Below are 57,441 nucleotides of genomic sequence, written 5' to 3'. Positions count from 1 at the left end.
TTTAGCGTTACGTTTTGTTAATGATGAAGATATTTTGCAGCAGAATCAGCCGGTGATTAAGAAATAAATATATGAATGTTAAGGGCATTATGGCAAGTACTATGATTTTTTGTTCTTGCCATTAATTTGTATAAATTCGTTCATCGATATAGGTTTGGCAAAAAGAAAACCTTGTTGAAAATTAACGCCATGTTTTTCTAAATATTGAGATTGTTCGATAGTTTCAACTCCCTCTGCGATAGTGAACAAATTGAGTTTATGACTGAGTTCAATCATGGTCTCGATGAGGTGCTCTGAGAATGAATTTGCACCGATATTAGTGATAAAACCTCGGTCTATTTTTAGTATGTCTACTCTAAAACGCTGCAGGTAATCAAAGGAAGCATGCCCTGTTCCAAAATCATCAATGGCTATTTTTACTTCCATTTCAGCTAACTTTTGCAGTAAGTAATCACTAAGTTCTGTTTGCTCGATGAGCTCGCGTTCCGTGATTCCTCTAAACAGATCTTCACTTTTTTTATTGATAGCTTATCGATGAAGTAACGGCAATCTTCCAATAATGAGAGATTTTTAAAGTGCGACTTACTGATATTGACACTAATGTAAAAATTATCGGGTAATAGTAACTGTTGTGGCTCTAAGGTATCAGCTAACTGACGAATGATAGATGAGGTTATGGGGACTATTAATCCAGTTTCTTCCATCGCGGGAATGAATGCTATAGGGCTAACAAGTTGTGTTGGAGTAGTTTGCCAACGCATTAATGCTTCTGCGCCACAGAGTTTGCCTTGCGAGTCTACAATAGATTGCAGGTAAGGGATAAATTCTTGGTTGAGGTGCGCTTTTTTTAATGTTCTTTGGACGGAATAAGGTTGCTTAAGAGCGCGGACAATCACTACGGATAGCAGCAGAAGCAGAAGGATAACAATTACTAATAATACGCCATTATTTTCCCACAATTGTTGCCATAAAATTTCATCATGAAAACCGGTGATGATTGTAATGGGAATTGTTGTGATTTTATTTTGCTGACAAATGTAAGTTTAGGCAGGGGCCCATCTGCTGTTTGATCTGTTTCGGTCATCCATGTTTCACCCACTTGTAAAGCGATAAATCCCTTCTCTTCTTGAACACTAAGAGCAAGACGTAAATAGCGCCCATCTATCAAACTGAGGATACCTGTCTGTTCAATATCACGTCGGTGTACTAAAAGGGGAATGTTGTTATTCAGTTTCTTGCTTGTAAGTAGCAGCATTTCGCCATTGCTATAATATTCTTTACCTGCAACAGGAAAACCAATGGCACGATATACAGAAGAGCAGTAAATGGTGTTATTTTTAAATAGGTGTATGGAGTGTAAGTAAATGCCTGTAATGAGCTGATTTTCGAGTTGTTCTTTGACCTCGGAACAACTACGATCCGAGTATTCGGACAAATGATCCAAGGTAGCGTGAGTATTCGTTGCCATTTCATCAATATGCCATAAAGCGTCATTAGCCATACTGTTGCTCACATCTTGGAGAGTATTCTTTGTCTGCTGTAATAAAAATAATAAGATGGCGGCTAGTACCGATAGCGCAAAAATAGCGGCTAATGAACAACGTAGCATCGGAGATGGAATAATCGATTTATGCAGTGGTGAGCTAGTTGTTATGAACATAGGGTTATTGATTCTTATTTAAGAACAGAATTGCTATATATGATTACATTGGCTTTATATTCTGTGGTGCGGTGTTGTGTAAAATTATTCTATGATGTTTGCTGGTATATTGCAATCTCGCGTTACCTAAGGGCATACAATCTGTGCACCAGTGACAGCAAAAGTGTTATGTCTATTTTCTATTAACTTTTTAAATTAATAGATCTAGGTTATTTTGAAATTTCTATGCTAAGTTATGTTTTTGAGGCAAATTTTGTTGGTCAAAGCTCTTTTGGTCAGAGTAATTTAGGGATAAATGAGTGGGCAAGTTAAAAAGTTCAAGTTATAAATTTTTGCTGGTGGCAGAATATATTGGCTTAACCGTTATTGCTATCGCAACGATAGTCGCTATGTGTTTTGAAATCACTTCTATGTTTTTGGCAATGCAGGTAACGCTGGCGGATCTTCTACTGCTTTTTATCTACCTTGAAGTCTTCGCTATGGTCGGCATATACCTAAAATCAGGGAAATTACCTGTACGTATGCCTTTATATATTGCGATCGTAGCAATTGCACGTTACATCATTCTTGATATGAAAAATTTAGACACTGCGAGGTTGTTGGCACTGGTTGGTGCGGTGCTTGTTTTTGCGCTATCTATTTTAATTATTCGCTATGGCCACGTGAAATATCCATACCATAACGAAGAAAATAGTTAACTTCAACTCAGGATAAGCAAATCGATATAGCATCACTATTTCCGTGTATTCCTGCGCCGCAATAGCTACGCCGCTTTGCTTATCCTGAGTTGGGGGCACTAATCGCTAATAATCAGCAGTATCGTTGCAGCAGTTAATATCCCCATTAAATAATTAAACTTTTTCTTTCGCGATTGCGTTGTTAAATATTGTCCTATCGCCTGACCGAGTGCAGCCCAAATGCTAATGGCAATAAACCCCATTATGGCAAAGCAAGCGAGGATCCATAATCCTGACCTAAAATAGTGCTCTCCTGCGAGTGTAAAGGTAGTCACGCTTGCGATACCCATTGCCCAAGCTTTTGGATTAACAAATTGAAATGTGATAGCAGATAGCATATTCATTGGCTGCGAAATATTATTGTTGGTGTTAACTAGCTCTGTGTTGGTCGGTGCAGTGGCGATTTTCCACGATAACCATAACAGATAGAGAGACCCTACTATTTGTAATATTTGATAGAGTGGTGGATAAAATTGAAAAACAGCCCCGAACCCAAGTAATAAGGTTGTGAGCAGTAGTGCGACACCAATAATGATACCTGCAATATGTGGCAAGGTCCGTTTATAGCCAAACTGTGCGCCAGAGCTCAACAGCATTATGTTGTTGGGTCCTGGTGTTACTGACATAACAAAGCTAAATATAAGCAATGCCATTAACAAATTATTTTCCATGTTGATCTCCTATTGCATCCTTTGCCACTTATACTCGCTACTGTGAAACCATTTTAATCTCCCCTTAAAAACAATACAGACTCAGAAAAAGTTAAATAAACAATACAAAATGCACATAAATTAGCTGTATTGTCATTTTATATTTAATCTGTATGGGTAATTTTTGTCTGTATTGTTTATTATTCGTTACAGATAAAGGTGAGGGAGTGCTTTATGAAACTGTATGAGCAGTTAGCTGATCATTTACGTATGCATATTGAGCAAGGATTATTTCAAGTTGGTGAGCGTTTACCTTCTGTTCGTCAATTGTCAAGTGACCATGGGGTAAGCATTTCAACGGTACAGGAAGCGTATCGGCAAGTTGAGATGGAAGGGCTGGTGGAGGCTCGACCGAAGTCTGGGTATTTTGTGACTTCCCAAGCGCCGACTTATAATTTACCTGAAACGTCACGACCACCACAACGACCCCTCGATATATCACAGTGGGAAGAGGTGTTAGGGCTACTGTTGAGTCAAAATATTGCTGGTACGGTCGAGTTGCAGCATGCGATGCCTAATATGACCGCTGCTTCGTTGCAACCATTATTGAAAAAGTTGTCTGATTTAACCCGCCATAGTGGGCAGATCAGCTTACCCTATGGAGATCTTCGCGGTTCATTGGAGTTACGAGAGCAATTAACCTCGCTTGCGGCTGGGTCTGGATGTTTATTGCATCCCGATGATATTGTGGTGACCTCTGGTTGCCAAGAAGCATTATCGGTCTGTTTACGTGCGGCGACTCAACCCGGCGACATTGTTGCCATTGAATCACCAAGTTTTTATGGCTCGATGCAAGCCATTAAAGCATCGAATTTAAAGGCGTTGGAAATTCCCACCCATCCTGAAACGGGACTTAGTTTAGAAGCCTTAGAACTCGCCTTAGATCAATGGCCTATTAAAGCTATTTTGCTGACACCTACGTGCAATAATCCGATGGGCTATATTATGTCTGAGGCGCATAAAAAACGTCTTTATCAGCTCGCACAAAGCTATGACATTGCCATTATTGAAGATGATATTTATGGTGATTTATCTTTTCAATATCCTCGTCCTCGCACCATTAAATCCTTTGATGAAGATGGACGGGTTATGCTTTGCTCCTCTTTTTCTAAAACGATTGCGCCAGGGATGCGAGTCGGCTGGATTGCGCCAGGGCGTTATCGCGATAAAGTCACCCATATTAAATACGTAAGTAGTTCGATGTGCCCGACGTTGCCACAAATAGCGATTGCCGACTTTATACGAAAGGGGGCCTATGCTCGGCATCTGCGCCGGATGCGTTTGTTGTACAAGCAAGGTCGAGATCAGATAATGGCTGCGATGAATAAATATTTACCCACGCAGATTTGTTGCAGTTTCCCGAAAGGGGGATACATCATGTGGGTGGAGTTACCGAAAGTGGTCGACGTGGTGAAGTTAGCCTCGGAGTGTCGAGAGGGCGGTGTTAATATCGCACCCGGTACGCTATTTTCTGCAACGGGAAAGTTTCGCAATTGCATGCGTATTAATTTTAGTGAGCAAGATGCCAATGCGCGTGAAGATGGCATACGCAAACTAGCTTACTTTATCAATCGGCAAATGGACGTTTAATCGATTATAGGAATTCCTGTAGTTATATGCTCTATTTAGGCGTAGCAATAGTTAGCGATTGCTACGCCGTAAAAATAGGTAGGTTACATACTCAAGTTGGGAGCAATTTCCTCTTCGCCTGCAACGGGCTCATCGGCAATATGTTTACCTTTAGATTTTTTAATCACATAGGTGGTGATCATTAACATGGCGACAATGCCCATTACCGTTGCGATATTGATACCCAAACCAAATCCTAAGGTTGTATTACTAAGGATAAATGTAATACATACGGTAGTCATAAACATCGCTGGCACGGTCGTTATCCAGTGGAATTTATTATGTCGGAGCAAATAAGCAGAAGCTGTCCAGAGCATCATCACAGCGGTCGTTTGGTTGGCAAAACCAAAGTAGCGCCAGATAATACCAAAATCGACCTGTGTTAATATTGCGCCGATAGTGAACAGCGGTAATGCCATTAGTAAACGGTTGCGAATTGTTTTTTGTTCCATGTTGAAATATTCAGCGAGGATCAAACGACTTGAACGGAATGCAGTATCTCCGGATGTGATAGGTAAAATAACGACCCCTAAGAAGGCGATAATGCCACCAAAGGTACCGAGTAGGCCAATCGAAGTGCCATAAACAACACTACCAGGGCCACCCGCTTTTACCGCTTCGGCTAATGAATCAACCGAACCAAAGAACGAAAGCGCTAATGCACACCAAATTAAGGCGATAATGCCTTCACCAATCATTGCGCCAAAAAATACAAAGCGGCCATTGCCTTCATTTTCAATGCAACGCGCCATCAATGGAGATTGTGTGGCATGGAAGCCAGAAATTGCACCACAGGCAATGGTGATAAATAGGGCTGGCCAGAGTGGTAAATTGTTAGGGTTCATGTTGCTGAACATATCGCTTATTGCATAGTTAGCAAGCATACTATGTTCACTTGAAAAGGCTAATGCGACGACAAGTCCGACCGACATAAATACTAATAACGCACCAAAAAATGGGTAGAAACGACCGATAATTTTATCAATTGGGACAATGGTTGCGATCACATAATAGGTAAAAATCACAATAACCATGGTGATTAGCGGCATCGCTAAATCAGTTTGTTGATTAACTAGGTTGGTGATCATATTCGCTGGTGCGGAGACGAAAACCACACCGACTAACAATAACAGGACCAGGGCAAAAATATTCATAAAATGTTTTGCGCCTTGTCCGAGATATTTTCCGGTGATCGTGGGGACTGATGCGCCACCGTTACGAATAGATAACATGCCAGAAAAATAATCATGTACCGCGCCGGCAAAAATACAACCGAAAACGATCCATAGCATGGCTGCGGGGCCGTATAGTGCGCCCATTATTGGACCAAAAATAGGGCCGATGCCTGCAATATTTAGTAGTTGTACTAACCAAACTCTACCTTTATTCATGGGCACATAATCCACACCGTCATGCTTGCTATAGGCGGGGGTGGTGCGTTTATGCTTTATGCCAAAAATTTTTTCAACGATGGTGCCATAGATAAAATATCCAGCGAGTAACATCGCGACACAAGATAAAAACCACAACATATTATTCTCTCCTTTGAACGTTAATAAAAGTGACTTATTAGTTTTGTAGTTAGCACTTTACGCGCATAGAAATTAGAGTCACCTTGAAAAAAAGGCAGTGGCCATATAGCAATTTAAGTGGCTGATAGCGATATTAAGTGGTTTTTTGACTTGCTGAGATGAGGGCTAAGAGAGCCCTAATCTATCCTTTAATGTTTTTAAGTAGCGGCGACTCACGGGGGCAACAGCGCCATTATGAGTGATAATTTCAGCCAATGAGTTATCCAGTAATTTTATTTCTCGTATCATATTGGTATTAATTAAATATTGGCGATGGCAGCGTAGCAAGCAGGTTTTTTCTTCAAGTACTTTTAAGCTGAGTGAACAGGTTGTCGTTTGGTTGTTTTTGTTAGTTTCATGACTAACGATATGTACACCGGATTGATCGGAATAGGCGAGTTCAATGTCCTGTGCTTTTAACAATAGAATTCGGTTGTAGCCCATACAGGGGATTAGTTCTAGCTTATCTTGTACTAATTGGCTGTAGTCTTTTTTTACGGTGATGGCATGTAGGTTTTTTATTGTTTTCGCTAATCGGCTAGGTTCTACGGGTTTTAAAATATAATCAAAGGCGTTTTCTTCAAAGGCCTGTAATGCGTGTTGATCGTAGGCGGAGACAAACACCATCATTGGCATTGTTTCATGGTCAAGCATACTTAGCATTTCCAGACCTGTTATCTGTGGCATTTGAATATCTAAGAAAACGACATCCGGTTTTAAACTATGTATTTTTTGTAATCCGGTAATGGCATTTTCACAGGAAGCGACAACTTCTACTTGTCCCGTTTCATTCAGTAAAGCAATTAGCTCTTCGCGTGCATAGTGCTCATCATCAATGACGATTGCTTTTAACAACATGGCTGTTTATCTCCGTTATTGCTTATTAGAGGAAGGGGAAACAATATTTCAGCCGTCGTGCTGATACCCGTTTGGCAATGCATTGTTAAGCCATAGGCATTACCAAAACGATTTTTTAAACGTTTGTCGACAATTTGCGATCCCAGCCCGCTGTCATTCTCTTTTAGTTGATAGGTTCCTGCATTGTCTATCACCTGTAGTTTCACGAGTTTTTCTGCGTTGTGGCTGATGATTTCGCCTCTAATAATAATGCAAGCGTCCGATAATAGAGTCGATGTTCCATGTTTGATGGCATTTTCAACGAGTGGTTGTAGAGTGAATGTCGGCACTTCAATATCCAGTAATGCATCATCGATGGAAAATTGCACATGTAACTTATCAGAAAAACGAGCGAGCTCTACTTCGAGATAAGCATTGATATGAGCTAACTCCTCGCGAATAGTGACTGACTTAATATTTTGTTTCAAATTGCGTCTAAAGAATTGTGACAGATGTTGAATGAGTTCACGGGCTTTATTGGGATCATGGCGAATAATAGCACTGATAGTGTTGAGGGCGTTAAATAAGAAGTGAGGATTAACTTGCGCTTGTAATAAACGCAATTCAGCCTGTGCTAATAAGCTTTGCTGTTCTATATAGCGGCCTGTTAATATCTGGTTAGATAGCAATTTTGCCAACCCTTCACCGAGTGTTCGATTAATGGTCGAAAACAATTTTTGCTTAGGTTCATAGAGTTTTATGGTGCCTAATACACTATTTTCATCTTCCATGAGCGGGATAATGAGTGCCGATCCTAATTTACATTTAGGGTGTAGTGAACATTGGTATGGAATTTCATAACCATCGGCATAGATTAATTCACCATTTTCAATCGCTTGTTTGGTATAGGCGGATGAAATAGGAGTACCTGGCAGATGGTGATCGGCACCGATACCAATAAAAGCGAGGATTTTCTCTCTATCTGTAATCGAAACCGCACCCACCCCCGTCTCTTCGTAAATAATTTGTGCGATCTCTTTGGTGCTTTGTTGATTAAATCCACTACTTAGTTTACCCACGGATCGTTCTGCAATTTTAAGGGCTTTATTGGAAAAAGCAGCAGAGTATTTTTCGTAGATCGCTTTTCTATCTTGAATAATACTCATAAACAGAGCCGCACCGATTGAGTTAGCAATAATCATCGGCAGTGCAATAGATTGTACTAAATGGAGTGCATCCTCAAAGGGGGAGGCAATCACTAATATAATCACCATCTGCATCACTTCTGCAACTAACAGTACGATGAAAACAATGTAAGGGGTGAAGATTTTATCGACCAAGCCACGGCGAACATAATAGCTATGCACGAAACCACCCAGTAATCCTTCCGCCGTAGTGGAAATCGCACAGGCGGTATCGGTAAAACCTCCCATCGTATAACGATGCACACCACCCGTTAAGCCGACAAAAAAACCAACGATTGGCCCGCCTAATAATCCCCCCATGACGGCACCAATGGCACGAGTATTGGCGATAGCATTTTCAATGGTCAAACCAAAATAGGTGCCTAAAATACAGAATAAACTAAAAATGATATAACAGGTGATGCGCTGCGATAAATGTCCTGAAACCGTTGTTAATGGCATAAAAAGTGGCGTTTTACTTAATAGATAGGCAATCACTAAGTACACGCTAAGCTGTTGTAATAAGGATATAATCAGTTGCATCAAAAAACCTTTAAGGCGCTATTGAGTGGTTGTGATAAGTCAGATTGAGTTTGGCAAAATAGCGCTTATATTACTGGGATCATATCCTCATTTTGCTAACTATTAACTAATACAGTGGTGCGGTTTTGCTTCTGCTTACCAATATAAATCAAATATTAAGCCACTTTAGTTAAAGAATTTATTCATATGCGATAATAAAAAATTGGTTATCGCACTATACTAAACACGTTTGCCTGTAAATGATCTGTATGCGTGACGCATTTGTTACAGTATGATCCGCATTAGTAACGGATTGATTTACTTCTCTTTATATGAAACTTCAGATTGTGCTCATATTCTTAATGGATGAATTATATGAAAATAGTTAAATATTTATGCTTTATTCTTATTGCTTTTTTAGTTCTCATCACGGCGATGATTGCATGGCTCAACCGTGTTGAGCTTAGCGAACATCGCACTCTCATTGAAAATCAATTTACCGAGATTTTAGGACGAAATGTAAAAATTAATGGGGATATGCAGCTGGTTGTTTCATTAACGCCTTATATGTTATTACGTGATGTACATATTCAGAATGCGTCATGGGGAAGTCAAGCCGATATGCTTAAGGCGGGTGAAGCAGTATTAGCGTTAAAATTCATCCCACTATTATCGAATAAAATCGAAGTGACGGAATTATCCGTGAGCGACCTCGATATGTTAATAGAAACCAATGCACAGGGAGTCAGTAACTGGGAACTCGGTGAAGCCAAAAAAGAGACGACTCAGCACCCCTCTTCAGGAGTACAAACGGAGATACTGTTACATCAAGCCCTATTGCAAAATAGCCATATTTCCATAAAAAATCATGCAGAAAAAGAACTCCAATTAGTGGTAGACAAACTGCATGTAAATCATATTGTCGATGGTTTGCAAGAGTGGGATATTGCAGCAAAATATAAAGGTGTTGATGTTGCTCTAAATGGATCGACTTCATTAATACATGCTCTGCTTGTTGGGAAACCTTTCAAGATGGATCTTCGTGGAAAACTGGGGGATTTTAATACCCAATTGCAGGGAGACGTAGCATTACCGCTAACGAGCAAAATGCCGCTGTTAAATATTGATTTTGCTATTGATACGCCCGATCTTAACGATATTACTCAACTCACTGGGTATGCAATGCCGAAGATCGATACCATCAAAGTCACCGGTAACACAATCACTGAAAATGGTTTTTATCGTTTTACCTTAAAGGGGGATATTGACCAAATTAACGTGCATAGCGATGGCCAAGTTGCACAATCACTCGATGGTCAAGGCGATGCGATTAACCTTCAAATAACAGGGCCCAATTTACAACAACTAGGTAAACTCGCTAACCTAGAACTAGCCGATATGGGCCCCGTTGATATTAACGCTAAAGTGGCAAGTGCTAATGGAGCGTATCTGTTTAAATTAAACACCACCGTTGACGATATAAAAGTCGATGCCGATGGTCAGGTTTCGCAAAAATTTGATGGTAAAGGTGATAACATCAACTTTCTTGTAAAAGGGCCGGATCTACAACCATTGGGCAAGTTGGCTAACACTGAACTGCCGAGTATGGGCCCTATTGAAGTGGCTGGTAAAGCCTCCAGTATTGGGGGCTTTTACCAGTTTAAAGTCAATGCTGATTTAAATAAAATCCGTCTTGATGCCGACGGGGAGATTTCGCAAAAATCACCCGGGCAAGGTGATGAGATCAATCTTGAGTTAGTTGCAACCGATCTTGCAGAGTTAGGTGCATTAGGTCAAACCGAACTGCCTCAGGTGGGCCCTGTTAACTTGAAAGCAAAGTTGAATACCTCGCCTAGCGATTATAAAATATCAGAGCTTGACCTTAAGCTTGATAATATTGATTTAAAAGGGGCTATCACCATTGAGAGAAAACAACCTATCGCTATTTCAGCAACAATAATGAGTAATCTCCTTGACTTAAAACCATTTCAAAATGACCCAGTGACAGAACAAGAGAAGCAACCCGTTGTCGCGGTTAAAAGTGATAAAGTGTTTCCTAGTACACCTTTACCTTTGCAGTCATTAAGTTCACTTAATGCGAATATTGATTATAGTATTGGTCGACTAGAGCTGCCGAGTGAGGTTATCAAAGATCTTAAATTTGTCGTCAACCTGAATAACAGCAAATTGTTAGTAAAACCACTACAAGCGCAGTTGCAAGGAGGTACTATTAAGGGGGAGTTGCTTTTAGATGCATCACCAAGCCAAGGCAAACCTCTATTGATGGTTAATCTTGACTCCGATAAATTAGAGTTGGGTAAATTTGATAAATTGAAGGAGCACATCAGTGGTGGTGATTCTAAAGTTCATATTGCGCTGCAGGGGAGTGGTGATTCAATTAGCGAGATAATGGCGGGATTGAATGGTGAAACGATTCTTGATATTGGCCAGGCTAAATTGGCTAATGGTACTATGGATTTAATTGCTGGCGATATGATTGCATCACTTATTTCAGCGCTTGCTCCAACGGAAAGTAAAACACAGGGCTCCTTATTAGAGTGTGGCGTTGTCCGTTTTGATATAAAAGATGGCCATGCTTTAGCGGATAAGAGCATTGCATTGAAAAGTAATAAAACGGTTATTGTAGGTAGTGGCGAGATCGATTTGAAAACAGAGGGATTAGGTTTTCAAATTAGCTCCCACAGTGTAGGTTTTGCTGCTATTGATGCGGGTGACCTTACTCGCAGTGTTGGTTTAGGCGGGACGTTAGCGAACCCTAAACCGATTCTCGATATTGCCGGGGCAACGAAAACAGGGGCGACTATTGGTGCAGCAATACTTACCTTAGGTACTTCTTACTTAGCACAAAAATTAGTAGAGTCAGTGATAGAAGATAAACACCCTTGTTTAACTGCACTTGGAAAATCAGGCAAAGCAAATGAGAAGAGCAAAGCAATTGCACCGCCTGCAGCGACCCAGTAATAGTTGTTTATTGTTAGCGTGAGCGGCGTTGTTGATATATCGGTCGCTCACGATAACTATTGGTTATATCTTCAAAATACGCCTTGGCGAGGTGTTTATAAAACAGCACTCGTGAAATTGATTGTTTACTCGCTTGGCATTTATTCATGCTATATTTGCTTTTTTAGGTGAATAAAGACGGATTGCTATTATGCAACATCAAAAAGCAGTTTACTTGCAAGAGATGGGGATCACTCGTTGGCAAGTACGTAAGCCCGAATTGTTTGCCTGTGAAGCAGGCAAAAAAAATGTCGATTTAAGCCGTTATGCACTGCTGATCTTAATAGAAGAGGCTGAGTTTGCGCATCCATTAATGGGGAATATATTAAAAGCATTTCAATTTTCCCCCGAGCAAGTTTATCATTGTTCAATGGCTGAATTTGAAGCCCAACAGGGTGTCTTACCCGAATATATTTGGTCAACCTTGGGTAAAATTAACCAGCCCTATGGGCATAAAGTGTTAAATTCTGTACCAGTGTCTCAGTTAGCCAATAATCCACACCATAAAAAATCCCTATGGAAGCAATTTTGTGCCTTTAAAAAATAATCAAAACAGTGAGCTGGATATTCTCCCGATGGGGTTGGCTGACATTGAAGCAGTGCATCTCATTGAATGCCGTTGTCATAGTCACCCTTGGTCAAAAAATCTATTTTTAAGTAATTTTGGTAAACGTTATTTTAATCATCTCTTATTAGAAAATGGTCAGGTGGTCGGTTTTTTTGTCGCCGTTCCGTTGCTGGCGAAGTCACCTTAATGAATATTGCCATTTCACCTACAAATCAAGGTCGTGGTCTAGGGAGGAAGTTATTACAATTCTTGCTCGATCATGCAAGGCAAAAAGATGAGCAAGAAATTTGGTTAGAGGTACGCGAATCGAACCTCAATGCACTATCGCTGTATAGTCAAGCTGGATTTGTCGAGGTTGATCGACGTAAAGACTATTATCCCTGCGAAAATGGCCGTGAAGATGCACTTATTATGTGTTGTTACCTATAGCGATAAGATGGAATATTAATATGTTATCTAAAAATCAGTTAAAACTTATACAAGCGCTTGAGTTAAAAAAACAACGCAAAAAACATGGTTTGTTCTTAGTACAAGGGGAGAAAAATGTTGCCGAATTAATGGCCTCTGATTTCACAATAGAGTCTATTTTTGCAACCGCTAGCTACATTAATAAAAATAGTGCATTACTCGCAGAAAAAGGTCTACTAAATATTATCTTTGCAGCGACTGAAAATGAGCTAAGTAAGGCTGGTACACTGATATCCAATAATAGTGTTGTTGCCGTTGCCGAATGTAAAACCCACGAAGTCCCAATTATTGGTAAGCATGAATTGATTTTAGTCCTTGACCAAGTTGGTGATCCTGGCAACCTTGGCACGATAATACGGGTTGCGGATTGGTATGGCATTAAACGCATTGTATGTAGTCCCGAGTGTGCTGATTTTTATAACCCAAAAGTGATTGCAGCGACGATGGGATCCTTTGCGCGAGTTCAGGTTAGTCATACCCCATTGTCAGCATACTTAAGTCAGCAAAATCGGCCTATTTATGGTGCCTTTTTAGAGGGGGAGAATATTCATCAAGCTCAACTGGCTGATAGTGCTTTTATTGTCATGGGCAGCGAGTCACATGGTATTTCCGATGAGGTCGGAGAGTTTATTAGTGATAAAATCACTATCCCGAACTTTGGCATGGCGGAATCATTAAATGTTGCTATGGCAACGGGGATTATTTTAGACAATTTTAAGCGTTCTTAGCTGTTAATAGGGTTTTACAACGGGTACATAGATATTGACCCCCTTTTAATACTTTATTATGGCGGCGTATGCTGAGTTGATGGCTGCTGCATTGACATTGATAAGTAAATTGTTGACCAACCACATCGCTTATATCTAATGAGTGAGTCGTGTGAGGTGGGCAGTGGAATACATCACGCATCACCTTTTGCCACTCTTTACCGTGCGGACGAACCTTACCGTAGCATTGATAAACAATTAGATGAGCGACTTCGTGGGCGACGACCTGTTGTAAAAAGGTTTCTTTATTTTGTTGATAAAGGATCGCGTTGAATTTAATTAAATTACGCTGTAGATGTGCCGTTGCTGCGCTCTTTCCTCGTTGATTAAAGAGGTAACTTGGGCGCTGAAAAGAGCGATTAAAAAAGCACTCAGCTAAAATGAAACATGTTTCACCTTTAACTTGCAGTGCTTTTTTATCTTCGTTACTGACCATAAAAGAGTTGGTTATCTCTCTTAAAATGCGGCAGCTTTCAGATCTTCAACTTTATTCAGTGCTTCCCAAGGAAACTCATTTCGACCAAAGTGACCATAGGCTGCCGTCGCTTGGTAAATTGGCTGGATAAGATCTAACATTTCGATTAACCCGTATGGGCGTAAATCAAAATGTTCACGGATAAGTTGAATGATCAGCTCTTTCTTCACTTTTTCTGTGCCGAAAGTCTCAACACTAATTGAGGTCGGCTCTGCAACACCAATAGCATAGGAAACTTGTATTTCACAACGATCCGCAAGACCAGCCGCAACGATATTCTTGGCAACATAACGTGCAGCATAAGCAGCACTACGGTCAACCTTAGAAGGATCTTTACCAGAGAATGCACCGCCGCCATGTCGCGCAGTACCACCGTAAGTATCAACGATAATTTTACGTCCAGTTAAACCACAGTCGCCAACAGGGCCACCAATAACAAAACGACCCGTTGGGTTTATGAAGTATTTAGTCTGCTCTGTTAATAGATCTGCTGGTAATACAGGTTTGATGATCTCTTCCATTACCGCTTCAATCAAATCAGATTGCTTAATACCTTCAGAGTGCTGTGTGGATAATACGACGGCATCGATACCAACAATTTTGCCATTATCATAGGCAAAGGTTACTTGGCTTTTTGCGTCAGGACGCAGCCATGGCAATGTTTGATTTTTGCGAACTTCTGCTTGGCGTTTCACTAAACGGTGAGCATAAGTGATAGGGGCTGGCATATAGACTTCTGTTTCATTGGTTGCATAACCAAACATAAGTCCCTGATCGCCGGCTCCTTGCTCATGTGGATCACTACGATCAACACCTTGATTAATATCAGGCGACTGTTTACCCACTACGTTAAGGACTGCACAAGAATCGGCATCAAATCCCATTTCAGAGCTGGTGTAACCAATATCACGTACCGTGTTACGAGTGATCTCTTCAATATCAACCCATGCATCGGTAGTGATTTCACCACCCACCATCACCATACCTGTTTTGACATAGGTTTCACAGGCAACACGTGCTTTTTTATCTTGTTTTAAAATGGCATCAAGTACCGCATCGGAAATTTGATCGGCGATTTTATCTGGATGACCTTCAGAAACGGATTCTGAAGTGAATAAGTCACGTGACATATGGACTCCTAAAATGAGATGAGTGTAATTATTTTAGATGTTTTTACATCTAGACGTCTATAATACATTTTTCTGTGATGAAAAACACCCTTTTATTTAACTTCACGAATAGGATGAAGCGCTTGGTTATTTTACGCCAACACTTTTTCTTGTTGACTTTGCATCTTGAAGTATCATGGGTATATACTAGCGCCTCATTTTTCTATTTCGGCTGTATTCATTTTAGCTCTTGAGTTCTATATATGACTTTTTTTATCCGCCTAAAAGCATTTTTACTTTCATTTGTTTCATTTATCAATAACTTACCAAAAAAACATTTTTTTGCTTTAATTATATTGTTTGTTTTTTTATTGGTCATTTCTTTTATGCCGATGCAAAGGGTTAAAGACAAAAGTATTAAAAGACAATTGAAATTGCCATCTATTAGTCAAAATGTTGCCGAGCCTAGCTCAACAAAATTACAAACCAAGGCAAGTTTAGAGCCCGCTGAAGGAGTGGCTGCGGAATATGTTGATACACTGCCAAATCCGCTCGGTTATAGAGAAGTACAAATTGAAATAGAAAAGGGCGATACACTTAGTGCGATATTTGAAAAAGAGGGGTTGTCAGCGGCATTACTACAAGAACTCCTTGAGGTCGATAGACAGTATTTACGTTTAGATAACTTATTACCTGGTCAGCAAATTTACTTACTAATTTCGCCTGATAATAAATTAATGGCTTTGAAGGTCATTATTGATCTGGCTAATACATTGACCTTTACACTTAAGGATAATGAGTATGTTGCCCTGTTAGAAACGAAACAAGGTGAGTGGCAAAATAGTTCATATGAAGGGTCAATAACAGGTAGTTTTTATAATAATGCAATAGATGCAGGGCTGACCTCAGGGCAGATTCAACAGATATCAGATGCACTACAGGACCGGATTGATTTTCGCCGTCAGCTGCAAGCAGGAGATACCTTTAATGTGTTGGTATCTAAGCAGTATATCGATGGTCAGTATAGCTTAGATAGTGAAGTGCTAGCGGTTATCATCAACACCCGTCGACAAACCTATACGGCATTCCTTAATGAAGATGGGCGTTATTACGATCAACAGGGACGCGGTTTGAATAAAGCTTATAAACGTGTACCACTTAAGCAAAAATATCGTATTAGCTCCAACTTTAATCCAAAACGTTTACACCCTGTAACGAAAAAAGTCAGACCCCATAATGGTACCGATTTTGCCGTGCCAACTGGTACAAAAGTCTACTCAATTGGCGATGGCGTTGTCGAGCGAGTGGGGTATCATGCTGCTGCTGGTAACTATGTGGTGATAAAACTTGGACGTAAATACACCACGCGCTTTTTACATTTAAGTAAAATATATGTGCATAAAGGGCAGCATGTTAAAATGGGAGAGTTAGTTGCTAAAAGTGGTAATACAGGCCGTTCAACCGGACCTCATTTGCATTACGAATTCCATGTCTACAACAGACCCGTTGATGCTATGCGTGTCGATTTACCGTTATCTCAAGAGGTACCTAAAAAACAGATGAAGGTATTTGAGCAACGAAGAGACCTATTTTTAAAAGAGTTGGGTTTAGCATCCATTTAATTGCACGAGTTGCTTAAGTCGTACTATTATTTTATATAGCAATCATTAATTTCAGGGTAGATCATTATGTTATTAGAAAGTGATGCTTACAAGGCATGTGTTGGTTATTTTGCTGACAACCTAGATATTTTTGAAGGTCAAATTAATTCAGAGGAAGGTGATATCATCGCAGATATCGTCTCAGATCAAGTCGTTGATATGTTGTTATGCTTTTGCCAACAGCAACCGCACTTGAGTAATGAAACGCGCCTCACTGTGGTTGCAGAAGGCGATAAGTTGGTTGATGACCTAGAACAAATATTAGGACAACGTTGGAATAAGCCAGCCAACAGAACGCAGATTGATTTTATCAAAGAGTATTTTTTATTGATAAAAAATAGTTTAGATTCGCAGGTAATGGATTTGCCTTAGGTAGCAGGTCGGTTATTATTGAACGGAAGAGCAAAAACCAATGTAGAAAAGATTGGTTTTTGCTTATATGAACAACAGCTAGGCAAGCGTGTGGTGTAAATGTACCACTTCAAGTAGTTGGTCTTCACGCTCAAAACGGCTCTCCATAACTTGGCCTAATTCCGACAAATCTTGGTCAAAGTCGAGTAAGTTTTTATCACCCTTTGCTTCTGCATATTTATCATTGAAATTTAATGCCGTATCCGTCGTCGTGGTGATGCGCGAATAGAGCTCTTGAGCAATTTTTAAATTTTCTTCACCATCTAATTTACATTGCAGAATAATTTGCTCGTAAATTTCAAAATGGCCCTTCGATGCATAGTCGAGTAACATTTGACAAAATTGCGTTATTTTCTCTTGTGTAGGTAAGCTACGAGTCTCTTGCTGATAAGGCGGTAATCCCGCTAGTTCGCAATATAAAACAACTAAGCTTTGGCGCTCTTCAAGCCACTTATCAATAACTGCAAGTGTGCCACCCCATTCTTCTTTTGCTTGTTCTAATTTGGTTAGCATATGACAGCCTTAAATAGATTATGTAATAAGTTTTAACAGCGAAAGTAAACAAAAATTAAGTTAGCGTCAACTTCAATTTGAATATCATGATAATCTTCCTGTATAACTGTGATGTAAGCTGCTACCTGTTAAAATTTAGCAGGCACTAATTGAGTTAAATTCGTCAAGGGGAGGGGAGATGAAACCAGTTAAATCAAAGATAGATTATCAGCAAAATGCATGGTGGTTTATTGTTGCTCATAATGAAATTATTTTACAGCCACAGGGCGATTTTATCCCCTATGGAAATCTTGATGATTTGCCATTTTCAGAACAACTCGTTGCTGATAGAGTCAATATCGGCAGCTATCAGTCTAGTCCATGCTATTTAGTTCATCTTCAGGAAAAATTAGATGTTGGCCTAGGTGAATATTCGAATTTACGCTTCCTGCTTGGGCGAGTTGATGATCTTTTGTTTGATATAGCAGGGAGGGCATTTCAGGTTGCGCATTTTTATAAAACCCACCAATATTGTGGCCATTGTGGTGAAAAGATGAGTGCGATTCATTGGGAAATTGCCATGAAGTGTTATCACTGCGAACACCGTTGTTATCCTCGCGTTTCTCCGTGTATTATTGTTGGCATTCGTAAACAAAAACAGATTTTATTAGCCCTGCATCAACGTCATAAGAATGATAACAACCCTGTTTATACGGTCTTGGCCGGGTTTGTTGAAGCAGGGGAAACACTCGAAACTTGCGTAGAACGTGAAGTTTATGAGGAGTCGGGAATAAAAATTAAAAACATTCAATATGTCACCAGTCAACCTTGGCCTTTTCCCCATTCATTAATGGTTGGATATATAGCAGATTATGCTTCAGGTGACATTAATATTGACCCTAAAGAGCTTTGTAGTGCTGACTGGTACGATATTGATAATTTGCCTGAACTACCTAATACAGGGACGTTAGCAAGAAAATTAATTACAAAGATAATTACGGATATTGATTAGCGTTATCGATTTCTTGATTTTTTGTAAAAAAAGATGTTAAAAGTGTTAACATCTCGAAAATATTAAATCCAATTTTATAATGGAATAAAAGTTGTATGACTGAATTAAAAAATGATCGCTATATTCGTGCGTTATTAAAGCAACCTGTCGATAAAACACCTGTTTGGATGATGCGCCAAGCGGGGAGATATTTGCCTGAATATAAAGCAACACGAGCAGAAGCTGGCGATTTCATGTCGCTATGTCGCAATGCTGATCTTGCCTGTGAAGTGACATTGCAACCATTACGCCGTTTTGAACTCGATGCCGCTATTTTATTTTCAGATATATTAACGATTCCTGATGCGATGGGGCTGGGGCTCTATTTTTCAGAGGGAGAGGGGCCTAAATTCGAACGCCCTATTCGTTGTAAAAAAGATGTCGACCATTTAATCATGCCAGATCCTGAAGGTGAATTGCAGTACGTTATGAACGCGGTGCGCACCATCCGTCGTGAGTTAAAAGGTGAAGTTCCACTGATTGGTTTTTCAGGTAGTCCGTGGACATTAGCGACTTACATGGTGGAAGGGGGAAGCTCTAAGGCATTTACTAAAATTAAAAAAATGGCATTTTCTGAGCCACAAATATTACATACCCTGCTAGATAAATTAGCCGATTCTGTTATCGCCTATTTAAATGGTCAAATAGCGGCTGGCGCACAGTCAGTGATGATTTTTGATACTTGGGGCGGCGTTTTGTCACCGCGAGATTATAAAGATTTTTCACTACAATATATGGCGAAAATCGTTGCGGGCTTGATAAGAAATTATGAAGGCAAAAAAATACCGGTTACCTTGTTTACTAAAAATGGTGGGCAGTGGTTAGAGTCTATCGCAGATACTGGGTGTGATGGTATTGGCCTTGACTGGACTATTGATATGGCTGAAGCTAAAGCAAGAGTTGGTTCTCGTGTTGCGCTACAAGGCAATATGGATCCATCCATGTTATATGCATCCCCACAACGCATCCGTCAAGAAGTTGCTGAAATTTTAAAAGGTTTTGGCAATGGCAGTGGCCACGTATTTAATTTAGGGCATGGTATTCATTTGGATGTTCCACCAGAAAATGCCAAAGTATTTGTCGATGCCGTGCATGAATTGAGTCAGCCTTACCACCTTTAATCTTTTGATAGCCGTTACCATTTGTTTTGGTAACGGCATTGTTACCGCTTAACGTTATCGATTACTCTTTTGTTACAATCTAACCATTGCCATCCCCCTATTTACAGCCTTGCACTCGTTATAAATGCCCATTATAAATTGCTAGGAAAATACCATTTTAAAGCGCAACTTAAGTAGTCAGTATCACGACACAATAAAAAGCGAATTTTTTTCATTATAAACGCTCAAATTGCCATCGTTTTCGGGTAGAATAGCGATCCTAGTCCAAAGAATTTTTTTATAAGTTGAAAAACCAATGCATGGTTTTGCTTATTAATTCATCAACCGAGGAATGAGTAATAAAATGGAAAGTAGCCGACCGATTAAACGAGCGTTATTAAGTGTTTCAGATAAATCTGGCATTGTTGAGTTTGCAAGAGAGTTAGCGGCCAAAGGCGTCGATATTCTCTCTACGGGTGGAACCTGTAAACTACTTGCTGATCATGGCATAAAAGTAACGGAAGTATCTGATTATACTGGTTTTCCTGAGATGATGGACGGGCGTGTTAAAACCCTTCATCCAAAAATTCATGGCGGTATTCTTGCACGTCGTGGTATTGATGAAGCGATCATGTCAGAAAATGACATTATTGCCATTGATATGGTTGTGGTGAATCTTTATCCATTTGCACAAACCGTGGCTCGCCTAGATTGTTCTTTAGAAGATGCAATTGAAAATATTGATATTGGCGGTCCAACGATGGTTCGCGCTGCGGCTAAAAACCATAAAGATGTGGCAATCGTCGTTAATGCAAGTGATTACTCGCGTATTCTTGATGAAATGAATGAAAATGACGGCAGTTTACTTTACAAAACGCGTTTTGATTTAGCGATTGCTGCCTATGAGCATACTGCTCAATATGACGGCATGATTGCTAACTACTTTGGTACTATGGTACCAAGTTACGGCGAAAATAAAGAAGGTGATGAAGAGTCTAAATTCCCACGTACTTTCAACATGCAATTCAACAAAAAACAAGATATGCGTTACGGTGAAAATGGTCATCAAGATGCTGCATTTTATGTTGAGACTAATATCCAAGAAGCATCCGTTGCAACCGCAACACAACTGCAAGGTAAAGCGTTATCTTATAACAACATTGCCGATACTGACGCCGCCCTTGAGTGTGTTAAAGAGTTTGCAGAGCCAGCTTGTGTGATCGTTAAACATGCTAACCCTTGTGGTGTGGCAATCGGTGATAATATCCTAGATGCCTATGAAGGTGCTTATAAGACCGATCCAACTTCTGCCTTCGGTGGCATTATTGCCTTCAACCGTGAATTGGATGCAGATACTGCCGAAGCGATTGTTTCTCGTCAATTTGTGGAAGTGATTATTGCCCCTAAAGTGAGCTCTGAAGCGGCACAAATTGTTGCTGCGAAGAAAAACTTACGTCTACTAGAGTGCGGTGAATGGGCGAGTAAAACCACTGAGTTTGATATTAAACGTGTGAATGGTGGTTTATTGGTACAAGATCGCGATCAAGGTATGGTCGGCCTAGATGATTTGCAAGTGGTGACGAAACGTCAACCAACGGAAGCAGAATTAAAAGATCTACTATTTAGCTGGAAAGTCGCTAAATTTGTTAAATCAAATGCTATCGTTTATGTAAAAAATTGTACCACTATTGGTGTTGGTGCTGGACAAATGAGCCGTGTTTACAGCGCGAAAGTTGCTGGTATCAAAGCTGCCGATGAGAATCTGGTTGTAGAAGGTTCGGTAATGGCATCGGATGCGTTCTTCCATTCCGTGATGGTATCGATGCAGCAGCTGAAGCCGGCATCACCTGTGTTATCCAACCAGGTGGCTCGATGCGTGATGATGAAGTTATCGCCGCAGCAGATGAGCATGGTATGGCAATGGTATTCACGGGAATGCGTCACTTCCGCCATTAATTGGTTTTCTCTTAGTCTGTTGTTTCGATCTCAGCGTCAAAAGTGCTCACTTACTAGAGTAAGCTGCGCGCTTTTTCCTTGACCTCGAAGCAACCGCCGTTGAGAAATTCCAATTAATACCAATCGGATTAAGTATGTGATCTAAATTTTGCGCAGGAAAATGGCTTAATTTGAGGCGTAAGTTGACGCAAATGGTTGTTCCCTTTGCGAAACTTACAACATAAAAGTAAGTTATTTTAACCAGTAAAATAGATCAGATATTTATTCCTATTGGTATAATATCTATTTATTGAAGGATTTGTTAAGAATGAATGTATTAATTATTGGTAGTGGTGGTCGTGAGCATGCATTAGCGTGGAAAGCGGCGCAAAATAAACAAGTTAACCATATTTTTGTTGCACCGGGTAATGCGGGCAGCGCTTTAGAAGATAAAGTGACGAATGTTAATATCGGCGTTGAAGATATTGATGCGTTAGTTGCCTTTGCTCAAGAAAACCATGTTGAATTAACCATTGTTGGCCCAGAAGCCCCATTAGTGATTGGGGTTGTTGATGCATTTCGTGCGGCTAACCTTGCTTGTTTTGGTCCAACTAAAGGGGCTGCGCAATTAGAAGGGTCGAAAGCTTTCACTAAAGACTTTTTAGCGCGTCATAATATCCCAACGGCTTGGTATCAAAACTTCACAGAAATAGAGCCAGCGCTTGCCTATGTGCGTGAAAAAGGTGCGCCGATTGTTATTAAAGCAGATGGCCTTGCCGCTGGTAAAGGCGTTATTGTGGCAATGACGTTACAAGAAGCTGAAGATGCCATTCAAGATATGCTTGCTGGTAATGCCTTTGGTGAAGCGGGACATCGTGTTGTTGTCGAAGAATTTTTAGATGGTGAAGAAGCTTCATTTATCGTTATGGTCGATGGTGAGAACGTTGTGCCGATGGCAACGAGTCAAGATCACAAACGTGTAGGTGATGGTGACACAGGGCCAAATACGGGCGGAATGGGCGCTTATTCTCCAGCTCCCGTTGTAACCCCTGAAATGCATAAGCGTGTGATGGACTTGGTCATTAACCCAACGGTTAAAGGGATGGCTGCTGAAGGCAATACTTATACTGGGTTCTTGTATGCGGGTCTTATGATCATGGCCGATGGCACACCTAAAGTGATTGAGTATAACTGCCGTTTTGGTGATCCAGAAACGCAACCTATCATGTTACGTATGAAGTCAGATATCGTGACCCTCTGTTTAGCGGGTGTTAACGGTGAATTAGACGGTATGGTCGCAGAGTTCGATGAGCGCGCTGCAATTGGCGTGGTATTAGCCGCAGGTGGTTACCCTGGTGATTACAGTAAAGGTCAGGTTATTTCTGGTTTACCAACGCAAGAGAGCGAAGGTCTGAAGGTCTTCCATGCTGGCACTAGTGAAAAAGATGGGCAAGTTGTGACTAATGGTGGACGTGTACTTTGTGCGACAGCTTTAGGTAACACTGTGACCGAAGCGCAGGAAAAAGCCTATCAGCTTGCTAAGCAAATTAGTTGGGATGGCATGTTCTATCGTAATGATATTGCCTACCGCGCTATTGCCCGCGAGCAAGATAAATAGGTTATATTCTATTTAATAATGTTGCTTTTTTATAATCCGATGTGGCATTGACTATATCGGATTTTTTTTGTCTGAAATATTAATTCATATTTAGTTGGCCGGGAAAGTTGAACTGTTAATACCAATCGGAATAAATAGCTGATTATTTTACTGGTTAAAATAACTTACTTTTATGTTGTAAGTTTCGCAAAGGGAACAACCTATTTTCGTCAACTTACGCCTCAAATTAAGCCATTTTCCTGCGCAAAATTTAGATCACATACTAATCCGATTGGTATAATTTCCACTCAATTAACAACTTTAATATTTGTATATCCCAAACTTTTATCTCTATTCAAATTCACCATTGCCCATGTTGCGCATTTTTTCACTGTTGATATAAAAATAGCCGAGAGAGCGCATTTTTTGCTTTTTATAATAGACAAAAATTGAGTTATTAATTTATCATGTCGCCAAGCTCAAATGGAATTAGTGATAAAAATGCGTTTAAAAACAAAAGTAAATGGTTTTACCTTAGTTGAATTGGTTGTCGTGATCGTTATCATTGGTATTCTTGCTGCCGTTGCGCTACCTAAAATGGTCAATCTCTCTTCTGAATCACGTATACAAGTGCTCAAGCAAATTAAAGAGAGTGTTAAAACTGCCAATAATTTCATGCTTATAAAATCGCAAATGCCCAGCTACGCTAGCCAACCCGTTCCGAATCGAGATGATCTTATCGATGTTGATACCACGGGGGATGGTAATTTTGATACCCGTTTAAAATGGTTTTACTTAGACAATACCGATATCGAAAAACGAGTCTACCTCTCCGATGATTTTGAAATTCAGTACCAAGGTATAACAACAACTTTTATCGGTTACGATGCTAATGGTAATGGGCAGGTTAATGATGATGGATGTTACTTTGAATATACACAGGCAAGTTCCGCAACGAATCCACCTACCTACGCAATAACGGATAGTGGTTGTTAATTAGGGAAGGCTAATATTGTACCTTTCTGAATTCATGCCGATAACCTAATGGTGTTTTTAACATGACCTCTTTAAATTGGCGATGAAAAAAAGCCATATTGTTATAACCACAGCGATGTGCAATTTCTTCAATACAATTATCATCTTCAATTAATAATACACAGGCCTGACTAATTCGATACTCATTTAAAAAACGGGTAAAGGGTTTATTAAAGGTTTTTTTAAAGTATTTAGAGAAAGAAACTGCGGTTAAATTAGTTAATACAGACATATCCTCGGCTGTTATTCTCTGTTGATAATTTTCTGCAATATATTCAAGAATGGTTTCGATCCGTTTAGGGACAGCCTTATTTTTATACTCGACCACACTGTCACTCAGCGGTTTATAATGGCTTTCCGCCAAACAGTTTAGTAAATCTAAAAATTGAATCAGGCGAGCAAAGGCTGGTAATTTCTGCAAACCTATCAATTTACTGGTCAGTTCAGCGATATTCGATGAATCAAAAATAATCCCAGTATGGCTGTTATCGAGCATCTTTTTAATTGCGTTAAACTCCTGACGTGTTAACCATCCCTCTCCGAGCAAGTTATTATCCCACTGCACAAAGAGTGACGTCGCGCTGGCATTTGAATTTACATTGCTGTTCCAGCAATGAGGGAGGTTGGGGCTTAACAATACTAATTCACCCGGTACAAAGTGGCGAATTGCGTTGCCAGCATAGGCCATGCCAGACCCTTCAATAATGTATGTTAACTCCCACTGAGAATGATAATGCCAAGGCGCGTCAAAGCTTTTTTGTTGATACTTTTCAACATGAAATGAGTGGGCTTTGTTTAGCGGTATATACTCTAAAACTGGCTCCATAAGCCCATTCTCCCTATCCTTAAGTAAACTAAAGCATCATCACAGCGAGTGATTTTTATTGATGTGAATAATTTAATAATACGCATTAACAAGATGCGCCTATCAAATTTTTATTTTATCTAAAATGTGACGGCGATTAAGTGTCAAAGTAAATTAGCACAACAATGCAAAAATAGCACACAAATCGGATAATTTGCTATTTAGCTTTGTTGCACTTTTATCGTTATTTTAAGCACTAAAGAGAATACCAAGTTCAATTTAGGAGAAAGGCATGAGTTACGATGTCCTCGTTTCAGGCTTAAATGTTATCGATATATTAGTCACATTACCCGCACAATATGAAGCGGGTAAAAAACAACAAGTCGACAAGATTGTTATTCAAGGTGGTGCTCCAGCGGGTAATGGTGCCTGTGGAATGGCTGCACTAGGTTTAAAAACTGGCTTTTTAGGTTTTTTAGGTGATAACGCACAAAGCGATATTGCTAAAAGTGAATTTAAACGCTGCAATGTTGATACTAGCTTAATGCTTCACGATAGCCGAGCCGTCCCCGCTACTGCTTTGGTTGAAGTCGACAAGCAGGGGGAGCGAACCGTATTTTACTCGACCACGGGGTACCGCGCATTATCTGAACAAGATATTGATCCAACTTGGTTAGCGCAAAGTAAATTGTTATTTGTGGATGGTTACGATATTGAAGGCAATATTGCGTTGCTTAAACAAGCAAAAGCACAAAATATCCCCTCCGTTGTTGATATGGAAGCTGGTGATATTGAACAGCTTAATATCATGCTGAAATTAGGTTCTCATGTGATTTTGCCACTTGAGTGCGCGCAATTTATGAGCGCTAAAACAGATATCCAAGATTGTATTAATACACTCAGGGCCACTACAGATGCGCAGCTAGTGATCACCGATGGTGCTAATGGTAGTTGGGCCACAGAGGGTGATTCGGTTATCAGTCAAAGCGCGTTTAAAGTCGAAGTTGTTGATACCACTGGGTGTGGTGATGCCTATCACGCAGCTTATGCTTATGCATTAATGAAAGATTACGAACTCTCGGCTCGCATGCAATTTGCTTCTGCCTTTGCTGCGATTGTTGCAACTCACTTTGGCGGCCGTACCGCTTTCCCATCTGAACAAGATGTACACAATTTTATTCAACAAGCACAATAGGAATTCCAATATGTCAGTAGATTTCACACAACGCGTTGGTGTACTTGAAGAGGCGATGAAAGCCTTAGTAACGCCCGCTGTACCTCGTAAAGATGTGCCTATCGGTTTTATCGGTATTGGTTTTGAATTACATTTTGATTGGGCAAAAGCCAAAGAGTCTTATGCTCAGGCAATTAATGATGTAAAAAATGTCTTCTCGAGCAGTAATTCAATGCTTGCAGAAGAGGAGCCGATTCAAACTAAAGAAGAGATGCTCACGCTATTAGATGCATATAGAGCGCAGGGGATGAAAGCATTAATCATCTACCAAGCCTCTTATATTCAAGGTGATATGGCGCTTGCCTTAGCAACGTGGTTAGCTGAACATGACATTCCTTTACTGAGTTGGTCACACACCGAAGTAACTGGTGGAAACTTAACGGCAAATCGTTTGTGCGGACAAAACTTCCTGTTAAACATTGTTTCATCAATGGAAGTCAAATACAGCTGGATTTTTGAAGAGCCTGGTGCGCCAAGTCTTGAAGAATCGCTGGGTAGATTTATCAATGCAGTCTCTGCGAAAGCACGCCTTAAGCACGCCAAAATATTAATGGTGGGCGGTATGCGCGTTCCCGGTTTTTATGATTGTGAATTAAATGAGATGTCGATTGCTAAGCACTTTGGTATCGCTGTCGATCGCATTGATATGCAAACTATTTGGTTACATGGTGAGAAAAACTTTAGCGAGGAGCAAGTTAAGCCTCTTATTAAGCAGTTGCTTGTGTCAGATAAATTCAATGAAAATAATGTGTCAGAGAAAGAGCTATTTCTTTCAATTCGCTTAGCTTTGGCCATCGCAGATTACAGTAATCAGGGTAACTACATTGGTATAGCATTGAAAAATTGGCCAGAGCTTTTTGATAACTATGGCATCGCAGGTGATGGCGCGGGTGCTTTGGTACAAGATCTCGGTATTCCTGTTGCCGATGAATCAGATATGGGCGCGCTATTGACGATGGTGGTCTTTAATGAGCTAACCATGAGTAAAGGCTTACCGACCTTGATGGACTTCTCTTTTGTTGATCACGATAAAAATAGTATTGGTATGTGGCACTGTGGTGGTACCTCAACTAAGTTGATGCGAGAAGGCACGACCTTTGATGTGAAAAATCACAGTATTTTAGATAACTACGATCCTGAGCAATCCTACGGAATGTTGTTAGAGTTTCTACAGGAAACGGGGCCAATTACTATTGCCAAATACCAATATCCACACGCATCAACCGTGTTTGCCTTTGAAGGTGAAATTATTGAGTCTCCAATGCGATATCGCGGTTGTTATGGCGAAATTACACCGCAAGATATTTGTTCAAAATCGATTGCCAATTCAGTTATGAATTACGGCATGGATCATCACTGGGCGATGGCTCGTGGTCACCTCATTGAGACCTTACGCGAATTTAATTTCTGGGTAGGGGTAGAAGAGTTAATGCCAACAGAAGCAAAAACTTACGGTCGTAGCATCCCTAAAAAATTAAATTACTAAGATAAGGTTAATATACTATGTCACAATCACTTACAGCTCTACTCAAAAACTACCGTGCGCAACAACGCTGTCTTGCCGGTTTTAATATTAATGATATCTATGATTTACATGCTGTTGCACTGGCTGCGAATGAATTAGATTTACCTTTTATGGCAATGACTTATCCTCCGGTCACGCAATTAAACACTACGCGCTTGTGCCGTAAGATGGTGGATGGTTTTGAGCATATCGCTAACAACAAAATTTACCTACATCTAGATCACAGCACGAGCGTTGATCTCTGTAAGCAAGCGATTGATGATGGTTACGATTCCGTCATGATCGATGGCTCACATCAGAGCCTCAAAGAGAATATCGCTATGACTCGTGCAGTGGTCGACTATGCACGTAGCGCCAATGTCACCGTTGAGGCTGAAATTGGTAGATCATGGGGCGTGACGTGGTCGTTAAATCAGAAGATGACTACCTTGCCTCTGTTGCCGATGTTGTTTCTCTTTACCAAGAAGCGGGTCCTGACATCATGGCTGTGGGGATCGGTACTGCACATGGTTTCACGACCAGTGCGCCTAAAATTCACTTTAAACGCCTACAAGAGATTGCTAATGCCGTTGCATGTCCATTGGTATTGCATGGTGGTACAGGCATTGCCGATGAAGATATTCAAAAAGCGATCAAAATGGGTATTGCGAAAATTAATATTGGCACGATTGTCCACTCAACTTACATGCGTGAAACACACAAAGAGATCAGTAAAGATATAGCCAATGCTTATCCACCATTGATCATGCAAGAAGTGTTGCCACGCGTGCAAGCCGTTGTACTCGATCGCCTTAAAGCGGTGAATAAACACCTCGTAAAATAGGCGTTAATGAATATAAATCTTATGGCATCTAACAAACAAGAATAGGTGCCGAATATGGAGAATGAAAGCATGTCTATCGTAATTCCAGAAAAAGCAAAAGTGGCTGAATTAATTGCTTTAAAAAAAATTCAATTTGCCGAGTATCAACTGCCTGCAATTGGTGATGATGAAATCTTAATTAAAATTGAAGGTTGTGGTGTGTGCGGTACTGATGTACATGAATACCGTAACGACCCGTTTGGTATTATCCCTATTGTATTAGGCCACGAAGGAACGGGGGAAATTATTGCATTAGGTAAAAATATCAGCAAAGACAGCGTCGGAAAATCTGTCTCACTGGGGTCAAAAATAATTACCAGTATTATTCCTTGTGGTGAGTGTGAACCCTGTAAAACTACACCAGGACGTACCAACTTATGTGAAAGCATGGGGTGCTATGGGTTAATGGGTGAACAGGAAGACAATAAATTTAATGGTTGGTTTGGTGAATATTTAGTACTAAAAGCAGGATCAACATTTTTTAATGTGTCAGAATTTAATGTTAAAGAACGTATTTTAATTGAGCCTGTTGCAGTTGCTGTACACGCCGTTGAGCGAGCCAAAACAACGGGGTTGATTAACTTTGCCGCACCGGTTCTCATTCAAGGGGCTGGCCCGATTGGTTTATCTGTAATCGCAGTATTAAAAACCCTTGGAGTACAAAATATTATTGCCATTGATGGCCAAGAAAAACGGCTAGCTATCGCTAAAGAGCTTGGCGCAAAAGCGGTTATTAATTTTACCGAGTATCCGGAAAGGGCTGATTTAGTCGCTGCCGTACATGCGTTAACCAATGGTCGTGGTGCGACCTTTGCTTTCCAATGTACTGGTGCGCCAGCCGCCGCTTCTACTGCGCTGAAACTAGTCGCACGTGGTGGTGGGTTATGTGAAGTGGGCTTCTTTGTTGATAATGGCGAAGCTGCAATTAATCCGCACCTTGATATTTGCAATAAAGAGATCACACTAGTGGGATCATGGGCATACAGCCCTGAAGATTATCCTAACGCCATTGAGTGTATGAAAGGCATTAAAAGTATCGGTTTACCCATCGAAAAATTAGTGACACATAGCTTTCCATTAGAAGAGCTAAGTGAAGCAATTGAAACAAATATACGTATGGAAGGCATTAAAGTTATTACACTCAATAGTTAATATTAATATAAATGGTTACGTTAGGTGGTGAATTTTGCTCATTGAGATATGTTAATAAATTATTAGTTAGTTTATTGCTGAATTCACCACCTTTTGTTTTTTATACCAATTCCGGTAAGTATGTGATTTAGATTTTCCTACGCGAAATTTAAATCACATACTTACCGGAGTTGGTATTATTTCATGCGCCCTTGGGTAGGCTAAGGGGGGAAAGTAGTTCTGCTTTAAAGGTTTGAGTATCTATAGATATGAAAAAGGTGAAGCAATGACTTCACCTATCAAATTTTTGGCGCTAATAAAATTATTTATTAACAGACTCTTTTAATGCTTTACCCGCTACGAATGCAGGTACGTTTGCCGCTTTGATTTGGATATCTTCACCCGTTTGTGGGTTACGTCCAGTACGTGCTGCACGGTGGCTTACTTTGAATGTACCAAAACCAATTAATTGTACTGGCTCACCGTCTTTAAGGCTATCAGTTACGCTAGCAAGAATTTGCTCTAGTGCTGCTTTAGCTTGCACTTTAGTTAAATCTGCTTTTTCTGCTACAGCAGCAATAAGTTGAGTTTTATTCATATTAGAGTTTCCATTTTTATAGTTAGTTAGAGTAGGTTTTACCTGACAATGGATGAATGTATTGCAACTCATTGTTCGAAGTAAAGAGTTAGCACAGGAAAAACGCGATATATTACTTTTAATTGTCTTTACTGTGTTAAAAATCACAAAATATTTTCTATTTTAGCCTTCTAAGTCAATACCTAGGCTCGTTGTTCCAATATCTAAAACCATTTTTTTTATCGATTTAATTAGCTCAGGTGAACGCTGTTCGTCGAGCATTTTTAGGATATTTAGCTGTAATGCTAGTTGGTTTTTAAAGAGCGGCTCTGCTTCAAGATCGCTCTGTTGAATCTCCTCACCGCTTTGTAATTCGATGAAACTAGCGATTGTTGCGAAGGCTGTTTGGCTGGCATTGAGTGCTTCATCTGTGGATTTAGTTAAAAAGCTATTGAATACGCAGCTGACAATCACACAGTGGTCAAGTGCTGGTGTGACACCATAAAAGTCATAGTCGCTGACATTGGGAATGATCTCTTCAAAATGGTCCTGCTGAATGGCAAAATTGACCTTTGCCCCTTTGACGGTCATTTTTTCCCAAAAAAGTTGATTAATGTTGTTGATGATTTGATGGTTATCACTATTAATCGCGTCACAAAAAAGTTGGAAATGCAATCGAGTTTGCTCTGCAAGCGCCATACAAAAAACAGTTTGTTGCCATGGCGCTAATTTATTTAATTGGTTATTGATGGGTAAATCAAGCATACATTTCCTAGTTACCTTGTTAGATATAGTGAGAGCTTACGATAAGCTAAAATAAACTCCTATTACTTTTTTATCTGCAGGCATAAAAAAAGCGACATAATAGTCGCTTTTGTATATTGAGTAGCTAGAAAAATCAGCCCATGCCATATTTTTTTAGTTTTTTGCGTAGTGTGCCACGGTTAATGCCTAGCATGGTCGCTGCACGTGTTTGGTTTCCACGAGTGTATTGCATGACGATATCTAAAAATGGGGCTTCAACTTCTGATAAAACAAGCTCATATAATTCAGTTGGATCTTGGCCATTCAGCTTCGCCATGTAACCTGAAACAGCTTGACGTACTGAGTCGCGAAGTGGTCGTTGAGTTATTTGCCCTGTTGCAGGAATGCTAGTTGTCGTTGTAAGTGCTTCTGAAGAAATATTTTGTTCAAACATGGGTATAAACTCTTTAATGATTAAATACTAATGGTTTAGATAATTTTCTAATGTGCTTAACTGCTTGCTAGGGCAATCAATCGCATTAAATTTTCGTTTAAAGTAACCTAACTGATCTTGCTCTTTTAAATACCAACCTACGTGCTTCCTAGCAATGCGAGGCCCCATTACTTCACCATAAAACGCATGCAGAGCCTGCACATGGTTCAGTAAAATAGCGCTTATTTCTATTTTATTCAGTGGAACAGCTTGCTCCCCTGTTTTTAAATAGTGGTCAATTTCATTGAATATCCAAGGAGCACCTTGTGCACCTCGTCCAATCATAATGGCATCCGCTCCAGTTGATTCAAGCACAAATTTGGCTTTTTCCACTGAAGTGATATCGCCATTGGCAATCACAGGAATGGTTACATTTTCTTTAATTTTCTTTATGGTGTCGTACTCAGCAAATCCGTTATACAGACATTGTCTTGTACGACCATGCACCGCGAGTGCTTGGATACCTGATTGTTGTGCTATTTGCGCAATTTCCAGACCGTTTCTATTTTCAGGATCCCAGCCAGTGCGAATTTTCAAAGTAACAGGCACGTCAACGGCATCAACGACACACTCTAAAATTGCTTGCACAAGTTCAGGGTGAGGTAGCAAGGCCGAGCCTGCCATCTTCTTATTTACTTTTTTCGCCGGGCAACCCATATTAATATCAACAATCTGGGCGCCTTGTTGTACACATAGGCGTGCAGTAGCAGCCATTGCAGCAGGCTCAGAGCCCGCTATTTGTACAGAGCGAATGCCAGATTCATCATGGTAATCCATTCTTAATTTAGATTTTGTGCTATTCCATACGCGTGGATTAGATGACAGCATCTCCGAAACAGCAAGTCCGGCACCCTGTGAACGGCAAAGTTCACGAAAAGGGCGATCAGTCACCCCAGCCATTGGCGCTAAAATAATATTGCTATCTAATTGATATTGACCAATACGCATATAAAGTAAACAACCTATCTATCTTAAGGCGGCGTAGTGTACGCATTTTTGCCGATAGAATAAAGGTTAATTATTAACCATTTAATAATTATTTTGCTTGCAAAGTAAGCAATTTTAAGTTTGTCGCTATTTTATTTGCATTTTATGCCTGAAAGTCGAGCCCAATCTTCCTTAATCTCAGCTTTGTCCATACTAAACCATTTTCCATAGACATCGATTAACTCATCAGCTTGCTGTTGTAAAATACCTGACAGTGCTAATAGGCCATTATCTTTGACCAATGCTTCGATGTTCGTTGACAGTTCACGTAGTGGTCCGGCAAGAATATTTGCGACTAATACATCTGCTAACAGCCCCTGGCATATCGCCGGGTAGGTAAAGTTCTAATTGGTCTGAAACGTTATTACGTTCGGCATTATCACGGCTTGCTGTTATTGCCTGATGGTCAATATCAATACCGATGACTCGTTTCGCGCCCAATTTTAGCGCTGCAATGGCTAGAATTCCGGAGCCACAACCGAAATCAATGACAACTTTATCCTGTAGATTTTGAGCGTCGAGCCATTTTAAACATAATGCCGTGGTGGGGTGAGTCCCCGTGCCAAAGGCAAGGCCAGGATCTAACATCACATTCACAGCACTCGGATCGGGAACGGGTTTCCAGCTTGGGCATATCCATAGACGTTCACCAAATTGCATTGGGTGAAAGTTTTCCATCCATTCGCGTTCCCAATCTTTGTCTTCAAGTTGCTCGATTTTAAGGGCGAAATTTTCATTGAGTAGTGGGCTGTTATTAAGTGCTGCCACGACTAAGGTCATATCGGTATCAGCTTCGTAAAGACCTGTGATATCTGTATCCCCCCAAAGGCGAGTTTCACCGGGAGCGGGTTCAAAAATCGGGGTGTCGTGAGAGTCGGTAAAGGTTGCGGATAGCGCACCATTGTCCATTAACAACTCACCAATCATCTCTGCATTTTCGGACGTTGCATTAAGTTTTAATTGTATCCAAGGCATAGTTTTCTCTCATTTTCAGAATAATTGCGCAAGAATACAGGGGATAGGTCGAATAATATAGAAAAAGAAAGTTGGCAAGGAGGAAAAATGGCCATTTTACTGAATATTGGTTTTTCTCTTTGCCATGAGTTCGGGGGATGACGATTTTACTCTGCTATTTTTTTGCTTGGCAGTATTCAATTGCTGATTCTAGAGCATAGCTGTAACCCTTCGCCCCTAAACCACAAATAACACCTTTTGCGACATCTGATAAGTAGGAGTGATGACGGAATTTTTCACGCGCATGCACATTAGAAAGGTGTACTTCAATAAATGGAATCGCCACGCCTAATAAGGCATCGCGTAGTGCAACGCTGGTGTGAGTAAATGCTGCGGGGTTAATAATAATAAAATCGATACTGTTAATCGACGCATGAATTTTCTCAATGAGCTCATATTCACGATTCGATTGTAGGTGTGTTAATTCAACATTGGCTTGTTTTGCTTGTATCTCGAGATGATTAACAATGTCATCCAGTGTTTGTCGTCCATAGACTTCTGGCTCACGTTGTCCCAATAGATTTAGATTGGGACCGTTCAATACTAATACTTTTATCTTATTTGACATAAATAAGCTCCTAAAACAGTAGATTATGCAGTGTAACTGCTCTTCTGTGAACTGGCTAGTAGTGGTTATTTAAAATCGGTCGATATATAGCGCCGAGATGCATTGTTAGCTAATAGAGAAGTTTAAATACATTATTTTGCTTTTATTTATTTACTTTTGACTTTTATTTTCTAAGATTAATGAACATAAATTCTCACAGAAGTCGTGGCATTCGCTTTTAGGGAGGAGTATGAAGTTCATTAAACATCAGCGGGGATTTGCCGTTTTAATTACCGCGCTATTATTGTGCCTTGCGGGGATTGCCTTTACGACCAACATGGCATTTTCACAATTGATTGATAATCAGATTGCAGGTAATTATTATCGCAATAGAGAAGCGTTTCTTAATGCAGAATCAGGTATTAACCTGATGTTAAGTAAAATTACGGCCTCGGCTTCTCTCTTAAACACGCTGCCCATTTCCTACCATCCAGCGGGAGCTTCTTATTCTGTCTCCGTTGAACGTATTAATAAAAATAGTGTTGCGCTTAGTGCAGTTGGTATGTCACAGGATGGCACTGCACAACGAGAGATCCATTTACAAATTAACCATGAACTGACCTATAACATCCCATTAGCGGCGCTTTCTGTGAATGGGAAATTGCACTTAAATGATGATGTGGTGATTAATGATGGCTGTGAAGGTGTAAATGCATCACTTTGTAAATCTCCTGGCAATATTGCCAAGTATCAATTAGTCACTCATCCGAGCAATGAAACGCAAGCAACAGCAGAGTGCACTGGGCATTCATTGGCGCAAAATGTTTTTGCTAGCAACCTCTTGCATGGCGATAATTTTTTGACTGTTGGTGAACAAAAAAGCGTTATCGATGAGTATGGCTTTGCAACGTTAGAAACCGTAAATTGGCCTGAAAATCGAACCGCAGCCATGCAATTTCATGGTCTTGAGGTGACAGAAGATGTCTCTCCGAGTTCATTATTTGAGAGTACCTTTGGTGTGTCGGAGTCAGATGCGATGTTTGCATTACAAAGTGCTAATGATGTAGCCATGATCGATATGAATGATGGTGATGTCACGAACTGTCTAACGCGCCTAACGGAGGTGGATGAGGCAGTCAGCACGATTTATATTGAAGGTGATTGCGACCTAATGCGTGATGACCTCTATGCGTTGGATGCGGAAAAAACGCAACGAGTTAGCATCGGCAGTGTTGATAACCCTAAATTACTGCTAATTAAAGGGGGGCATTTTGTTAGCGAGGCCAAAACGGATGTGGTTATTTTTGGCATGGTCTATTTTTTACCTGGTAGCGGTGAACTCTTTGATGAAAATGGTAACGTCATAGTTGATCCCGATACAGAGCAAGTAATGCAGGCGAGAGAGCAAAGTGTTGACCTTGGCAACCTGTCCGTGAATGGCGCGGTGCTCAGTGAGTATAACTGTTCATACAGTGGTAGCGATAATGCAGAAGCAAGCCTTAATGCAGCGCCTCTTTCCGTCCGTTATGACAAAACCGTACTTAATAAATTGTATCAAAATAGAGGTAGTCTTGCGGTTAGTGCAGGCTATCGGGTAGTGGCTGGATCATGGAAAGATTTCAAATGACCTATCAGGAATCTGCACCGGGCTTTTCATTGCTTGAAATTCTCATTTCACTGTTTGTTGTCAGTTTAACGGCCGCTCAAATTATTAGTTTACAAAAAATGGTCAGCGAGCAAAATCGTGATAATGCGATACATAGCTATGTGGTACAGATAGCCACAGAAAAAATGGAAGAGGTTTTGCAATATGATAGCGTGAGTGAATTAGATTCGCTGGTGAATTTAGGCACAATAACGCGTTCAACTGCGCTGACTAATTTATATTTAAACTGGGAAGTTGAGCCGATTGCTAATATCTATAGTGCCGAAGCGGATCTACGTTGCGTCAAGTTGCTGATTGAGTGGGCTGATTCGCAGGGAAATGAACAACGTTTTATCTATAGCCAAGTGATTAATAGCGGCGCGCTACTGAATACAAAAAACCGTTTAGCTGATTTGGAAGCAGCCATCATCGAATCATTTATAATCAGTAAAGATGTACGTTACTTCGAACCACAACGCAATTATCAAGTAGGCGATTTTGTTATCTATAATAGTGAGCTGTTTAGCGTAACGGAAGCTGAGCAGGCTGCCGATACCCCCCCTCGACCTGTTGATAAAGCCAATGAACTTTCAGAGGGGTGGCAGAGTTATGGTTTGATTAACAATCCCGCCCTTGCCAACATGGACGCGCTAACAGATTAGTGTATTAATAATGCGGTGGGCGCATCTCTTCTTTTCAGATGCGAGTTGATTAGGGGTATGTTCTTTTAATTTTGTCGCCAGTATCGCGACCTGCTCACTGAGTAATTGTAATTTACGTTGTTGTTCAAAAATTTCACTGTTCAAGGTTTCAATATTATCTTCTTGGAATGCGACTTTCATTTCCAGTTGTTCAATACGCGTCTCTAAATTCATCTGTTTCTCTATTTTTAATTATTAAGCGTTTGTAAAGGCCAAATTTCTAAGTTGCCAGCCGAGCTTTCACTGGCTATTTGGTGATCATTCCATAATGTCGCGGAGAATACTACTGCAGTTTTAGGGCGACTCTCTTCACCGACACTGACTTGCCAACTTTGTTGACTCTGCCCGCTTTTTACATCCCATATTTGTAATCGTTGCGAGGCATTTCCGGTGAGTAGCTGCTTGCCCTCGTTGATAAAACGCAGCGAAGAAAAAATCGATTGTCTTGCCGTATATTGCAAGCTGCTTTGTAGCTTACCTGTTTGTAAGTCCCATATTTGCGAAGCCTTTTGAGTGTCCGCTATAAAAGCATAACGGCCTTCATCTTCCAGTTTTACCATCGAGACACGTTGTGAAAAGTTAAACTCTTTAATAATTTGTGCTGTTTTTGTATTCCACAAAAATGCGCGTTTATCATTACCGCCCGTTAATGCATAAAGCCCATTGGCTGATAAGTCGACACTATTTACTTTTTCGGTGTGTATCGGCATCTCTAAGCGACGTCCCGTTTGTAGGTCTATATGGACAACTTTACCATTTACTTGGCCATATAGAACGTAACGTCCATTGGCGGATATGCGAATATCTCGAATTGCGGAATCACTGACCTTATAAAAACCTAATGACTTCCCGGTTTGCATGTCCCAAATTGCAAATTCATCGCGACTTGCAGAAAGTGCGTGACTATTGTTAGCGGAGAGTCGTACTATATAAATGTCGTTATCGTTGGCATTATGGTGCTGCCATTGAAATAACAGTTTATTTTCTCGATTATTCCACAAGCTCAGGCCATGATGCTTCGAAGAGATAATAGAGAAGTCACCATTTTGAGATATTTCAGCGGCAAATGCGCCTTCGACAGCATGTTCATATTGCTGTAATGGCGTATCGGAACGATTGCAGGCAGTGACAAAAATCATTACCAAGATTAAAAAAAGTGATTTTAAATAGATGTTTAATGACATTTCAGAATTAACTTTTGGTTAAATAGAGTTTTTAAGGTTAGTATAAGCGAATTAAATTTGATACTTTATTTTTTCTTGGCGAATGAGAAAATAGTATTGGCACATGTTTTACTTAATAAATATGAATAATTTTGGAGTAACAATGAAAAATGTATTTAAAGTTTCTTTATTAGCTGCAGCTGTTGCACTAACTGTTGGTTGCAATGAAAAAGCTGAAGCTGTTACGGAAGCTGCTGCGACTGAAACTGCAGCCGCCACTTTTGCCACAAATCAAGAAAAAGTAGCCTACGCAGTTGGTCAATCATTCTCTGAGCAATTTAACACCATGTTAGATAAACAAACAGAAATTGGTATGCCATTAGATAAAGAGATGGTTCTTAAAGGTATTACTGATACGCTACGTGGCACTGCAAAGTTGTCTGATGAAGAGATGATGACGACACTGAAAGCTTACGGTGAAGAAGTTAAAGCGGTTGCAGAAAAGAAAATGCTAGAAGACGCAGCGAAAGCCGCTGAAGAAGAAAAAGCGTTCTTAGAAGCGAATGCTAAAGTTGAAGGTGTTATGGTTACCGATTCAGGCCTACAATACTCTGTCATTACAAAAGCAGAAGGTGAAGGTCAAAAACCAAAAGCTGAAGATACTGTAACGGTACATTACGTTGGTACGCTTGTTGATGGAACTGAATTTGATAGCTCAATTAAACGTGGCCAGCCAGCAACATTCCCACTAAACCGTGTTATTCCTGGTTGGACAGAAGGTCTACAGTTAATGAGTGTGGGCGATAAATTTAAATTCGTTATTCCTGCTGACCTAGCATATGGTGATCAAGGTGCTGGTAGTATTCCAGCAAATTCAACATTGATCTTTGATGTTGAATTGTTAGACATTGAATCTGCAGCCATTGAAGATAATGAAGCAACAGAAGAAGCTGCTACAGAATAAATACTAATCTAATTTAGTTATATAAAGACCGCTTTGAGCGGTCTTTTTTTTTGCCTTTTTTTCAGAATCATAATGGGCTAGCGATGAGCAAATAGTGTATCCTTAGCGGATTAATTTAAGAGGTGTTGTATGTGGGATGTGATTATTATCGGAGCGGGTGCTTCTGGCCTAATGTGCGCGATAGAAGCGGGTAAACGTGGCCGTAAGGTATTGCTGTTGGACCATGCAAAACGTGCCGGACAGAAAATCCTAATGAGCGGTGGTGGACGCTGTAACTTTACTAATCTTTACCTAGAGCCTAATAATTACCTCTGTGATAATCCACATTTTGTCAAATCTGCACTGAGTCGTTATACCCAGTGGGATTTTATTGCGCTGGTGGATAAGCATAAAATCAACTGGCATGAGCGTGAACACGGGCAACTATTTTGTGATGATAGTGCTAAACAAATCGTCACAATGCTCTTAGATGGAGCTAAACAAGTGGGTGTGCAGTTGCAATTGCAAACGGAAATCATTGCCCATAGTCAAAGTGCGGATCATCTTTTTACACTACAAACCAAACAGGGGAGCATGCAGTGTCATTCGCTTGTTATTGCCACTGGTGGCCTTTCTCTGCCCAAAATGGGGGCAACTCCCTTTGCCTATAAAGTCGCTGAGCAGTATCAATTACCCGTCAAGCCAACCCGCGCAGGATTAGTTCCCTTTACCCTGCAACAAAAGGATAAATTTGCTGCGCTTTCGGGCATTAGCTTACCTGCCACTGCAAGTTGTGAAGTTAAAGTGGGTAAAAAATCGAAGCAAATTAGCTTTAGCGAAGCCTTGTTATTTACTCATCGCGGTTTAAGTGGCCCTGTTATTTTGCAGATATCGAATTACTGGCAGCCGGGAGAGAAGGTGAGCTTAAATCTTTTACCGAGTCTAATCTTCTGCATATCTTGCAAACTCAGCAACAAACTAACCCAGAGCAAACCTTAAAAACCTTACTCGCTAAACAGCTCCCTAAACGCGTGGTGGAGTGTTTATTAGAAATGGCAGCAATCGAAAATTTACCGCTCAAGAAATATCACGAAAAACAGTTAATCACCATTAGCCAACTTTTCCATCAATGGTCACCGCAGATCAGTGGTACCGAAGGCTACCGGACGGCGGAAGTGACGCTCGGTGGGGTCGATACCGATTTCGTCTCATCGAAAACCTTTGAATGTAAAACCACCAAAGGGTTATATTTTGTTGGTGAAGCCTTGGATGTAACCGGGTGGCTTGGCGGCTTTAATTTTCAATGGGCATGGGCGAGTGGTTGGGCAGCGGGGCAAGAGGTGTAGTGTATTCGTGGAATTAAAACGAAGACGTTCTTAAGAAAACGAAGACTATCTTTCTGCGTGTTTCATTTAGTGTATTAGTTCAGACTAGATCTGACATTTCGACTTGAAAAGTTGAGAGTTACCCGTTTTGATAAAGGTGTCGAATCTTTATTTCAAAACAACAAAAGGTAACTCTCATGTTTCATACTAACAATCCAATCATTAAACACAAAGCAGGTTTACTTAATTTAGCAGAAGAATTAGGCAACGTATCTAGAGCTTGTAAAGTCATGGGTGTATCACGAGATACATTTTATCGTTATCAAGAGCTTGTGGAGGAAGGTGGTGTTGATGCTCTGATCAACAAAACCAGACGAGCACCCAATCTTAAAAATCGTGTTGATGAAGCAACAGAACAAGCTGTTATTAAGTATGCCATTGAACAACCAGCTCACGGCCAACACCGTACAAGCAATGAATTACGCAAACAAGGTGTATTTGTATCCGGTAGTGGTGTTCGCTCTATTTGGTTGCGGAATAACCTTGAAAATTTCAAAAAACGCTTAAAAGCACTTGAAGAAAAAGTCGCTAACGACGGCATTATTCTAACGGAAGCACAGGTCGCAGCACTAGAAAAGAAAAAGCATGATGATGAGGCGTGTGGTGAGATAGAAACGGTACATCCAGGTTATTTAGGCTCTCAAGACACCTTTTATGTCGGCAATATGAAAGGTGTTGGTCGTATTTATCAGCAGACTTTTGTTGATACCTATAGCAAAGTAGCCTTCGCCAAGCTCTATACCACCAAAACCCCAATTACAGCTGCCGATATACTTAACGACAAAGTATTACCGTATTTTGAGCAGTATGAGCTTCCTATGCTACGGATTTTAACTGACAGAGGTACTGAATACTGTGGAAGAGTTGAGCAGCATGATTATCAGCTCTATCTTGCTATTAACGATATCGATCATACTAAAACGAAAGCGATGTCTCCGCAGACTAATGGTATCTGTGAGCGCTTCCATAAGACGATATTGAACGAGTTTTATCAAATTACTTTTAGGAAAAAACTGTATAGCAGTTTGGAGGAGCTGCAAAAAGATCTAGACGAATGGATCAATTACTATAACAATGAACGTACCCATCAAGGTAAAATGTGTTGTGGACGAACACCACTTGAAACATTAATTGATGGTAAATCGATTTATTCTGGTCAACTCCAACCGGACACCTGTCTTTGTAAATTTTCATAGTTAATCGGCGTTAAATCACCGAGTGTTGTATGCAATCGCTCATGGTTATAATAACGGATATATTCTTCAACATCCATCTTCATTGCATCACGTGTTAAGTAAACAACATTTAATAACCATTCATTCTTTAAGCTACCAAAAAATCGCTCTACAACTGCATTATCTAAACAAGCCCCAACACTGCTCATGGAGGCGGTTATTTTATGTTTAGTTAACAATCGGTTAAATCGCGCGCTCGTATATTGAGAGCCACGATCGCTATGGAACATTAACCCTGCTTTAGGCTGCCTGATATCGTTAGTGCAGGACACCCACACCTTTTTGACTAAATTGAATATCGCACCTACTATATAAACAGTGTTTTTGTTTACAGTTGTGGGGTTTGGTATGACACAATCACGTGCTTCGTTAATTTCTCTTGTGGACACACCTTATTATCATTGCATTTCTCGATGTGTTCGCCGTGCATTTTTGTGTGGCGAAGATAATTACAGCGGTAAAAACTATTCACATCGCCGGCAATGGATGGTCGATCGCATTCGGCAATTAAGTGACATCTTTGCCATTGATGTTTGCGCTTATTCGATTATGTCTAATCACTATCACCTTGTTTTACATGCTAATGAAGCCGAGATTAGCGCCTGTAGCGATGAAGAAGTTTGCCGACGTTGGTATCAACTTTATTCTGGCTCAGAAATAGTTTCGCGATGGCGTAAAGGGGAGCTAACTTGCGCAGGTCAAATAGAGGTGGCGCTTGAGATAATCAGCAAATGGCGTCATCGCTTGCTTGATATCTCTTGGTTCATGCGGGCATTAAATGAATTTATTGCCCGCAAAGCGAACGCCGAAGATAACTGTAAAGGGCGTTTTTGGGAAGGGCGCTTTAAGTCGCAAGCATTGCTTGATGAAAAAGCACTATTAACTTGTATGGCTTATGTTGATTTAAACCCCGTGCGAGCAAAAATGTCAGAGAGTGTGGAAACATCGGAGTTTACGTCCATATTTGAGCGTATCCACAGTAAATGTAGTCACGATGAAGCGTTGCATTGCCATGATAACAGTAAACCCTTATTTGGTTTTGTAGCGGCAGAATGTGATGCGCCCCACGAAGGTATTCCCTATGCCTTACTCGATTATTTAGAGCTTGTTGATTGGACTGGACGAGCGATTCGAGAGGATAAGCGCGGCGTGATTTCGAGCGAACTGCCAAGCTTATTAAGCAGCCTTGGCTTAGAGAGTGACACATGGTTAGCCTTAGCCGTGAGTTTTGGTAAAGATTACCATGGTGCAGTGGGCTCACTCGAAGAACTGGCACTATTTGCCGAACACACAGGCCGATGTTGGGTATCTGGGCAAAACAAACTAAGTTGTATGCTGCATTAACTCCCAATCATTTGTTTTTTTATTAACGATTAGCGTCTCGTTAAGGGGGCTCTGTGCGTTGGTTTTGCCAATTACCCCTCTTTAAGTGTTAAGAGCAACATTTGAGATGTTTAAATAAACGTCATCATCGATATGAATGGTTAATAAAGTATATTTTCCCCATATTTTTTTATAAAGTATAAGATTTGGCTGTCCCCGTTCTTTTCTTCTTTGTTCATTTTTTATAAGGAGTTGCATGATATATCAAGGAAGCTGCCATTGTGGCGACATTCAATTTAGTGTTGATGCACCGAGTGTTATCGAAGCAGATTTATGTAATTGTAGCGTATGCAAAAAATCAGGGTATTTGCATTTAATAGTGCCCAATTCTCGTTTTAAGTTACTGACGGGTAAAAGTAAGCTGATTGAATATAACTTTAATACTGGAATCGCTAAGCATTTCTTTTGTAAAACTTGTGGTATTAAACCATTTTATATTCCACGTTCTAACCCTGATGGCGTTGACGTTAATGTAAATTGCCTCGATACCGAAGCAAAGCAAGTAAATATATCTGACTTTGATGGCAAAAATTGGGAGCAGCATGCCCATAAATTAAGCCATAAAAGCCAAGAAACATAACCAACAAGAATAGATGTCGCGCAGCCGACACTTTATTGGGGGTGAACAAGCCCTTTGAACCATCAGGGACTGCTTGATTAGTCTCGCCCTAGGGGTTGCTGCGATGTCTTTGCTCCTGAGTTCGTTCCCGTTAACCTCTTTAAATGTGTAAAAAACAGATATTTATGGCTATAAACTATACTTGTTGCTAATATCCTAGAGTATAAAAGGCAGACAGAGTTCGTACATCTCTATGCTTCCCCCTATATATTTTAAACTGTGTAGTTAGTGTTGATGTGGCTCAGTAAGCTATATTTAATAAACCTTAAGCTGTAAAATATTTCTGTGTATTATCTTTTTAAATAATCTAAACATTATCTCTAATTAAGTGTTTGGGTTGAGTAAGCAAGATGCTTCAGTACTGGATTATAATTAATAAAATATGAAAGAATTAAAAAGCATAACAGCTCTTGTTGCGGATGATTCCCCCGTTATGATCTCTAGCATTAGACAAATGCTAGTGAATATGGGGTTGAATGAAAAAAACGTTAATCATGCTAAGGATCCGAAAGCGGCGATTTGGCATTGCAAGAAACAAAAGTTTGATGTAATTATTTGTGATTATAATTTTTTTACAAGGTTAAATGGTCGACAAGTTTTTGAAGAGTTGAAATATTATAATTTATTAAATCCTGAAGCTGTTTTTATTATAATAACCGGTGAATCACTTTCAAAGGTAGTTAGGTCGATTATAGAATTAGATCCTGATGAATACCTCCTCAAACCCTTTAACTCTCAGTTTTTCACCTTTAAGGTAAAAAATGCACTTAAACGAAAAGCGGCGCTTTATAAGTTATACGAAGCAAAAAATAATAAAAACTATAAAGAGGGCTTGCTTTTAGCTGATCAGCTGACCATTAAATTTCCACAATATTATTATATAATACAGAAGCTTAGAGGCGAGCTATATACATTGCTAAGTATGTTTAATGAAGCAAAAGAGTTATATAGCTCTATTGTGCTTGAGAAAGATGTGGAATGGGCTAATGTCGGTTTGGCCGATTCTTTAATTGAACTAGGCGAGCTTTCAAGAGCTGAAGTGATAATTAATAAAATATTAGATAAAGTCCCCAACTCGGTTTCAGGTTTATCTCTAAATGCTAAATACGATATATATAGCGGTGATGTTCCCAATGCAATAAAACAGTTTTCTATTATTTCAGAGCTTGCGCCAGGAAATCCAGAGCGCGAGTTGGTTATCGCTAACTTATGTTTATCTCAAGGCGATTTTCGTAATGCAGCCTCTCGATTTATGACTTACTACGAGCTTAATATTGATACTTATCGTGATAGTTTTGAAGCAAGATATAACTATATAAGATGTATTTTGTTCATTTATGATGCCATGAATAAATTTAATGTGAAGGGCAGTCAAAATAAAGAGCTAATGAATGCAACGCTAACATTAAAAGTGGAAGCGTTGAATGAGTATAAAACCCTTGCAAATTTACGCCATAGAAACAATGCTAAAGCGGATGATTCTGGGGAGTCAGTAAAGGATGGTGACTGCGATAGCGAATTGATTTTAAGCCATTTTGCGATAATGGAAGGGAATATATCTGAAGCAATGACCATTTTGAAACACTTGTATGCTAATAAGGCGATAAAGGGGTTTTATAGTAATATTCATTATAACTATCTGCTCGATAGCTTATCTTTTAATCGAGAATTCAATGAAAATATGATGACATTGAAAACTTTTATGGATTCGCAAAACATTAGCCCTATTTTACTTAAGTCACAATTAGAGGTGATTAGTTCTCAAATTAATCATCATAAGAAAAATGTGCAATATATTAAAAAAGCTTACGAAGCGTTTAATGAGTGTGTGAAAACGGGGGATATTATGAAAGCCCTCGATGTGTTATTAAAAATTAGAGCTAAGAATAAGTATATACGTGAAGTAAATGGCAATCTCATTAAATACCTTGCAGTGAATTGGCCCTCTAATTATACAGGACGAGATATTCGCCTATTGCTAAAAGATTGTTACCATATATGTAAAGAGTTATATAATAATAACGAGTTAACTCAATTGGGTATTCATTCCAATTACAGGCTTGCGGAAGATTTAGCCTCTAGTCGAACATCGAATAATGATACAGAGATTGCTTCTACAACGTAATCGCTGCTGTTTTTCTTACCCTACAGGGGGGAGTATTGGCTATTGATCCATTAGCTCTTCTAAGAGAAGGGTTACATCATCAATCACTTTAACCATTTCTTGTATTAAACGCTGTTTTTTCTCTTTTATCATCTCGTCATCAATTTCATTTTGAAGTAGCTGCGCAAGTTTAGCGACACTGCTAACGCCTAGCATACTGGTGCTGCCTTTTATTTTATGGGCGATATTTTTTATGTCGCAATCCGTTTTGCGAAGCTCTGCTATATCTTGACTCATTGACTCAATAATAAGGTTGAACGCTTTGACTTTTTCTTCTGTTGTATAATTTGTAAAAACAGAAATTAATCCGTCATTGCTTTCAGTTGTTTCTGAGGCAATTAAAAATTTACTTAAAGCGGTCTGAATTTCCTGTCGATTAAATGGTTTGCTAATCACGATATCCATATTTTCATTTTTATTGTTAATGTGTGCCTCTTCCCCCGTGACGCCGATAATATTTAGATACCCATATTGGCTGATGTTGTTGCGTAGTTTTTGAGCTAGCGCAGGGCCATCCATATTGGGCATATAAAAATCGGTCATAATAAGGTCATAGGCTGTTTTACTCTGTTCTATTCTTTCTAATGCCTCGATCCCGTCATTGGCTATATCAGCTGTTACACCCATATCATTGACTATTTTTTGTAATAAAAGTTGATTAATCGCATCATCCTCAACAATGAGAATATGGCCAATCAATTTATCACTGCACGGCATAAGTTCATTCTTTGCCTGTTCAATCGGTACGGCTTTGATGTTATCAATGCTATGTATAATGTTTTTTATCTCATCGATGACGACGGCAAAATCGTGGTTGGTGGGTGACAACTCGTAGCTTTTACAACGGTTGAATATGCTCTCTAATCCTAAATTACTGGAAACACCCTTAAGCTTATGCACGAAGGCTTGTTTGTCTTGATAATGGCATGTTTTATATTCTGTGCTAAATGAGTTGATTAGGCTTATGTAGAGATTTTGATTGTGATTGGCGATATTTAAACCGGTCTCAATATCCACACCTATACGAGAAAGTGCAATGATAAATTCATCGAGCTCGTTATTATCTATATATGACACTGGTGAGAGTGATATTTCAGAGACTTCTTTGTTTGCAAACCACTTAAGCATTTTTTTAAACATGCTTTCTACATCAATAGGCTTACCGATTATATCGTTCATACCGCAGGCGAGGGCTCTTTCTTTATCCTTTTCCGTAATATTGGCGGTCATTGCTACAATAGGGATATTGTTATTGAGTTCTTCTCTAATGATTTGGGTCGCTGTGTAGCCATCCATTACGGGCATCTGACAGTCCATTAATATACCATCATATTGTCTGTTTTTTATTTCAGCTAATGCCTCTTGACCATTGTTACAGATTGATAAATCTAGTTTGCCTCTTAATAACTCTTCGACTAATTCTTGGTTTATTTGGTTGTCTTCAACAAGTAATATAGATTTGTTTTTTAATGGAGCAAGGTCTGTTGGGACGATAATAGCGACATCATTCTCGTTTACTTGAGCACAATCTACTTGCAGTACTGGAATTTCAAATTCAAAGGTGCTCCCGATGTTGACAGTACTACTGACTTTAATCTCACCGCCCATTAAGGAGATAAGTTGTTTACTTATTGTTAATCCTAATCCTGTTCCACCATAAACTCGACTTGTTGATTCATCGACTTGACTAAAGGGGTTAAAAAGCCGCTCAAGGTCTGTGGCGGCGATGCCAATCCCGGTGTCAGTGATGCAAAAAAGTAGTTTGAGCTGTTTATCTTCAAGTACGCGATGGGAAACCTCTAGGTTTACCGAACCTTTAGTGGTAAATTTTATTGCATTGCCGACAATATTAATCAGCACTTGATTTATTCTGTTTGGATTGCCTTGGATATAGGCCGGTAAATTAGGAGAATAGGTGCATTGAAATTGAATGCCTTTTTCTTCTGCACTAATACGCATGATATTAGCCACTTCATCAAGCAGTTCCATTAATGAAAAGTTAATGGGCTCAATGGCAAATTTTCCGGAATTTATCTTTGCAAGGCTTAGAATATCATTGATGATATACAATAAATTATGTGCAGAATTATAGATATGGGTAATGTATTTTTTTTGTTTTTCTTGTAAATCCGTATTAAGTGTTAATTTAGTCATTCCTAATATCGCATTCATTGGTGTTCTTATTTCATGACTCATGTTCGCAAGGAATTGAGATTTGACTTTATTCGCCTTGATGGCATCATTTTTTGCTACGATGGATATTTTTGTTAGTGAAATTAGGTGCGATATAGATTGATATATAAGCACCCCTAAAAATATAAGCAGAGTGAAAAAAATGAATAATAGTATGCTTATGTAAGTATAAGTGTCTTTTATCTTATTAAAATCATTAAAAGCTTCGCTCCTTACCTGTAGCAATAATCGATCTGCATCCTGTGCTGCGACTTTGGTGTTGTGTGCTGCATTTTTTAATTCTTGAACAATATTGGTAAGCGCTTGAAAGGCGAGAAAGTACTGTTTTATATCGGATGATACTTCATCAAAAATTAGCACCTCTTCTGCTTCTAATAATTTATTTTCTATTTTTTTACTGATATCAATGGCGTTATTGAGTGTGGCAAGTGTTCTTTTTTTAAATAGATTTTTATTTTTTTCTGATATTGAGGATAAAAAGTCTCTATCCCATTGTCTGGCATCATCGATATTATTTGTTAAGGTATTGACCAGTTCAAGTAATTCAATTCTCTTATCAATAATATCCATTCTGGATTCGAGATTTTCTTGGTTTATTTCAAGCCATTTTTTGGCAATGGCAATGGCCTTTAGGCTGTCATCTGTCGTTTCATGCAATAACTCTATCACCGTTTTTAGTGGGCTATTTGGCTCAGTTAATTGCGTTTTTATCTGTACCGATGACAGCAACATTTTTAGTAAAAGTGGTTCGTTGTAATGGAGTTTATCAATGCTGCGTTGTATGTGTTGCGAGATATTATCGATATCTTCTAGGATTTTTTCAAAAAGCATTTTTTTAAATGATTGATTATGATTATCTGAATTAAAATTGATGATGCTATAGTTTAAATTTTGCAGTAATGAAGATATCGAAGATAATTGTGTAATGTTATTTAAGTCTAAAAAAACGGCTTTTCGCAGGTTACTCACCTCTAATCGATCTAAATTAATGTATTTTGATTGTAAAACTTGCAGCTGATCGCTGCTCGCTGAAGCTTTGGTCGCTTTTTTTACCATTTCTTGCGTTTTTTTATTACGCTTAATACTCAGTAAAGCCAATGAATTGAAATGTTTATTATAAGCCTGTAGTAACTGCATTATGGTGGGTTTTTGTTGGTGTTCCATGTGTTGGCAAGTTTGATTGATTGGTCGATACTTTGTTGCGCTTTATCTGCGCTATTTAAACTATTCTCTTTCTCGAATGTTTGCTCATAGAGTCTCGCTCTATCTAATGATATTAATAGTTCCCCGGTTTCTGAATAATGGCGTAATGTTTCAAAAAAGGTATTAACACCACCCAATGTTGTAAAACCCATTATAATTAAGAGCGTTATAATTAAGATGAAGCCAGCGATGATATTACGAATATTGCTTCTCTTCTGTTCTTCCTTGGGTAATTCCCGCAAATCTTGGAATATTTTCAACATCCTTGGCACTTCTTTTTAGTTGTTATATTGATATTTATCTCATCATATCAAGCCATGATTGCTGTTCATTAAGGAATGATAGATTGTATGAAGTGAAACACTTTTTCATGCAATTTATTAAATGCTATTTGTAGCATGTATTATTTAGATCAACGCTTACGATCCGAGTTTTTGTTTAAATAATGGAAATTTAATTATCTTAGGGGCTTTATGAAATACAATAAAATTATTATCGCAACACATTGGATTATTGCACTGCTATTTGCACTGCTATTTTTAAGCGACTACCTTCGCTCAATTTCGGATAAAGGGACTGAAATCCGAGTACTTTGGCTTAACTTGCATTCTTGGTTTGGGATCATGGTTTTTGTGTTAACAATTATTCGTCTTGCCGTTAAGATGAACAGTAAAGCTCCTGCAGCTGTCTATGAAAAAGGGGTAATGCAACTGTTACTCCACGGTGCGCATATTTCGCTATATTTAATTACTTTATTAGTGCCAATCAGTGGTTATATTCGTTTTGCTGGTAAGGGGGGACGATCATTGACGATTGCTGGGGAGACGATGCCTTCGCTAGTTGATAAAAGTGAGTGGTTATTTAACTTGGGTAAAGCAACCCATGGTGATGTGATGGAAAGCATCATCCTAATTGTTATTGTCGGTCATATTGCAGCCGCTTTATACCATCAGTTAATAATAAAAGATAAAGTGATGTCTCGTATATTACCCTAGTGTTATCGCGATAAACAAAAGGGAGCAATTATGCTCTCTTTTTTGTTTTATACCTTATTTTATGTTCATACATTTTATTATCGGCTCGTTTAATCATATCTGCAGCGTTTTCGTTATCATTTGTAAGCTCTGTACAACCATAACTTAGACTCCATGGCTTACCCATTGTCAGCATTCCTAATGAATTAAATTCTGACTCAATACGGTTCATAATAATATTGGCGCTCTCTTCAGTACAATCGATAAATACAATAAGGAATTCATCTCCACCTAATCGACCAGCTAAATCTGTTGAGCGAATGACATTAGTAATGACTTTGGCAGCACCTTGAATTAGATGATCTCCTGCTGCATGCCCCTGTTGGTCATTCATTTTTTTAAGGTCGTTAACATCAATAAATCCAACCGATAAAGGTGATTTCCTGCGCCTATTCAGGTTGATACTTTCCTGTAGACGATCACTTATCGCTTTGCGATTCAAAAGTCCGGTTAATGCATCAAATCGGGCTTCATGCTCTAACTGTTTGTACAGATTGGCTTGACTGATTTGGTAGCTTGCTAATACCCAGCCTAAAAAAGTAAGCATCGGCGCTAAAAATACAAAAGCAATTAATAAGCCTGTTATGAGAGGCCCTGTATCATTATGAATTATTGTACTTGGCACATACATGACTAGTGTGACATGATTTTGATTGATGCTTTCAAAGGGGTGGGAAGGTGAAAGTTCGAAACGACTAAAATAATATTCTCCCTTCTCTGTAGTAATTTCACCGCTTTTACTATTTTGCATCTCTCTCCAGAGTTGTGGGTATTGCTGAGAGAATTGAAAATTTGCTCTTTCTGGGATCATAAATCCCCACTCTGTATCAGGTTGATTAGCTTTTAAATAATAGCCATTTTCATTTAGCAGCAGGATTTGATCTCCTTGGTGTATATTAAGCTTCTCAAGCAGCGCTTGAATTTGACTGCCGTTATAGTTGATAACAGCAACGCCAAGTAATTGATCTTCTTTGTTATGGATAGGTGTGGCAAAACGAATCATAGGCTTGAGGGGTCTTTCAATCTTTCCTGCTTCAATATTAAGATCAAATGGCGAGGTATATAGCTGCTGCTGTTTCAGAATCTTTGATTCTTGGAAGTAATAACGATTAGCCTTATTCTGCAAATTGGCTGTCGGGGTAATTTGTGGTGGTGAGTTAGGCGATTTATTTATCCTAATAACCTCATTTCCGAATGCGTCCAATAAACGGATCTGCTCATAGCGTTTTTGCAATGTGCTTATTTGGTACATGAGCGAGGTAAGATAGGCTTGAGCGGTTTTGTCTTGTGATGAAAGTGTCGCAATTGTAAACTCATTATGTGCGTAGTAGCTAAGATTTACCCCGACAGAGTTTAGCTCGCTAATAATTTTGCTTTGCATGCCAAAAAGTTCTGAGAATTGTTCTGTTTGACGTTTATGGTGTAGTTCACTATGCAGTTTTAGGTAAATAAAGCATAAAACGAGAAGCAGGAAAGTAAGCAGAATAGTTGCGTAAAGTATTCCGCGTTTGTGTTTACGCTGTTTAAGGGATGAGCTTGTTGTTTCTGTATTCAGAAGATGCCTCCATGTCTTATCTGCTTAATTAAGCATAAACCAAGTCGGAAACATGGGGCGTATTAATTTGTCGTCAGCATCGAACATTTTGGCAGTAGATCACCCTTTCAAGTGAAAAAGTGACTTAATGGGATCATTTCCAATATGTTAAATGATATTTGGCGAGAATTTTTTCTAATTCACCTGACGCTTGCAATTTGCGAATTCCCTCTGTGTAGATTTCGGCATATTCCTTTGATTTCGCTATGTTGGGTGAAAAGCTAACGTAGACTTTATCGGCTTGTGTGGTTTTTCCCACTTTAATAAGTTGCTCAGAAAGACCCATTTGCATGCTAGTTTGCGCTAGTACAACGGGATCTTCGATAATCACGTCAACTCTGCCATAGAGTAATTTTTTTATATTCATTTCAAGTGGTTTGGTGACTTGAGCGTATTGCGTCTTATCGGGATTGTCGGCAAAAAAATCTTCTAACTCATTACCATAGGAGTAATCTTTTATTAGACCAATGTTAATCCCTTGTAATGATTTAATGCCATTATATCGCCAAGTACTGCCTTTTTTGGCAAAGAACATCTCTTCAGAAATGCCAAATTCCTCTTCTGGAAAAATAAAGTCAGGCGCTTCTTCTTTCATTGCGCCAATAATGGCGTTAAATTTCCCTTCGCGCGTTTTTTTGATGGCTCTATTCCAAGGCATTATTTTATAAATTATTTTGTGCCCTGCGGCTTGAAAGATATGTTTGGCAATTTCGATCCCATAACCCGGTGATTTTTCATCCCCATTATAGGGGTACCATTGGTCTGCAACGATAGTTATTTCATCAGCAGTGCTACTGGAGGGTAAATGAATAAAAAGTAGCAATAAAAAATAAATGGTTAGCTTTGTATTTTTCATTACGACTCTCTTGTTAATTCAATAAAAGTTTAAGCGCATTAAAATTCACAGTAAAATAGATCATCTACGCGGTATGTTGAGTCATTTATTTGTGAAATATAAATCAATGGCGATAAAGGTCGCATTATCCTACTAATAGCCATTTTAATTCTGTGAGGTTCGCCACATGGTTCAAAGTTATCAAAAAAATAATTTACAAAATATAGTTGAGGGCTTTACAAGAATAGAGGATGCATTAATTTATTTTGAGATAAGCTTTGATCGTTCATTCATTGATCAATATGGTGTCGAGTTAGCTAAACGTTTCAAGGGGAATTTATTACTCGGTAAGGCAGATGATTGGTTTTCGGGGCGACGTGCGTTAAAAAATGCCTATTGTAAAATTCAGCGCGGACGTTTGGATGCAAGCAGTCGTTCATCCTGTAGAGGATGTGCAAGTTGCGAGCGACGCTAAATGAAATGTCATTTTATTGATTATTGTTGCTTGTCGATAAGGTAATTTACCATACCATTAAGGGTTACTACCAATGGATAATCGGCTTCTGGGATGGCTACCTTGGTTTGTTTGGATACAGCAATCACCAAATTTAGAAAATCCATGGAATCAAGCTCAATCGCTTCACGTAGATCTTGATCTTCTGGTATCTCCTCTGGCTCTATTTCGGGTGCAATATTACCGAGCTCTGTAATAATTAAATTTTTTAATTCAATTTTATTCATAACCTACTCCTTGTTGAACCTATTCTTGCCACAGTTGTTCGGGTTGTTGTAATAGTTGATTTAGCTGATATAGGAAACGAGCGCCGACTTGCCCATCACTGACGCGATGATCTGCCGCAATAGTGGCATTTATGATGGAGCGAATTTGTATGTTGTCATCAATCACCAATGCTTCTTGGTGGGGGGCTCCTAGAGCTATTATCGCCACCTGCGGTGGATAAATCACGGCAAACATCTGTTCAGCACCGCGATCGCCAATACTGGTAACCGTACAGCTGCCATTGCTCATTTCTGATGCCCGTAGGCTCTCTGTTCGGGCTCGTGCAACTTGCTCCTTGAGTTGTTGCATCATCGCTGCTGCTGACAGCGATTGCGCATCACGGATCACGGGCATCACTAATCCTCCGCCTCTTAAATTAATCGCATTGGCTAAATTAATGCTATCACTGGGGATAAATTGCTGATCCTGATATATCCCATTAAGTTGTGGGTTTGTTTTTAATGTACGTGCAATGGCGCAGAGTAGTGGGGCATTAAGTAGCAGACGTGATTCCACGGATATTTGCGCATTATAGTTTTGTAGATAGGATTGTAATGCGCTGATATCTAAACGTTGGCTTAAATAGTAGTGGGGTATTTGTTGTTTTGACCGTGTGACCGTATCACTAATGGCTTGGCGCATTGCGTTTTTGTCAAAACCACTTTTACGCTGAGCTGATTTTTCTTGGATGGGGGGCTCAGCCTCCTCTGTTTTGGTTATTGCTTTTTTAACCATCGTCAGTGTCAATGGTTGGCTATTTTCAGCCGCTAAGCGTGATAAAGATAATTGCTGTTGTGCCGCTAATGCACGTGCAGCAGGGCTGGCTAATATAAAGTCAGAGTCAAGGGCCGCTTTTGGTTGATGCGTTTCAGTCAACGTGTTGTTTATCTGTACTTTCTCGGCGGGCTCTGTTTTATTGCTGTGTTCATCTATGTGTTGTTGCCGACTAGGCGTCTCTAATGAGTCGTTCATCGTGCGTAGGGTAGCGATAGCTGTGCCGACGGTGACTTGCTGTCCTTCCTTGATAAGTAATTCTTCAACGATGGCATCCTCAAAAACATCTAAATCGATTGCGCCTTTATGCGTTTCAATAACGGCAATGACATCTCCCCGTTTTATGATATCGCCTTTTTTTACCTGCCACTCCACAAGTGTGCCTTTTGCCATATCCGCACCGAAGGAGGGCATTTTTAAATCATGTCGCGCCCCATTCATAGTGTCACCTGTTCAGATGGAATTGCTGTGGTTAACATTTCTAGTGCCACTGCCACTATTTGCTCTATTTGTGGAATGCAGGCTTGCTCTAAATGCCCAGCATAGGGAAAAGGCACTTCTATCGAGCAGACTCGGCGTATCGGCGCATCTAAATACCAAAATGCTTGCTCTGCAATAGTTGCACTTATCTCTGCGGACATGCCGACACTTTTCCACGACTCATCAACGATCAGTGCTTTATGGGTGCGTTGCACGGAGTCAATAATGGTCTCTCTATCCAATGGGCGTAAGCAACGTAAATCGACCACTTCAATGGAAAATCCTTGCTCCTGAAGTTGCTCCGCAGCCGCCACCGCTTTATATAAACAGCCACCCCAAGTGATAATGGATAAATCACTGCCCGTTTTGCGGATCACCGCTTTTTCCATCGGTGCGATATCATTGGTTCTCTGCTAATTCTGCGCTTTGGTTATAGAGCATGACATGTTCAAAAATGATGACTGGATTGGGATCTGCCAGTGCCATTTTTAACATGTAGCGCGCATCCGCTATCGTACCGGGGTAGAGTACTTTTAACCCCGGGACATGGGCATAAAAACCTTCGAAGCTATGTGAGTGTTGCGCTGCTAATTGCTTACCTGCACCGCATGCCATACGAATCACCAGTGGTACGGCAATTTGTCCTGCCGACATGTGTCGCAGCGTCGCTGCATTATTAATGATTTGATCTAAAGCAAGAAGACTAAAATTAACGGTCATTACCTCAACAATCGGCAGCATCCCTCCCATCGCGGCACCAATACCTGCACCGACAAATCCTGACTCAGAAAGGGGAGTGTCGATGATTCGCTGTGTGCCGAATTGATCAATTAAACCCTTGGAAACAGCATAGCAGCCACCATAGTGGCCGACATCTTCACCCATCAAGAAAACACGCGGGTCATCATTCAATGCTTCTACAATCGCGGCTTTAAATGCCTCTCTGAATGTTACCTCACTCATGGGGAGCCTCCGCGTATAGGTGTTTAAATATATCTGCAACGGGTTCGACCGACGCTTTGTCTGCTGTCTGCACGGCTTCTTCTATCTCAGCATCCACGTCTTGTTCGATTGCTTGTAGCTCTGTGTTAGTGAGCTGTTTATTTTCAGTCAACCAGTGTGTTAACTGCACGATTGGCCCTTTTAGTTTCCACGCTTCTATTTCACTATTCTGGCGATAAAGTTGTGTATCAAACATGGAGTGTCCACGGAAACGATAGGTACGGCACTCGATAAAATGTGGGCCGTCACCTTGACGAATTGCGCTACATGCGAGTTTTGCAGCGGCTTCCACATCAATGACATTCATGCCGTTGATGACCTGTGAAGTCATTCCATAGCTCGCTGCTTTTAAATGGATTTTTTGGTTGGATTCTTCTATCTCTAAGGCCGTGCCCATGGCATAGAGATTATTTTCGCAAATAAATAGGATAGGTAATTGCCATAATTTTGCGAGATTGAGACTTTCATGAAATTCACCCTCGGCAACGGCTCCTTCGCCAAAAATACAGCAGGTCACTAATTGACGTTGTTGCATTTTGTCCGCGAGCGCTAATCCAACCGCGAGCGGTAACGCCCCCGCGACAATGGCATTGCCACCAAAAAATCGTAGCTTGTCGTCAAAGAGATGCATCGAACCTCCGCGACCACCGCTACAGCCACTCTGTTTGCCAAACATTTCAGCCATTATTGACGTCATTGACAAACCTCGCGCTAATGCATGACCATGTTCCCTATAGGTTGCCAATACCGCATCGTCCTGATTTAATGCTTGCATGACGCCGACTGCAATCGCTTCTTCACCATTATATAAATGTAAAAAACCACGAATTTTTTCTTCGCTATACAAGGTGACACAACGCTCTTCAAAACGACGGATACGCAACATTTGCTTGAGTAAATAATGTAAATGTTGACGATTCAGATGTATTTTATCATTACCCATAATATCTTCTCCCGAGCCTTAATATTTAGGATTCATCGCTCTCAAGTGTGGATATATCACCCTCAGGTAAGCCTAATTCGCGAGCCTTTAAGAGTCGTCGCATGATTTTGCCACTGCGTGTTTTTGGTAAGTTCTGACGAAATACAATTTCCCTTGGGGCAACGGCTGGGCCGAGTCTTTTGCGCGCATGGGCGAGTAATGTTTTGCGCAATGCCTGATCGCCTTCGTAATTGGGTTTTAAGGCGACAAAGGCTTTAACAACTTCTCCAGCTATCTCATCGGGCAGACCAATCACAGCCACTTCGGCAACGGCAGGTTGCTCCATTAGGACACTTTCAACCTCAAAGGGGCCAATTAAATGACCCGAGCTTTTAATCACATCATCGGCTCGCCCAACAAACCAGTAATATCCATCCGCATCGCGGTAAGCAAGGTCACCGGTTAAGTACCAATCACCAACAAAACATTTTTGATAACGCGCTTCTTCATGTAGATAACCACGAAACATCGATGGCCAACCGCGTTTTAGCGCAAGTTCGCCAATTTGATTGGCTTGCTGTGATGGTGTGGTTATTTCGTCGCTATTTTTGACCATAATCGCGACGTCGATCCCCGGAAGCGGGCGACCCATGGAGCCAGGGCGAACAGCGGTTGTTGCAAAGTTAGCGATCATAATGCCACCGGTTTCACTTTGCCACCAGTTGTCATGGAAGGGCATGGCGAATACTTTTTCTCCCCATATCACCGCCTCAGGGTTAAGGGGTTCACCCACGCTGGCGATAAAACGTAAGGCGCTAAGATCATATTCCTTGGCAAGCTCATCACCCGCTTTCATTAACATCCGGATAGCCGTTGGTGCGGTATACCAAATATTCACTTTTTGCTCACTCAGTAATTGATACCAG

Annotated in this window: 55 protein-coding genes and 6 pseudogenes (2 of these 61 running past the window's edge); 30 read left to right on the top strand and 31 right to left on the bottom strand. The window is 40.0% G+C overall.

The annotated features are described in order from the left end of the window. Positions 1–67 (top strand): annotated as a pseudogene (gene gss, locus AB1A03_RS05835) (bifunctional glutathionylspermidine amidase/synthase) (it extends 1,852 nt beyond the left edge of the window). Between the two features lie 32 nt (positions 68–99). On the opposite strand, the gene AB1A03_RS05830 reads toward gss, so the two are convergent. The 3 genes from AB1A03_RS05830 to AB1A03_RS05820 are packed head-to-tail and all read right to left on the bottom strand — an operon-like array spanning position 100 to position 1,660. Beyond that, entirely contained in the window at positions 100–444 is a 345-nt protein-coding gene (locus AB1A03_RS05830) for an EAL domain-containing protein (RefSeq protein ID WP_354623676.1), read from the bottom strand. Beyond that, positions 432–959, bottom strand: coding sequence for an EAL domain-containing protein (locus AB1A03_RS05825; protein ID WP_354623662.1), 528 nt, complete (start codon positions 957–959; stop codon positions 432–434). The genes AB1A03_RS05830 and AB1A03_RS05825 overlap by 13 nt, the downstream gene beginning before the upstream one ends. Then, entirely contained in the window at positions 932–1,660 is a 729-nt protein-coding gene (locus AB1A03_RS05820; RefSeq protein WP_354623661.1) for a CSS-motif domain-containing protein, read from the bottom strand. Before AB1A03_RS05820 ends, AB1A03_RS05825 begins: the two co-directional genes overlap by 28 nt. Positions 1,661–1,959: 299 nt before the next feature. On the opposite strand from AB1A03_RS05820, the gene AB1A03_RS05815 reads away from it, so the two are divergent. Next, complete coding sequence (locus tag AB1A03_RS05815) at positions 1,960–2,358, top strand: phosphate-starvation-inducible protein PsiE (RefSeq protein WP_354623660.1); 399 nt, start codon at positions 1,960–1,962, stop codon at positions 2,356–2,358. Positions 2,359–2,456: 98 nt separating this feature from the next. On the opposite strand, the gene AB1A03_RS05810 is transcribed toward AB1A03_RS05815, so the two are convergent. Further along, on the bottom strand, positions 2,457–3,068 hold the full coding sequence (locus tag AB1A03_RS05810; protein ID WP_354623659.1) for a LysE family translocator: 612 nt from the start codon (positions 3,066–3,068) through the stop codon (positions 2,457–2,459). A 213-nt stretch (positions 3,069–3,281) separates the two neighbouring features. Here AB1A03_RS05810 and AB1A03_RS05805 point away from each other — a divergent pair, with 213 nt between their 5' ends. After that, positions 3,282–4,697, top strand: a complete 1,416-nt coding sequence (locus AB1A03_RS05805) for an aminotransferase-like domain-containing protein (protein ID WP_354623658.1) — start codon at positions 3,282–3,284, stop codon at positions 4,695–4,697. Between the two features lie 83 nt (positions 4,698–4,780). Here AB1A03_RS05805 and AB1A03_RS05800 read toward each other — a convergent pair whose 3' ends face one another. From AB1A03_RS05800 to AB1A03_RS05790, 3 genes are all read right to left on the bottom strand, one after another. Further along, on the bottom strand, positions 4,781–6,268 hold the full coding sequence (locus tag AB1A03_RS05800; protein WP_354623657.1) for a carbon starvation CstA family protein: 1,488 nt from the start codon (positions 6,266–6,268) through the stop codon (positions 4,781–4,783). A gap of 165 nt (positions 6,269–6,433) precedes the next feature. Further along, positions 6,434–7,165 carry a two-component system response regulator BtsR gene (gene btsR, locus AB1A03_RS05795; protein ID WP_354623656.1) on the bottom strand — a complete coding sequence of 244 codons (732 nt, stop codon included), beginning with the start codon at positions 7,163–7,165 and terminating at the stop codon, positions 6,434–6,436. After that, the gene (locus tag AB1A03_RS05790; RefSeq protein WP_354623655.1) at positions 7,156–8,871 is read right to left on the bottom strand and encodes a LytS/YhcK type 5TM receptor domain-containing protein; all 1,716 of its coding nucleotides are present in this window, start codon (positions 8,869–8,871) and stop codon (positions 7,156–7,158) included. Before AB1A03_RS05790 ends, btsR begins: the two co-directional genes overlap by 10 nt. Before the next feature lie 354 nt (positions 8,872–9,225). Here AB1A03_RS05790 and AB1A03_RS05785 point away from each other — a divergent pair, with 354 nt between their 5' ends. Further along, on the top strand, positions 9,226–11,832 hold the full coding sequence (locus tag AB1A03_RS05785) for an AsmA family protein (RefSeq protein ID WP_354623654.1): 2,607 nt from the start codon (positions 9,226–9,228) through the stop codon (positions 11,830–11,832). Positions 11,833–11,845: 13 nt separating this feature from the next. On the opposite strand, the gene AB1A03_RS05780 is transcribed toward AB1A03_RS05785, so the two are convergent. After that, positions 11,846–11,980, bottom strand: a complete 135-nt coding sequence (locus tag AB1A03_RS05780) for a hypothetical protein (RefSeq protein WP_354623653.1) — start codon at positions 11,978–11,980, stop codon at positions 11,846–11,848. 42 nt (positions 11,981–12,022) lie between these two features. Between AB1A03_RS05780 and AB1A03_RS05775 the strand changes: the two genes are divergently transcribed. The 4 genes from AB1A03_RS05775 to AB1A03_RS05760 are packed head-to-tail and all read left to right on the top strand — an operon-like array spanning position 12,023 to position 13,635. Further along, the gene (locus tag AB1A03_RS05775; protein ID WP_354623651.1) at positions 12,023–12,418 is read left to right on the top strand and encodes a DNA polymerase III subunit psi; all 396 of its coding nucleotides are present in this window, start codon (positions 12,023–12,025) and stop codon (positions 12,416–12,418) included. Next, a complete protein-coding gene (locus AB1A03_RS05770) occupies positions 12,402–12,626 on the top strand; it encodes a GNAT family protein (protein ID WP_354623650.1) in 225 nt (74 codons plus the stop codon). Before AB1A03_RS05775 ends, AB1A03_RS05770 begins: the two co-directional genes overlap by 17 nt. Beyond that, on the top strand, positions 12,626–12,868 hold the full coding sequence (locus AB1A03_RS05765) for a GNAT family N-acetyltransferase (protein ID WP_354623649.1): 243 nt from the start codon (positions 12,626–12,628) through the stop codon (positions 12,866–12,868). Before AB1A03_RS05770 ends, AB1A03_RS05765 begins: the two co-directional genes overlap by 1 nt. A 20-nt stretch (positions 12,869–12,888) precedes the next feature. Continuing rightward, positions 12,889–13,635 carry an RNA methyltransferase gene (locus AB1A03_RS05760; RefSeq protein WP_354623647.1) on the top strand — a complete coding sequence of 249 codons (747 nt, stop codon included), beginning with the start codon at positions 12,889–12,891 and terminating at the stop codon, positions 13,633–13,635. On the opposite strand, the gene AB1A03_RS05755 is transcribed toward AB1A03_RS05760, so the two are convergent. After that, a complete protein-coding gene (locus AB1A03_RS05755; RefSeq protein WP_354623646.1) occupies positions 13,622–14,110 on the bottom strand; it encodes a SprT family zinc-dependent metalloprotease in 489 nt (162 codons plus the stop codon). The two genes, AB1A03_RS05760 and AB1A03_RS05755, sit on opposite strands and share 14 nt — an antisense overlap. 20 nt (positions 14,111–14,130) lie before the next feature. After that, on the bottom strand, positions 14,131–15,279 hold the full coding sequence (gene metK / locus AB1A03_RS05750; protein WP_354623645.1) for a methionine adenosyltransferase: 1,149 nt from the start codon (positions 15,277–15,279) through the stop codon (positions 14,131–14,133). 242 nt (positions 15,280–15,521) lie between these two features. On the opposite strand from metK, the gene AB1A03_RS05745 reads away from it, so the two are divergent. Beyond that, positions 15,522–16,880, top strand: a complete 1,359-nt coding sequence (locus AB1A03_RS05745; protein WP_354623644.1) for a peptidoglycan DD-metalloendopeptidase family protein — start codon at positions 15,522–15,524, stop codon at positions 16,878–16,880. Positions 16,881–16,946: 66 nt separating this feature from the next. Beyond that, the gene (locus AB1A03_RS05740) at positions 16,947–17,291 is read left to right on the top strand and encodes a DUF3802 family protein (protein ID WP_354623643.1); all 345 of its coding nucleotides are present in this window, start codon (positions 16,947–16,949) and stop codon (positions 17,289–17,291) included. Between the two features lie 78 nt (positions 17,292–17,369). On the opposite strand, the gene rsd is transcribed toward AB1A03_RS05740, so the two are convergent. Continuing rightward, on the bottom strand, positions 17,370–17,843 hold the full coding sequence (rsd, locus tag AB1A03_RS05735) for a sigma D regulator (RefSeq protein WP_354623642.1): 474 nt from the start codon (positions 17,841–17,843) through the stop codon (positions 17,370–17,372). Between the two features lie 178 nt (positions 17,844–18,021). Between rsd and nudC the strand changes: the two genes are divergently transcribed. The 5 genes and pseudogenes from nudC to AB1A03_RS05710 all read left to right on the top strand — a co-directional run bounded on the left by nudC (position 18,022) and on the right by AB1A03_RS05710 (position 24,501). Continuing rightward, entirely contained in the window at positions 18,022–18,834 is an 813-nt protein-coding gene (gene nudC / locus AB1A03_RS05730; protein WP_354623641.1) for an NAD(+) diphosphatase, read from the top strand. Between the two features lie 95 nt (positions 18,835–18,929). Continuing rightward, the gene (gene hemE / locus AB1A03_RS05725) at positions 18,930–19,994 is read left to right on the top strand and encodes a uroporphyrinogen decarboxylase (protein ID WP_354623640.1); all 1,065 of its coding nucleotides are present in this window, start codon (positions 18,930–18,932) and stop codon (positions 19,992–19,994) included. Between the two features lie 343 nt (positions 19,995–20,337). Beyond that, positions 20,338–21,929: pseudogene (gene purH, locus AB1A03_RS05720) on the top strand (bifunctional phosphoribosylaminoimidazolecarboxamide formyltransferase/IMP cyclohydrolase). Between the two features lie 307 nt (positions 21,930–22,236). Next, the gene (purD, locus tag AB1A03_RS05715; RefSeq protein WP_354623639.1) at positions 22,237–23,526 is read left to right on the top strand and encodes a phosphoribosylamine--glycine ligase; all 1,290 of its coding nucleotides are present in this window, start codon (positions 22,237–22,239) and stop codon (positions 23,524–23,526) included. A gap of 480 nt (positions 23,527–24,006) precedes the next feature. Next, a complete protein-coding gene (locus AB1A03_RS05710; RefSeq protein ID WP_354623638.1) occupies positions 24,007–24,501 on the top strand; it encodes a prepilin-type N-terminal cleavage/methylation domain-containing protein in 495 nt (164 codons plus the stop codon). Positions 24,502–24,511: 10 nt separating this feature from the next. On the opposite strand, the gene AB1A03_RS05705 is transcribed toward AB1A03_RS05710, so the two are convergent. Further along, the gene (locus tag AB1A03_RS05705) at positions 24,512–25,366 is read right to left on the bottom strand and encodes an AraC family transcriptional regulator (RefSeq protein WP_354623637.1); all 855 of its coding nucleotides are present in this window, start codon (positions 25,364–25,366) and stop codon (positions 24,512–24,514) included. A 271-nt stretch (positions 25,367–25,637) separates the two neighbouring features. Between AB1A03_RS05705 and AB1A03_RS05700 the strand changes: the two genes are divergently transcribed. The 5 genes and pseudogenes from AB1A03_RS05700 (at position 25,638) to AB1A03_RS05680 (ending at position 30,118) form a co-directional block, all read left to right on the top strand. Beyond that, a complete protein-coding gene (locus AB1A03_RS05700) occupies positions 25,638–26,540 on the top strand; it encodes a carbohydrate kinase family protein (RefSeq protein WP_354623636.1) in 903 nt (300 codons plus the stop codon). Between the two features lie 10 nt (positions 26,541–26,550). Further along, entirely contained in the window at positions 26,551–28,065 is a 1,515-nt protein-coding gene (locus AB1A03_RS05695; protein ID WP_354623635.1) for an L-fucose/L-arabinose isomerase family protein, read from the top strand. 17 nt (positions 28,066–28,082) lie between these two features. Then, positions 28,083–28,448: pseudogene (locus AB1A03_RS05690) on the top strand (class II fructose-bisphosphate aldolase); the annotation flags it as partial. Between the two features lie 56 nt (positions 28,449–28,504). Next, a complete protein-coding gene (locus AB1A03_RS05685) occupies positions 28,505–28,927 on the top strand; it encodes a class II fructose-bisphosphate aldolase (RefSeq protein WP_354623633.1) in 423 nt (140 codons plus the stop codon). A 69-nt stretch (positions 28,928–28,996) separates the two neighbouring features. Further along, positions 28,997–30,118 (top strand): zinc-dependent alcohol dehydrogenase, encoded by a 1,122-nt coding sequence (locus AB1A03_RS05680; protein WP_354623632.1) that lies wholly within the window; start codon positions 28,997–28,999, stop codon positions 30,116–30,118. 301 nt (positions 30,119–30,419) lie between these two features. Here the strand turns inward: AB1A03_RS05680 and AB1A03_RS05675 are convergent, their stop codons facing one another. The 6 genes and pseudogenes from AB1A03_RS05675 to aroQ all read right to left on the bottom strand — a co-directional run bounded on the left by AB1A03_RS05675 (position 30,420) and on the right by aroQ (position 34,480). Continuing rightward, positions 30,420–30,695 (bottom strand): HU family DNA-binding protein, encoded by a 276-nt coding sequence (locus AB1A03_RS05675; RefSeq protein WP_354623631.1) that lies wholly within the window; start codon positions 30,693–30,695, stop codon positions 30,420–30,422. 162 nt (positions 30,696–30,857) lie between these two features. Next, positions 30,858–31,439 (bottom strand): YjaG family protein, encoded by a 582-nt coding sequence (locus AB1A03_RS05670; protein WP_354623630.1) that lies wholly within the window; start codon positions 31,437–31,439, stop codon positions 30,858–30,860. Between the two features lie 133 nt (positions 31,440–31,572). Then, a complete protein-coding gene (gene fis / locus AB1A03_RS05665) occupies positions 31,573–31,872 on the bottom strand; it encodes a DNA-binding transcriptional regulator Fis (protein ID WP_354623629.1) in 300 nt (99 codons plus the stop codon). A gap of 27 nt (positions 31,873–31,899) precedes the next feature. Continuing rightward, entirely contained in the window at positions 31,900–32,859 is a 960-nt protein-coding gene (gene dusB, locus AB1A03_RS05660) for a tRNA dihydrouridine synthase DusB (protein WP_354623628.1), read from the bottom strand. A 131-nt stretch (positions 32,860–32,990) separates the two neighbouring features. Further along, positions 32,991–33,873, bottom strand: a pseudogene (prmA, locus tag AB1A03_RS05655) (50S ribosomal protein L11 methyltransferase). 154 nt (positions 33,874–34,027) lie between these two features. Next, the gene (aroQ, locus tag AB1A03_RS05650) at positions 34,028–34,480 is read right to left on the bottom strand and encodes a type II 3-dehydroquinate dehydratase (RefSeq protein WP_354623627.1); all 453 of its coding nucleotides are present in this window, start codon (positions 34,478–34,480) and stop codon (positions 34,028–34,030) included. 229 nt (positions 34,481–34,709) lie between these two features. Between aroQ and AB1A03_RS05645 the strand changes: the two genes are divergently transcribed. Both AB1A03_RS05645 and AB1A03_RS05640 read left to right on the top strand, forming a co-directional pair. Continuing rightward, a complete protein-coding gene (locus AB1A03_RS05645; protein ID WP_354623626.1) occupies positions 34,710–36,086 on the top strand; it encodes a pilus assembly PilX N-terminal domain-containing protein in 1,377 nt (458 codons plus the stop codon). Continuing rightward, positions 36,068–36,766 carry a type IV pilus modification PilV family protein gene (locus tag AB1A03_RS05640; protein ID WP_354623625.1) on the top strand — a complete coding sequence of 233 codons (699 nt, stop codon included), beginning with the start codon at positions 36,068–36,070 and terminating at the stop codon, positions 36,764–36,766. Before AB1A03_RS05645 ends, AB1A03_RS05640 begins: the two co-directional genes overlap by 19 nt. On the opposite strand, the gene AB1A03_RS05635 is transcribed toward AB1A03_RS05640, so the two are convergent. Then, complete coding sequence (locus AB1A03_RS05635; protein ID WP_354623623.1) at positions 36,755–36,979, bottom strand: SlyX family protein; 225 nt, start codon at positions 36,977–36,979, stop codon at positions 36,755–36,757. The two genes, AB1A03_RS05640 and AB1A03_RS05635, sit on opposite strands and share 12 nt — an antisense overlap. 14 nt (positions 36,980–36,993) lie before the next feature. Continuing rightward, positions 36,994–37,989, bottom strand: coding sequence for a WD40 repeat domain-containing protein (locus tag AB1A03_RS05630; protein WP_354623621.1), 996 nt, complete (start codon positions 37,987–37,989; stop codon positions 36,994–36,996). 142 nt (positions 37,990–38,131) lie between these two features. Here AB1A03_RS05630 and fkpA point away from each other — a divergent pair, with 142 nt between their 5' ends. The 3 genes and pseudogenes from fkpA (at position 38,132) to AB1A03_RS05615 (ending at position 41,492) form a co-directional block, all read left to right on the top strand. Further along, positions 38,132–38,932 (top strand): FKBP-type peptidyl-prolyl cis-trans isomerase, encoded by an 801-nt coding sequence (gene fkpA, locus AB1A03_RS05625; protein ID WP_354623620.1) that lies wholly within the window; start codon positions 38,132–38,134, stop codon positions 38,930–38,932. A gap of 129 nt (positions 38,933–39,061) precedes the next feature. Then, positions 39,062–40,257, top strand: a pseudogene (locus AB1A03_RS05620) (BaiN/RdsA family NAD(P)/FAD-dependent oxidoreductase). A 176-nt stretch (positions 40,258–40,433) separates the two neighbouring features. After that, a complete protein-coding gene (locus AB1A03_RS05615; protein ID WP_354623619.1) occupies positions 40,434–41,492 on the top strand; it encodes an IS481 family transposase in 1,059 nt (352 codons plus the stop codon). On the opposite strand, the pseudogene AB1A03_RS05610 reads toward AB1A03_RS05615, so the two are convergent. Beyond that, positions 41,453–41,788 (bottom strand): annotated as a pseudogene (locus tag AB1A03_RS05610) (transposase); the annotation flags it as partial. The gene AB1A03_RS05615 and the pseudogene AB1A03_RS05610 overlap by 40 nt on opposite strands. Positions 41,789–41,879: 91 nt before the next feature. Between AB1A03_RS05610 and AB1A03_RS05605 the strand changes: the two are divergent. The 3 genes from AB1A03_RS05605 to AB1A03_RS05595 all read left to right on the top strand — a co-directional run bounded on the left by AB1A03_RS05605 (position 41,880) and on the right by AB1A03_RS05595 (position 45,658). Next, complete coding sequence (locus AB1A03_RS05605) at positions 41,880–42,875, top strand: hypothetical protein (protein WP_354623618.1); 996 nt, start codon at positions 41,880–41,882, stop codon at positions 42,873–42,875. Between the two features lie 235 nt (positions 42,876–43,110). Next, complete coding sequence (locus AB1A03_RS05600; RefSeq protein WP_354623617.1) at positions 43,111–43,494, top strand: GFA family protein; 384 nt, start codon at positions 43,111–43,113, stop codon at positions 43,492–43,494. Positions 43,495–43,915: 421 nt separating this feature from the next. Beyond that, entirely contained in the window at positions 43,916–45,658 is a 1,743-nt protein-coding gene (locus AB1A03_RS05595) for a response regulator (RefSeq protein ID WP_354623616.1), read from the top strand. Positions 45,659–45,697: 39 nt separating this feature from the next. Here the strand turns inward: AB1A03_RS05595 and AB1A03_RS05590 are convergent, their stop codons facing one another. Then, on the bottom strand, positions 45,698–49,054 hold the full coding sequence (locus AB1A03_RS05590) for a response regulator (protein ID WP_354623615.1): 3,357 nt from the start codon (positions 49,052–49,054) through the stop codon (positions 45,698–45,700). Next, positions 49,027–49,356: a hypothetical protein gene (locus AB1A03_RS05585; RefSeq protein WP_354623614.1), complete on the bottom strand. Its 330-nt coding sequence runs from the start codon at positions 49,354–49,356 to the stop codon at positions 49,027–49,029. Before AB1A03_RS05585 ends, AB1A03_RS05590 begins: the two co-directional genes overlap by 28 nt. A 210-nt stretch (positions 49,357–49,566) precedes the next feature. On the opposite strand from AB1A03_RS05585, the gene AB1A03_RS05580 reads away from it, so the two are divergent. Further along, entirely contained in the window at positions 49,567–50,088 is a 522-nt protein-coding gene (locus tag AB1A03_RS05580) for a cytochrome b (protein ID WP_354623613.1), read from the top strand. A gap of 28 nt (positions 50,089–50,116) precedes the next feature. On the opposite strand, the gene AB1A03_RS05575 is transcribed toward AB1A03_RS05580, so the two are convergent. After that, positions 50,117–51,508 (bottom strand): sensor domain-containing diguanylate cyclase, encoded by a 1,392-nt coding sequence (locus tag AB1A03_RS05575; RefSeq protein WP_354623612.1) that lies wholly within the window; start codon positions 51,506–51,508, stop codon positions 50,117–50,119. A gap of 307 nt (positions 51,509–51,815) precedes the next feature. Then, the gene (locus AB1A03_RS05570; RefSeq protein WP_354623611.1) at positions 51,816–52,577 is read right to left on the bottom strand and encodes a substrate-binding periplasmic protein; all 762 of its coding nucleotides are present in this window, start codon (positions 52,575–52,577) and stop codon (positions 51,816–51,818) included. Positions 52,578–52,743: 166 nt separating this feature from the next. On the opposite strand from AB1A03_RS05570, the gene AB1A03_RS05565 reads away from it, so the two are divergent. Further along, entirely contained in the window at positions 52,744–53,031 is a 288-nt protein-coding gene (locus AB1A03_RS05565; protein ID WP_354623610.1) for a nitrogen fixation protein NifW, read from the top strand. Between the two features lie 20 nt (positions 53,032–53,051). On the opposite strand, the gene AB1A03_RS05560 is transcribed toward AB1A03_RS05565, so the two are convergent. The 6 genes in view from AB1A03_RS05560 to acsA are tightly spaced (at most 25 nt apart) and all read right to left on the bottom strand, a layout consistent with a single transcriptional unit that may run on beyond the window. Next, positions 53,052–53,297, bottom strand: a complete 246-nt coding sequence (locus tag AB1A03_RS05560) for a phosphopantetheine-binding protein (protein WP_354623609.1) — start codon at positions 53,295–53,297, stop codon at positions 53,052–53,054. 19 nt (positions 53,298–53,316) lie between these two features. Beyond that, on the bottom strand, positions 53,317–54,552 hold the full coding sequence (locus AB1A03_RS05555; RefSeq protein ID WP_354623608.1) for a dihydrolipoamide acetyltransferase family protein: 1,236 nt from the start codon (positions 54,550–54,552) through the stop codon (positions 53,317–53,319). After that, on the bottom strand, positions 54,549–54,968 hold the full coding sequence (locus AB1A03_RS05550) for a transketolase C-terminal domain-containing protein (protein WP_354623607.1): 420 nt from the start codon (positions 54,966–54,968) through the stop codon (positions 54,549–54,551). The genes AB1A03_RS05555 and AB1A03_RS05550 overlap by 4 nt, the downstream gene beginning before the upstream one ends. A 22-nt stretch (positions 54,969–54,990) precedes the next feature. After that, complete coding sequence (locus tag AB1A03_RS05545; protein ID WP_354623606.1) at positions 54,991–55,554, bottom strand: alpha-ketoacid dehydrogenase subunit beta; 564 nt, start codon at positions 55,552–55,554, stop codon at positions 54,991–54,993. After that, positions 55,547–56,536, bottom strand: coding sequence for a pyruvate dehydrogenase (acetyl-transferring) E1 component subunit alpha (gene pdhA, locus AB1A03_RS05540; protein ID WP_354623605.1), 990 nt, complete (start codon positions 56,534–56,536; stop codon positions 55,547–55,549). Before pdhA ends, AB1A03_RS05545 begins: the two co-directional genes overlap by 8 nt. A 25-nt stretch (positions 56,537–56,561) precedes the next feature. Continuing rightward, on the bottom strand, positions 56,562–57,441 hold the 3' portion of the coding sequence (acsA, locus tag AB1A03_RS05535) for an acetate--CoA ligase (protein ID WP_354623604.1). 875 nt of this gene lie beyond the right edge of the window; the window shows 880 of its 1,755 coding nt (coding positions 876–1,755); its start codon lies off the right edge, out of view; it ends in the stop codon at positions 56,562–56,564.

This window comes from Psychromonas sp. MME2 (genome assembly GCF_040566515.1).
In the GTDB taxonomy this organism is placed as follows: Bacteria; Pseudomonadota; Gammaproteobacteria; order Enterobacterales; family Psychromonadaceae; genus Psychromonas.
Note: the sequence above shows the minus strand (reverse complement) of the source record. Positions and strands in the feature narration are given on the sequence as shown.

What these genes read in the sequence shown, in the direction of transcription:
- fkpA (WP_354623620.1), top strand. Translation starts at nt 38,132, where the DNA reads ATGAAAAATGTATTTAAAGTTTCTTTATTAGCTGCAGCTGTTGCACTA.
- AB1A03_RS05820 (WP_354623661.1), bottom strand. Translation starts at nt 1,660, where the DNA reads ATGTTCATAACAACTAGCTCACCACTGCATAAATCGATTATTCCATCT.
- AB1A03_RS05800 (WP_354623657.1), bottom strand. Translation starts at nt 6,268, where the DNA reads ATGTTGTGGTTTTTATCTTGTGTCGCGATGTTACTCGCTGGATATTTT.
- AB1A03_RS05705 (WP_354623637.1), bottom strand. Translation starts at nt 25,366, where the DNA reads ATGGAGCCAGTTTTAGAGTATATACCGCTAAACAAAGCCCACTCATTT.
- AB1A03_RS05565 (WP_354623610.1), top strand. Translation starts at nt 52,744, where the DNA reads ATGGTTCAAAGTTATCAAAAAAATAATTTACAAAATATAGTTGAGGGC.
- nudC (WP_354623641.1), top strand. Translation starts at nt 18,022, where the DNA reads ATGAAACCAGTTAAATCAAAGATAGATTATCAGCAAAATGCATGGTGG.
- pdhA (WP_354623605.1), bottom strand. Translation starts at nt 56,536, where the DNA reads ATGGGTAATGATAAAATACATCTGAATCGTCAACATTTACATTATTTA.
- AB1A03_RS05630 (WP_354623621.1), bottom strand. Translation starts at nt 37,989, where the DNA reads ATGTCATTAAACATCTATTTAAAATCACTTTTTTTAATCTTGGTAATG.
- AB1A03_RS05710 (WP_354623638.1), top strand. Translation starts at nt 24,007, where the DNA reads ATGCGTTTAAAAACAAAAGTAAATGGTTTTACCTTAGTTGAATTGGTT.
- AB1A03_RS05780 (WP_354623653.1), bottom strand. Translation starts at nt 11,980, where the DNA reads ATGAATAAATGCCAAGCGAGTAAACAATCAATTTCACGAGTGCTGTTT.
- AB1A03_RS05580 (WP_354623613.1), top strand. Translation starts at nt 49,567, where the DNA reads ATGAAATACAATAAAATTATTATCGCAACACATTGGATTATTGCACTG.
- AB1A03_RS05575 (WP_354623612.1), bottom strand. Translation starts at nt 51,508, where the DNA reads ATGCAAAGCAAAATTATTAGCGAGCTAAACTCTGTCGGGGTAAATCTT.
- AB1A03_RS05605 (WP_354623618.1), top strand. Translation starts at nt 41,880, where the DNA reads ATGACACAATCACGTGCTTCGTTAATTTCTCTTGTGGACACACCTTAT.
- metK (WP_354623645.1), bottom strand. Translation starts at nt 15,279, where the DNA reads ATGTCACGTGACTTATTCACTTCAGAATCCGTTTCTGAAGGTCATCCA.
- AB1A03_RS05585 (WP_354623614.1), bottom strand. Translation starts at nt 49,356, where the DNA reads ATGTTGAAAATATTCCAAGATTTGCGGGAATTACCCAAGGAAGAACAG.
- AB1A03_RS05615 (WP_354623619.1), top strand. Translation starts at nt 40,434, where the DNA reads ATGTTTCATACTAACAATCCAATCATTAAACACAAAGCAGGTTTACTT.
- AB1A03_RS05640 (WP_354623625.1), top strand. Translation starts at nt 36,068, where the DNA reads ATGGAAAGATTTCAAATGACCTATCAGGAATCTGCACCGGGCTTTTCA.
- AB1A03_RS05695 (WP_354623635.1), top strand. Translation starts at nt 26,551, where the DNA reads ATGTCAGTAGATTTCACACAACGCGTTGGTGTACTTGAAGAGGCGATG.
- AB1A03_RS05805 (WP_354623658.1), top strand. Translation starts at nt 3,282, where the DNA reads ATGAAACTGTATGAGCAGTTAGCTGATCATTTACGTATGCATATTGAG.
- AB1A03_RS05570 (WP_354623611.1), bottom strand. Translation starts at nt 52,577, where the DNA reads ATGAAAAATACAAAGCTAACCATTTATTTTTTATTGCTACTTTTTATT.
- AB1A03_RS05595 (WP_354623616.1), top strand. Translation starts at nt 43,916, where the DNA reads ATGAAAGAATTAAAAAGCATAACAGCTCTTGTTGCGGATGATTCCCCC.
- AB1A03_RS05555 (WP_354623608.1), bottom strand. Translation starts at nt 54,552, where the DNA reads ATGAATGGGGCGCGACATGATTTAAAAATGCCCTCCTTCGGTGCGGAT.
- AB1A03_RS05645 (WP_354623626.1), top strand. Translation starts at nt 34,710, where the DNA reads ATGAAGTTCATTAAACATCAGCGGGGATTTGCCGTTTTAATTACCGCG.
- rsd (WP_354623642.1), bottom strand. Translation starts at nt 17,843, where the DNA reads ATGCTAACCAAATTAGAACAAGCAAAAGAAGAATGGGGTGGCACACTT.
- AB1A03_RS05790 (WP_354623655.1), bottom strand. Translation starts at nt 8,871, where the DNA reads ATGCAACTGATTATATCCTTATTACAACAGCTTAGCGTGTACTTAGTG.
- AB1A03_RS05680 (WP_354623632.1), top strand. Translation starts at nt 28,997, where the DNA reads ATGTCTATCGTAATTCCAGAAAAAGCAAAAGTGGCTGAATTAATTGCT.
- fis (WP_354623629.1), bottom strand. Translation starts at nt 31,872, where the DNA reads ATGTTTGAACAAAATATTTCTTCAGAAGCACTTACAACGACAACTAGC.
- AB1A03_RS05755 (WP_354623646.1), bottom strand. Translation starts at nt 14,110, where the DNA reads ATGGTCAGTAACGAAGATAAAAAAGCACTGCAAGTTAAAGGTGAAACA.
- hemE (WP_354623640.1), top strand. Translation starts at nt 18,930, where the DNA reads ATGACTGAATTAAAAAATGATCGCTATATTCGTGCGTTATTAAAGCAA.
- AB1A03_RS05745 (WP_354623644.1), top strand. Translation starts at nt 15,522, where the DNA reads ATGACTTTTTTTATCCGCCTAAAAGCATTTTTACTTTCATTTGTTTCA.
- dusB (WP_354623628.1), bottom strand. Translation starts at nt 32,859, where the DNA reads ATGCGTATTGGTCAATATCAATTAGATAGCAATATTATTTTAGCGCCA.
- AB1A03_RS05810 (WP_354623659.1), bottom strand. Translation starts at nt 3,068, where the DNA reads ATGGAAAATAATTTGTTAATGGCATTGCTTATATTTAGCTTTGTTATG.
- AB1A03_RS05775 (WP_354623651.1), top strand. Translation starts at nt 12,023, where the DNA reads ATGCAACATCAAAAAGCAGTTTACTTGCAAGAGATGGGGATCACTCGT.
- AB1A03_RS05700 (WP_354623636.1), top strand. Translation starts at nt 25,638, where the DNA reads ATGAGTTACGATGTCCTCGTTTCAGGCTTAAATGTTATCGATATATTA.
- AB1A03_RS05675 (WP_354623631.1), bottom strand. Translation starts at nt 30,695, where the DNA reads ATGAATAAAACTCAACTTATTGCTGCTGTAGCAGAAAAAGCAGATTTA.
- AB1A03_RS05590 (WP_354623615.1), bottom strand. Translation starts at nt 49,054, where the DNA reads ATGGAACACCAACAAAAACCCACCATAATGCAGTTACTACAGGCTTAT.
- btsR (WP_354623656.1), bottom strand. Translation starts at nt 7,165, where the DNA reads ATGTTGTTAAAAGCAATCGTCATTGATGATGAGCACTATGCACGCGAA.
- AB1A03_RS05785 (WP_354623654.1), top strand. Translation starts at nt 9,226, where the DNA reads ATGAAAATAGTTAAATATTTATGCTTTATTCTTATTGCTTTTTTAGTT.
- purD (WP_354623639.1), top strand. Translation starts at nt 22,237, where the DNA reads ATGAATGTATTAATTATTGGTAGTGGTGGTCGTGAGCATGCATTAGCG.
- aroQ (WP_354623627.1), bottom strand. Translation starts at nt 34,480, where the DNA reads ATGTCAAATAAGATAAAAGTATTAGTATTGAACGGTCCCAATCTAAAT.
- AB1A03_RS05560 (WP_354623609.1), bottom strand. Translation starts at nt 53,297, where the DNA reads ATGAATAAAATTGAATTAAAAAATTTAATTATTACAGAGCTCGGTAAT.
- AB1A03_RS05760 (WP_354623647.1), top strand. Translation starts at nt 12,889, where the DNA reads ATGTTATCTAAAAATCAGTTAAAACTTATACAAGCGCTTGAGTTAAAA.
- AB1A03_RS05600 (WP_354623617.1), top strand. Translation starts at nt 43,111, where the DNA reads ATGATATATCAAGGAAGCTGCCATTGTGGCGACATTCAATTTAGTGTT.
- AB1A03_RS05740 (WP_354623643.1), top strand. Translation starts at nt 16,947, where the DNA reads ATGTTATTAGAAAGTGATGCTTACAAGGCATGTGTTGGTTATTTTGCT.
- AB1A03_RS05545 (WP_354623606.1), bottom strand. Translation starts at nt 55,554, where the DNA reads ATGAGTGAGGTAACATTCAGAGAGGCATTTAAAGCCGCGATTGTAGAA.
- AB1A03_RS05765 (WP_354623649.1), top strand. Translation starts at nt 12,626, where the DNA reads ATGAATATTGCCATTTCACCTACAAATCAAGGTCGTGGTCTAGGGAGG.
- AB1A03_RS05670 (WP_354623630.1), bottom strand. Translation starts at nt 31,439, where the DNA reads ATGCTTGATTTACCCATCAATAACCAATTAAATAAATTAGCGCCATGG.
- AB1A03_RS05635 (WP_354623623.1), bottom strand. Translation starts at nt 36,979, where the DNA reads ATGAATTTAGAGACGCGTATTGAACAACTGGAAATGAAAGTCGCATTC.